This window comes from Amycolatopsis balhimycina FH 1894, from assembly GCF_000384295.1.
In the GTDB taxonomy this organism is placed as follows: Bacteria; Actinomycetota; Actinomycetes; order Mycobacteriales; family Pseudonocardiaceae; genus Amycolatopsis; species Amycolatopsis balhimycina.
The window spans coordinates 7849731-7905191 of the sequence record NZ_KB913037.1 but is presented as its reverse complement, the minus strand read 5'-3'; the positions used below and the strand labels follow the sequence as shown (position 1 = coordinate 7905191).

The following is a 55461-nucleotide window of genomic DNA, read 5'->3' as shown; positions in this document are numbered from 1 at the left end:
GACACCGATCTCAATGCCCTGTCGGACCGCCTGCGCGGGAAGCTGACGTCGCGGCCCGAGCTGGGCGAGGTCAAGATCGGCGCGGACGCGTCCGGCTTCAACTCCGACCAGGTCTCGGTGACGGTCACCGCGCCGTCGGAGGCCGCGCTGAAGCCGGCGTCCGACCAGGTGGTGCAGGCGCTGCGCGGGGTGTCCGGGCTGACCGAGGTTTCGAGCGACCTGAGCGTCGGCTCGCCGCGGGTGCAGGTCGAGGTGGACGACGCCGCGGCTGCCGCGCGCGGGCTGTCGGCGAGCACCATCGGGCAGGTCGCCAACCAGGCGATCGCCGGCCGCACGGTGACGCAGCTGCCGGTCGGCGGGCAGCGCACGGACATCGTCCTGCGCGCCGGCACCGCCCCGGCGACGGTCGAGCAGGTGAAGGGCCTCCCGATCCCGGGCCCTGGCGGCGTCGTCCGGCTCGACGAGGTGGCGAAGGTGTCCACTGTGGACGGCCCGGCTTCGGTGCACCGCACCGGCGGTGACCTGAGCACCACGGTGACCGCCAAGAACACCGGCGACAACCTGAGCAAGACCACCGCGGACATCAAGTCCAAATTGGACGGACTGACCTTCACCGGTGGCGCGGCGTACTCGCTCGGCGGCGTCAGCCAGGACCAGCAGGATGCGTTCTCGAACCTGTTCCTGGCGCTGCTGGCGGCCATCGCGATCGTGTTCCTGATCATGGTGGCGACGTTCCGGAGCCTGATCCAGCCGCTGATCCTGCTGGTGTCGATCCCGTTCGCGGCGACCGGCGCGATCGGGCTGCTGCTGGCCACCGGCACCGCGCTCGGCCTGCCGTCACTGATCGGCATGCTGATGCTGGTCGGCATCGTCGTGACCAACGCGATCGTGCTGATCGACCTGATCAACCAGTACCGCGCCGACGGGATGAGCGTCGCCGACGCCGTCACCGAAGGCGGCCGGCGCCGGCTGCGGCCGATCCTGATGACCGCGGCGGCGACGATCTTCGCGCTGGTCCCGATGGCGCTCGGCATCACCGGCCAGGGCGGGTTCATCGGCCAGCCCCTGGCGATCGTGGTGATCGGCGGCCTGGTCAGCTCGACGCTGCTGACCCTGGTCCTGGTCCCGACCCTCTACACGATGGTCGAGACCCGCAAGGAACGCCGGAAAGCCCGCCGCGAGGCCCGCCGGACCCCGGCACAGGCCCCGGAGTCCGAGTCCCTCAACCCGGAACTCGCGTGATTTGAACCGGATCTCGCGTGATGGGGGCCGTAACTGGCGAGTTACGGCCCCCATCACGTGAGTCACGGGCTTGATCACGCGAGATCCGGCTACTGGCGGAAGCGGTAGGTCATGCTGTCGAAGACGACGCAGATGCTCGGGGACATCACGATCACGCGGAGGGTGGCGTCGCGTTCGTCGAAGTCGATGCCCTCGACCTCGAAGTTGCCGCTGCAGCCGCTGCGCAGCGGGAGCTGGGCCAGCGAGGTGACGTGGCCCGTGACGTCGGAGCCGGCGAGCGGGCCGGCCAGGTCGACCTGGAGCAGCGGCTTCGTGGTGCCGAAGAGGCTGCCGTCCGGGTCGTCGGACGCGCAGAGCAGGCGGGTCGCGGTCTGGAAGTCGCAGCCCTGGACGTCGCGGACCGGGTGGTCGAGCCGGATCGCCGACACGTACGGCAGGTTCTGGGCCGGGTTCGTGAACACCGTGCCCGGCATCGGGTGCACCAGGAGCCGGTCCATGGTGCCCCACTCCCCCGCCACCAGCCAGCGCGCGTCCGGCGACACGGCGGCGAAGGAGTTGTTGTTCGCTTCCCACGACTCGAGGTTGTGCTTGTAGTTCGTCCACGAGCCGTCCGGGGCCTGGACGCGGAAGAGCTTCGCGCCGCGGTCGTCACGCTGGTAGGGCTCGACGTACCAGCCCTGGGCCGAGCCCGGGTCGCCGACGTGGTTCCAGCCCTGGGAGTTCAGGTCCGCCGGGATCGTGCCGATCCCGGTGTAGCGGATCGTGGTGCCCGACGGGCGCACGATCGTGGCGAGCCCCTGGCTCTCGTCGAGGGCCCTGGCGTGGTCGGAACCGACCTCCGTCCAGCCTGTGACGGCCTGGGCCAGCGCCGGCGAGAACGCGGTGAGCAGGGCGACGACGGCGAGCACGATCCCGGTTCTGCGCATGACGCCTCCGGTCGGAGTGGGAAACCTGGCGAGCAGGATTTACCAGCACTCCCGGGCGTCGCACACCCGCCGAATGAAGGTTTTTCACGTTTGTTCGGCGATCTGTCCGATTCCGGACAGCTCGAAACCCCGGCGGGTACACCCGCCGGGGGTTCAGGCCCGGATCACTTGCCCGGGCGGAGGCTGTCGTAGATCTCCTTGCAGGCCGGGCAGACCGGCGACCCGGGCTTCGGCGACTTCGTCACCGGGAAGACCTCGCCGCACAGCGCCACCACGTGATTGCCCATGACCGCGCTCTCGGCGATCTTGTTCTTCTTCACGTAGTGGAACATCTTCGGCGTGTCATCGTCGGTGGTGTCCGTGCCCTCGGGCGTGGTTTCCGGCTTCGTCAGCGTCTCGGTGCTCACCCGGCCATTGTGCCCGACTTCCCTCGAACCTCGTACGAAAGCCCCTCGGCCTGGCAGGATTCCCCGCATGTTCCAGAAGGTGCTCGCGACGTTCGGCTCGGGCGGGGCGAAGATCGACGCCCGGCTGCTGGACGCCGCCGCGGCCCCGGGCCGCCCGCTGCACGGCGAGGTCCTGCTGCTCGGCGGCGAGGTCGACCAGGAGATCAAGGGCCTCGCGGTGACGCTGCTGGCCCGCGTCCGGCTGCCCGGCGGCGACCGGACCGAAGACCTGCCGTTCGGCTCCCAGCAGCTCGTCGGCCGGGAGACCGTCCGGGCCGGCCGGCAGGTCAGGGTGCCGTTCGAGCTGCCCCTGCCCTGGGAAACGCCGGTGACCAGCGTCTACGGCAAGCCGCTGACCGGCATGGCGGTCGGGGTCCGGGCGGAGCTGGACGTGGCCGCGGCGGTGTCGGACCCGTTCGACGCCGATGCCGTCGCGATCGAGCCGCTGCCGGCGCAGAAGCGGATCCTCGACGCGGTGAGCCGGCTCGGCTTCACCTTCCGCGAGGCGATCCTCGAGCCGGGCCGGGTCGACGGCGCCCGCCAGCAGCTGCCGTTCTTCCAGGAGATCCGGTTCGCGCCCTCACCCCGCTTCGCGAGCGTCTTTTCCCAGTTCGCGGTGACTTTCCTGACGTCGCCGGAGCGCACCGACGTCGTCCTGGAGGTCACCAAGCGGGTGCGGGTGAGCAAGACCGGGGGCTTCGGCGGCCGCGGGCAGGACTTCCTCGGGATGTTCACCGTGAAGCCGGACGTCGACTGGGAGAAGCAGCTCGAAGCCTGGCTGGACCAGGTCGCGCGGCCGCGCGGGATCTTCGACTAGCCGTGGAGTGGACCGACGCGATCACGGTGCTGGGCGGCGCGTCCGACGCGTGGCCACGGCTCGAAGCCCGGTACGGCGAGCCCCACCGCCGCTACCACACGCTCACGCACGCCGCCGCGGTCGCGCGTGACTCCGCCTGGCTGGCCGAAGGCCTCAGCGCCACCGAACGCGCTGTCGTCGCCGTCGCGGCTTGGACGCACGACGTCGTGTACGACGCGAAGCCCGGCGAAGACGAACGCGCCAGCGCCGCCTGGGCCCGCGAAGCCCTGGAAGGGGTCGCCGAAGCCCACGTCGAGCGGGTCGAAGGCCTGATCCTCGCCACGGTCAAGCACGACGCCCCGGCGGACGACCTCCTGGCCACCGCGCTCCTCGACGCGGACCTCGCGATCCTCGGAGCACCCGAAAAGCAGTACGAGACGTACGCCCGCGGAGTGCGCGAGGAGTACGCGAAGTACCCCGACGACGTCTGGCGCGAAGGGCGTATCGCCGTCCTCGAACGGCTTCTCGACCGGCCGCTCTACCGCAGCGAAGCCGCGCGGACACGCTGGGCGAACGCCGCGACGGCGAACCTCACAGCGGAGCTGACCCGCTGGCGCCGCGCGGCGGCCGATCACCGATGATGGTCCCTCGTGACCACCCCACTTCACCTGCACGAAGAGATAGCCTCGGCGCTGCGTGACGGGCACCCCGTCGTCGCGCTGGAGAGCACCATCCTGTCCCACGGCCTGCCGCCGGGCCGCAATCTCGACGTCGCCCGCCGTCTCGAAGGCGTGGTCCGCGACGGCGGCGCTGTCCCGGCCACGATCGCGGTGCTCGACGGGCGGGTCGTCGTCGGCCTCTCCCCCGCGGAGCTCGAGCGCGTCTGCGCGCCGGACGCCGGCCTGGACAAGCTGTCGCTGCGCGACCTCGGCCCGGCTGTCGGGCTCGGCCGGTCCGGCGCGACGACCGTGGCGAGCACGTCGGCGCTGGCCGCCGCGGCCGGGATCGGCATGTTCGCCACCGGCGGGCTCGGCGGCGTGCACGTCGGTGCCGCGCAGAGCTGGGACGTCTCGGCGGACCTCGGCGTGCTGGCGAAGGTGCCGACCGTCGTGGTCTGCTCGGGCGTGAAGTCGGTGCTCGACATCCCGGCCACCCTCGAGGTGCTGGAGACGAACTCGGTCCCGGTGCTGGGGTACCGCACCGACGACTTCCCGGCGTTCTACCTGCGTTCGTCGGGGCACCAGGTCGGCTGGCGGGTCGACGACCCGAAGCAGGCCGCCGCCGTGATCGACGCGCACCGCGCGTACGCGAGTTCGGGTGTCCTGCTGGCGAACCCGATCCCCGAAGCGTCCGAAATGGACAAAGAACTGCACGACCGGCTGCTCGCCGAGGGCCTCGCGCTCGTCGCGGACCGCGGTGTGCACGGCGCCGACGTCACGCCGGTGCTGCTGGAGCACTTCCACACCGCGAGCGGCGGCGTCAGCATCGACGCGAACGAAGCGCTGGTGCTGAACAACGCCAAGCTGGCCACCGCGGTCGCGGTGGCGCTGGCATGAGCGGGATCGTGGTGGTCGGCGACGCGGCGCTCGACGTGATCGCCCGGCACGACAAGCCGTTGCCGCACGGGGGCGACGCCCGCGCGAAGATCCGGTTCACCGGCGGCGGCGCGGGTGCCAACACCGCGCTGTGGCTGCGGTCCCTCGGCGCGGAGACGACACTGCTCGCGCGGATCGGCAACGACCCGGGCGGCCGGCTGATCCGGGCCGAACTGGAGGCCGCGGGCGTGCGCTGCGCGTTCGCCGTCGACGCCGAGGCGCCGACCTGCTGCGTCGTCGTCATGGTCGACGGGTCCGGGCAGCGCAGCATGCTGGCCGACCGCGGCGCGAACCAGCGCTTCGCGCCCGAGGACGTCACCCCCGAGGCGCTCGCCGGGGCGAGCCACCTGCACCTGTCCGGCTACGTGCTGCTGGACCCGCCGTCACGCGAGGCCGGTCTCGCCGCGCTGGCCAAGGCGAAGGAAGCCGGCCTGACGACGTCGGTCGACCCGCAGGCCGCCGCGCACATCACCGACCCGGCCGCGTTCATGGCCGATGTCCGCGGGGTGGACCTGCTGATGCCGAACACCGAAGAGCTGGTAGCGCTGACCGGTTCGGCGGATCCCGCGTCGGCGAAGGAGCTGCTCGGCACGGTCGGCGCGGTGGTGGTCACCGCCGGGCTCGGCGGGGCCAGCTGGGTCGACGCGGGCGGCGTCACGAGCGTGCCGGCGGTCGAGGCGGAGTGCATCGATTCGACGGGTGCGGGTGACGCGTTCGACGCGGGCGTGCTCACCGGCTGGCTGGCCGGGGAGTCCATTGTGGACGTCCTGCGGCACGGGACGCGGCTGGGCGCGCTGGCCGTCGGGAAGGTGGGTCCCCAACCGGTCTGACGCAGCCGGTCTGATCTCAGCCGTCGATGACGCGGTGCGTGGTGCTTTCGATCGCCTTCGCCTCGCGCTGGTAGGTCGAGACCTGCTCGGACTTGCGGGGCGGGCGGTCGTTGGCGATCAGCACCGCGATCCACGGCAGCGGCACGGAGATCGCCAGGAAGCCCAGCGCCAGCCACCACACGTGGTAGGTCAGCCCGGCCGCGATCAGGCACGGGATGCGGCAGCACATCATGATGACGTACTTGCGCTTGCGCGCGGCGAACTGCTCTTCGTACGACGGGGCCGCCCCGGTGATCAGCACCGGGTCCGAGTCGTTGGCGGGCATGGTCACTGCACCACCTCCGCCGTCCATCGTCCCACTTGCGGGGTTCATCCGACACCGGGGTGACGCAACTTGCTCACCGCGGCGAGGACCAGCGTCTCGATGCCGGTGCGCAGGGTCGGGTGCAGCACCGGGGCGAACCGCGGCGAGTGGTTGGACGGGATGTCGCGCTCGAACCGGCCCTCGGTCATCGCCGTGATCACCGTCTCCGGGTCGTAGCCGCCGACCAGCCAGAACACCGACGGCGCGCCGGCCGCGCGGCCGAACTCGCTGAAGTCCTCGCTGCCGGTGACCAGCGGTGCCGGCAGCACGACGTCGGTCCCGAAGCGGCCGCGGAAGACCTCGGTGAGCGCGTCGTTGGCGGCCTCGTCGTTCTCGGTGACCGGGTAGGAGCCGGACCGCTCGATCCGCGGCGGCTTCGGCGCGCCGGCCGTGGCCGCCTCGCCGTTGACGATCCGCTCGACCGCCGCCAGCACCCGCTCGCGCACGGCCTGGTCGAACGAGCGGATGTTGACCTCCATGACGGCGTCGTCGGCGATCACGTTGCTCGCGGTGCCCACGTGCAGCGAGCCGACCGTGACCACGGCCGAGTCCGTGGCGGCGATCTCGCGCGACACGATCGTCTGCAGCTTGAGCACCACGGACGCGGCCAGCACGGCCGGGTCGACGGTCGTCTCCGGGCGCGAGCCGTGCCCGCCGCGGCCGTGCAGGGTGACGCGCAGCGTGTCGGTCGCGGCCATGATCACGCCCGGCCGGGTGAGCACCCAGCCCGCCGGGCCGGGCACCAGGTGCTGCCCGAACACGACGTCGGGCTTCCCGGCGATCTCGAACAGGCCGTCGGCCACCATCGCCGCGGCGCCGCCCGCGCTCTCCTCCCCCGGCTGGAACACCACCAGCAGCGTGCCGGCCCAGGTGTCGCGCCCCTTCGCGAGCAGCGCGGCGGCGCCGGAGAGCCAGGTGGCGTGCATGTCGTGCCCGCAGGCGTGCATGACCGGGACGTCGTTGCCGTGCTCGTCGGTGCCGCGGGCGGTGCTGGCGTAGGACAGCCCGGTCTTCTCCTCGACCGGCAGCGCGTCGATGTCGGCGCGCAGCAGCACCGTGGGCCCCTTGCCGTTGCGCAGCACGCCCAGGACGCCGGTGCGGGCGATGCCGGTGTGCACCTCGTAGCCGTCGCCCTCCAGCCGCCGGGCCAGCTCGGCCGCCGTCCGGGTCTCCGCGAAGGACAGCTCCGGGTGCCGGTGGAGGTCGATGTACAGCGCTTCGAGCTCGGGCAGCGCCGCGTCGAGCGGGGCGAGGACGCGTTCAGGGGTCACGGGAGCCATCGTGGCAGCATTACCCACCGTGAGCACGCGAAGTGGATTGCCCGACCTGTCCGACGACGTCTGCGCGCGGCTGCGCGAAGCCTTCCGGCGCACCGGCTACGACGCCGACGGCGTGGTGGCCGCCCTGGGCGGGGCCGCGCACGCGGCGCTGGGCCGCGGCGAGCCGGTGCCGGCCGAGCGCGCGAGCCGGGACGCGGGCGACCTCGGCACGCTGATCCGGCTGTTCCTGCTGGGCGGCACCGAGCCCGAGACGGCGATCAAGGCGGCGTTCGCGCCGCTCACGCCCGAGGACGCCGCCGCGGCGGGCCTGCTGGCCGCCGTCACCGGCGGGTACCGCGCCGCCCTCGACGTCCGCCCGCACGGCGACGAGGAGGGCTCGTGGTGGGTCGTCTCCGACCTCGACGCCGACCTGCTCGGCACCACCGTGCCCGAGGACCACGTCCTCGGCGTCGGGCACGCGTCGCTGTCGCTGATCCGCGCGACCAGCCGCCGTCCCGTCGGGACCCTGCTCGACCTCGGCACCGGCAACGGCGTGCAGGCACTGCACGCGTCCCGGCACGCCGGGCGCGTCACCGCCACCGACGTCTCGGCGCGGGCCCTCGCGCTGGCCGCGGCGACGTTCCGGCTCAACGAACTGGACGTCGAGCTGGTGCGCGGCGAGTGGTTCGCGCCGGTCGCGCGGCGGAAGTTCGACCAGGTCGTGTGCAACCCGCCGTTCGTGGTCGGGCCGGCGCGCGTCGACTACACCTACCGCGACTCCGGGCTGGCCGGCGACGACGCGAGCGCGCTGGTCGTGCGCCAGCTGCCGGGCTTCCTGAACGACGGCGGCGTCGGCCACCTGCTCGCTTCGTGGCTGCACACCTCGCGCGAGGACTGGGCCGATCGGGTGAGCCGGTGGCTGCCCGCCGAGACGGACGCCTGGTTCGTGCAGCGGGACGTCGCCGATCCGGCGCTCTACGTCGGCACGTGGCTGCGGGACGCCGGGCTCGACCCGCGCTCGCCCGAGGGCCGGGTGAAGGCGGCGGCGTGGCTCGACTGGTTCGCCGCCAACGACGTCCGCGGCATCGGCTTCGGGTTCGTCACGCTGCGGCGCGCGGCGGGGCGGACCCCGACCGTGGTGTGCGAGGACCTCAGGCAGGCGTACGACGACCCGCTGGGGCCCGAAGCGGCGAACTGGCTGGACCGCGTGGAATGGCTGCGCGAATCGGGTGATTCTTTACTGGATGTCCGCTTTGTGGTGCCCGACACGGTTTTGCTGGAAAGCGTCGGGGAACCCGGTGACGAGGGCTGGGCGACGACGATCCGCCGCCTGCACCGCACCGACGGACCGGGCTGGCAGCACGAGGTCGACGAGCTGGCCACCCGGCTGCTGGCGGGCTGCCGCGGCGCGCTGCCCCTGGAGGACCTGATCGAGCTCCTCGCGGCCGCGCAGGGCCTGTCGTCCGAGGAGCTGGCGGCCGCCGCGTTGCCCGTCGTCCGCGAGCTCGTCCGGCACGGCATGCTCGTCCCGGCGGAGCGGTGAGGGCGGTCGCGGCCCGCGTCACACGGGCGGACGTCACGGTCGGCGGCGAGGTCGTCGGGGCGATCGACGAGCCGGGTTTGCTTGTGCTGCTGGGAATCCACGTCGGCGACGATGTCGCGAAGGCGGCCGCGATGGCACGCAAATTGCACGAGCTGCGCGTGCTGCGTGACGAGGAATCATGCGCCACGGCGAATGCGCCCCTGCTCGTGGTGAGCCAGTTCACGCTCTACGGCGACACGAAGAAAGGGCGCCGGCCGTCGTGGACGCAGGCGGCCCGGCCGGAGGCCGCCGAGCCGTTGGTGGACGCCGTCGTGGCCGGGCTGCGCGGCCGCGGCGCCACCGTGGCCACAGGCCGCTTCGGCGCGATGATGGCGGTCTCGAGCGTCAACGACGGGCCGTTCACCGTTCTCATAGAGGTCTAGACCATCGCGGGACGGTTCACTTCCTGACCGGATTCACATGGGATTCTCAGGTTTTCACCGCATGAACGTTCTCAGCAAAAGCTCAGCAATGGTTGAGCAACCGGATCGCTCCGGCATCCGTCTTGTTCAGTAGACGGACCGGGAACGTTTTGGGAACCCGGAACGTTGTGCCAGATGTCCAGCCAAGCCGGCCGGACCGGCGTACCGGGCTCCACAGGCCCCGGTTCGCGGGTGCGAACCGGCGGGACCACCGCAGCCGCACGTTCAGCCCGTGACCGGGGAGGCAGAATGTCAGTCCAGACTCTCGAACGCGAGTCGCGCGGGATTCGCGAGCGCATCCCGGCTCAGGTGTCCGAGGAGCCGGTGAGCGTGGGGGCGCTCGCCGACGGCGACCTCGACGCCCCGAGCCCCGCCGCCGACCTCGTGCGTGTCTACCTCAACGGTATCGGCAAGACGGCGCTGCTGTCCGCGGCCGACGAGGTCGAGCTCGCCAAGCGCATCGAAGCCGGCGTGTTCGCCCAGCACATGCTGGACACCGGGGAGAACCTCACCACCAAGCGCCGCACCGAGATGGCCGCGCTGGTGCGCGACGGCCACGTGGCCAAGAACCACCTGCTGGAGGCCAACCTCCGCCTGGTGGTCTCGCTCGCCAAGCGCTACACCGGCCGGGGGATGCCGCTGCTCGACCTGATCCAGGAGGGGAACCTGGGTCTGATCCGCGCGGTGGAGAAGTTCGACTACTCCAAGGGGTTCAAGTTCTCGACCTACGCCACCTGGTGGATCCGGCAGGCCATCACCCGGGGCATGGCTGACCAGGGCCGCACGATCCGGCTGCCCGTCCACCTGGTGGAACAGGTGAACAAGCTGGCCCGCATCAAGCGCGACCTGCACCAGCAGCTCGGCCGCGACGCGACCCACGAGGAGCTGGCGGCCGAGTCGGGCATCCCGGCGCACAAGATCTCGGACCTGCTCGACCACTCGCGTGACCCGGTAAGCCTGGACATGCCGGTCGGCACGGAGGAGGACGCCCCGCTGGGCGACTTCATCGAGGACTCCGAGGCGACCGACGCCGAGAGCGCCGTCATCTCGGGCCTGCTCCAGGACGACCTGCGCCGCGTGCTGGCGACGCTGGACGACCGCGAGCAGCACGTCATCCGCCTGCGCTACGGCCTCGACGACGGCCAGCCGCGCACGCTCGACCAGATCGGCAAGCACTTCGGGCTGTCCCGCGAGCGCGTGCGTCAGATCGAGCGCGAGGTCATGTCGAAGCTCCGCCAGGGCGAGCGCGCGGACCGGCTGCGCGCCTACGCCAGCTGATCGGTTTCTCGTTCGAGGGCGGGTGCACATCGTGCACCCGTCCTCGGTCATTTCCGTCCCCCGGCGACCAGGCATTCGGCCGGGCACGAAAATTTTCCACGAAAACCGCGTTTCACCCTTCACAGGCCGGGGTAGCAACCCTCCGCCAGCACCCGTTCGGCGGCGTTGACTTATGACCTGCGTCACGACAGCCTCGAAGTGCCGGCGCAGGCCTCGCAATCGGATGTGCACGCATCCGGGCGCTTTCCCCGGGAGGTCGGGTCCGTCGGGGTGGACCCGGCCTCCCGACCAGCTTCCGCCACGCACCGGACGTCGGCTCACTTACCAGACGGTCGGCTCACGAACCGACCCTCCAGGTACGCCGGCCGGCTCTCCAGGTACGCGAGCCGTCTCTTCCGGTTCGTGGGGTGGGGCGGGTGGGGCGTCTCACAGTCACCGCATGCCTCTTCGGTGTGGACGTCGCCGCTGCGTAGGGTGGACCGATCCCGGAGCTGGCAAAGGAGCCTGGCAGTGCCGTCCACCACGTTTCAGCACACCGAAGTCCTCCCGCTGGGCAAGGACACCACCACCGAGTACCGGCTGGTCACCGACGAAGGCGTCGAGACCGTCGAAGCCGCCGGGCGGACGTTCCTGAAGATCGACCCCGCGGCGCTCACCACCCTGGCCCGCACCGCCATCACCGACATCCAGCACCTGTTGCGCACGTCACACCTGGCCCAGCTGCGCGCCATCGTCGACGATCCCGAAGCCAGCGGCAACGACCGGTTCGTCGCCATGGACCTGCTGCGCAACGCCGCCATCTCCGCCGGGGGCGTGCTCCCCATGTGCCAGGACACCGGCACCGCCATCGTCATCGGCAAGCGCGGCGAGGGCGTTCTCACCGGCGGTGACGACGAGCGCGCCCTTTCGCGGGGCATCTTCGACGCCTACCAGCAGCTGAACCTGCGCTATTCGCAGATGGCGCCCGTCAACTTCTGGGACGAGCGCAACACCGGCACCAACCTGCCCGCCCAGATCGAGCTGTACCACAAAGAAGGGGACCCGACTTACGAGTTCCTCTTCATGGCCAAGGGCGGCGGCAGCGCCAACAAGACGTTCCTCTACCAGGAGACCAAGGCCGTCCTGAACCCGAAGCGGCTCGCCCGCTTCCTCGACGAGAAGCTGCGCAGCCTCGGCACCGCCGCGTGCCCGCCGTACCACCTCGCGATCGTCGTCGGCGGCATGTCCGCGGAGTTCAACCTCAAGGTCGCGAAGCTCGCCTCCGCCCGCTATCTCGACAACCTCCCGGCCGAGGGTTCCGCGCTGGGCCACGCCTTCCGCGACCAGGACCTCGAGCAGCAGGTCCTGGAGATGACCCGGCAGTTCGGCATCGGCGCGCAGTTCGGCGGCAAGTACTTCTGCCACGACGTCCGCGTCATCCGGCTCCCTCGGCACGGTGCCAGTTGTCCCGTCGGCGTCGCCGTCTCCTGCTCGGCCGACCGGCAGGCCAAGGCCAAGATCACCGCCGACGGCGTCTTCATCGAGCAGCTCGAGCGCGACCCGGCCCGCTTCCTGCCCGACGTCACCGAGGAAGACCTCTCCGACGACGTCGTCAGCGTCGACCTCAACCGGCCGATGGCCGAGATCCGCGCCCAGCTTTCGCAGCTGCCGGTCAAGACGCGGCTTTCGCTCACCGGGCCGCTGGTCGTCGCCCGCGACATCGCCCACGCGAAGATCGCCGAACGCCTCGACGCCGGTGACGAGATGCCGGACTACCTGAAGAACCACCCGGTCTACTACGCGGGCCCGGCGAAGACGCCCGAGGGCTACGCGTCCGGCTCGTTCGGGCCGACCACGGCCGGGCGGATGGACTCCTACGTCGAGCAGTTCCAGGCCGCCGGCGGCTCACTCGTCATGCTGGCCAAGGGAAACCGCTCGAAGCAGGTGACCGCGGCGTGCCAGGCGCACGGCGGGTTCTACCTCGGCTCGATCGGTGGCCCGGCCGCCCGGCTCGCGCAGGACTGCATCAAGAAGGTCGACGTCCTCGAGTACGCCGAGCTCGGCATGGAGGCCGTCTGGAAGATCGAGGTCGAGGACTTCCCGGCGTTCATCGTCATCGACGACAAGGGCAACGACTTCTTCGCCAGCACCGGCGATCCGGTGCTGCAGATCAGCTTCCGCTGACAGGCGAAGCGGCCTTCCGTCCACAAAGGACAGAAGGCCGCTTCTGGCCCGGAGAAGGGACACCGGCCCGCCACCGGTGCCCCCTTCCTTCCCGATCCCTCAGCCGACGCGCTCGATCCGCGCGCGCCGGATGAGGAACTTTCCGGGTTCCCGAACCTGTTCGAAGGCCGCGTTGTTGAGCAGCGTGCAGCTGCCCGACACCGACGTCACCGTCACCGTCGTGGACTTCGAGTTGTCCAGGTTCGTCACCTTCAGCTTCGTCCCCGCCGGGAACTGGTTGCTCGACGCGGCCGGCGCGCCGCCCTCCCCCGAGAGCGTCACGGTCGAACCGGCGCACACGACGCCGCCCTTCTGCGCAGCCGCGCCCTGGTCCTGCTTCTTCTGCTGACCGGGCGCCTGGGCCTTGCCCGGCGCGCTGCCGGAGTTGCCGGGCGCGGCGGCGGCCTGGCCGTTGTTCGCCGCGACGTTCGCCGCGCAGCCCGCGACCTGCCGCCGCTGCTGGATCTGGTCCACCACGGCCTGCCGGTTGGCGATCCGCGCGGCCGACTGCGCGTCCGGGTTCGCCTGCTGGCCCGCGATGAAGGTCAGGTTGTTCTGCAACGCGGTGTCGAGTCCCGCGCAGTTCTCCTTGGGCGCTTCGGCGGCGTTGCCCGCGGGACTGCTCAGCGCGATGGCCGTCGCGGTGACGCCGGCGACCCCCAGCAACGCGGCCAATCCGACGGTCGCCTGCTTGCGGTGCCGACCACTGCTCAACCGGGGCATGGGCCCCTCCTCTCTGATCACCACCTCACCCGGGGACACGGCCCGGTCACCGCGGCGGTTCACCGGGAGCGCTGACAATTTTCGACAACTTCGACAACCGTGCTCTGACCTGGTCCGGACCAATGCCGAACCGTCCACTGCGGACTCGCCGCACGAAAACGGCCCCGGAGAAGGTCTCCGGGGCCGTGGCGTCGAGCGCGGTTATTTCGGCGGCGTTGTCTTCAGCACCACCGTGCGCTGGTCCAGCGGCGCGGCGAGCGCGACCGAGATCACCGGGTAGCGGATGTCCATCGTGCACATCTGGCCGGTCTGCGCCTTGGTCTCGCTCAGGTTGACCACGACGCGGTCGCCCGTCTGCTCGGCCGCCTCGCCGAGCGCGTGGCCGCAGCCGCCTTCCTGGGCCCGGATGTCGAGTACGGTGCCGCCGTTGGACGTCCACACCTCGTGCGGGAACCCGCTGGGCAGCGCGGTCGCGTCGATCTTGCCCGGCGGGACCGGGGTGCTGCCCTCGGGCACGGTGAGCCGCGGCTTGCCCGGCGGGTTGGCCGTCGGCGGCGCCGGCAGCACCGATGCGCTCGGCGACGGCGAGGGCGATGTCGACACACTCCCGGTGGGAGCGGCGGAGTCGCCTCCCGCGGCGGGCTGGGCGGTGGACATGTCCGGGCCGGCACAGGCCGTCACCATCAGCAGGAGCACACCTGTCCCGGCCACCTTCGCTGAGTACCTCATGCCGCTAAGACGGAACGGGGGCGCCGCGGGGTTGCACGGGACATGGTCTGGGAGGGCGTCCCCGGGCATCCCGGCGCCGCCCTCCCAGCGTCGAGGGGGGTTCAGCCCTGGCGGAGGACGACCGTGCGCGTACCGAGCGACTCGGAGAGCGGCAGGGGGATCCGGATCTCCTTGATGTAGTCGGGGCACATCTGGCCCTTCGGCGCGGAGGTGACGGTGACCAGCACGACCACCTGCTGCGCCGCCTGGTCGCCGACGCGCGCCGAGACGCGGCGGCAGCCGCCCTCCTCGGCCTGCAGGGTCAGCGTCCGGCCGTCGATGCTCCGGAAGAGGCTGCGCGGGTAGCCCTCGGGCAGCCCACGGGCGTCGACCTGCGTCTCGGCCACGACGTCGTCACCCGGCGCAATCCCCTGCGTCGGGCGCCCGACGGTCTGCGACGGCGGCGGGCCGGCCGGCGGGATCACCGTCCCGGGCACGGTCGGTGACGTGGGGGGTGCCGAGGAGCCGGTCAACGACGTCCCGGCCCCGGGGCCGCTCGCCGCGGGGGCGCCGGCGCCGGTATTCGCCGCGCAGGCGGTCACCGTGAGCAGCAGCAGGCCGGTCCCCAGCAGTTTCACCGTGGTACGCATACCTGCCAGACGGAACGGACGCGCGCCGGGTTGCATCCGGGCGCCGGTCAGTCGGCGCGGCCCAGGCGGGTCAGGAAGCTGAGCCGGTCGCCGCGGTAGAGCGAACGCGCGCGCTCGAACGGCGTGCCGTCCGGCCCCCACGCGACGCGGTGCGTGAGCAACATCGGCAGGGCCGGGTTGGTGCCGATCAGGAGCGCTTCGCGCGGGGTGGCCAGCACGGTCTCGACGCGCTCCTCGGCGCCGTGGACCACCACGCCGCTCAGGCACGCGGGATCGAACGCGTCCAGGAGGCCCGGGAACCGGTCGGCGAGGAGATATGTCGACTCCAGGCCGACCCGCTCCTCGTCGGCCAGCAGGACCCGCTCGATGTGGAACACCTCCGCGTCCGAGGTGACCCGCAGGTCGGCGGCCAGCGCGCTGCCCGCCGGGCGCCGTTCCAGAGTGATGACGGCGCGGCCCGGCCGGATGCCCTGGCGCCGCGGCCCCGCGGTGGAGCCGGCCAGGGCCAGCGGCTGGACGAGCTTCGGACCGGCGACGTACGTGCCGCTCCCCTGGCGGCGGCTGAGCTTGCCCTCGAGCACCAGCTCTCCCACCGCCTGCCGTACCGTCGCCCTCGACACTTCGAACCGTTCGCACAATTCCCGTTCCGTGGGCAGCACCGCGCCTTCGCCGAGTTCCGCGATCACCGCCAGCAGCTCGACCTTGACCGCGTAATACCGCGGGACACGGCCGTGCTCGGGAATCCCGTCGAGGACGGGGCCGTCGGCGGACAGGCGGGAATGGGGCGAAGGGGCGGGCACGGAATCGACCCTATTCGTTTCCCCGCGTGCCATGGTTCGCTGTGGCGATTAACACGGCTGTCACACGGAGGATCACCCGGATGCGTTCGACCCCATTGGTTCGCCGGCTCGGTCTCGCCGACGCGGTTTTCCTGGGCCTCGGCTCGATGATCGGCGCCGGCGTGTTCGCCGCGTTCGCCCCGGCGGCGCGCGCGGCAGGGGCCGGGCTGCTGATCGCGCTGGTCGTGGCGGCCGTCGTCGCGTACTGCAATGCGACGTCGTCGGCGCGCTTGGCCGCGATTTATCCGGAATCCGGGGGCACCTACATTTACGGCCGGGAAAGGCTCGGTGAATTCTGGGGTTATCTCGCCGGCTGGGGATTCGTCACCGGGAAGACGGCCAGCTGCGCCGCGATGACGCTGACCGTCGTCGCCTACTCCGCGCCCGGGCTCGGGCAGCCGTGGCGGAGCGTGCTCGCCGTCGCGGTCGTCGCCGCGCTCACGGGAGTCAACTACTTCGGCGTGCACCGGTCCGCGCTGGCGACCCGGGTGATCGTGTCGTGCACCCTGCTCGTGCTGACCGCCGCGGCGGTGACGATGGCCTCGGGACCGCACGCCGGCGGCCCGCTCGTCGCCTGGCCCGGCGGCGGGGGCGTCCTCGAAGCGGCGGGGCTGCTCTTCTTCGCCTTCGCCGGGTACGCGCGGCTCGCGACGCTCGGCGAGGAGGTCCGCGACCCGGCCCGGACCATCCCCCGCGCCATCCCGCTCGCCCTCGGCATCACGCTCGTGGTCTACGCCGCGCTGGCGGTGCTGCTGCTCGTCCGGCTCGGCCCGGCCGCGCTCGCCGCGAGCCCGGACCCGATCGCGGCGGCCGTCCCGGGGTGGCTCGCGCCGGTCGTCCGGGTCGGCGCGGCGCTGGCCGCGCTCGGCTCGCTGCTCGCGCTCATCCTCGGCGTCTCGCGCACGACGCTGGCGATGAGCCGCGACGGCCACCTGCCCCGGTTCCTCGCCGCCGTGCACCCGCGCTACAACGTGCCGCACCGGGCCGAGCTCGCCGTCGGGCTCGTCGTCGCCGTGCTCGCCGCGTCGATCGACCTGCGCGCCGCGATCGGCTTCTCGTCCTTCGCCGTGCTGACGTACTACGCGATCGCCAACGCCGCGGCGTTCACGCTGAGCGGGAAGGTCCGGGCGATCGCCGTGCTCGGCCTGGCCGGGTGCGTGGTGCTGGCCTTCAGCCTGCCGCTGCCGTCGGTGCTGGCCGGCTGCGGCGCGCTCCTGCTGGGCAGTTCGGCCTACGGCCTTCGTCGGATGCGCCGGTGAGAAATCACCCAACCGCCCGAAAGATCCGAAGAAAGTCGGTTGTCCCGTCTGTGACCACCTGATGTAGTCGTGGGGCCGCTTTCGGCAACGGCTTCCACTGTGGACATTGGAAGGACTGATCCCCTTGGCCCCCAAGCGCTGGTTCACCCTGCTCAGAAACGCCACCACCGCACTGGCCGCGGTCGCCGCGGCCGCGTCGTTCGCCACCCCGGCGATCGCCACCGCCGCCCAGCCGCCGTCCACCGACGTCGTCGGCGGCACCCGGGCCGCCCAGGGCGAATTCCCGTTCATGGTCCGGCTTTCCATGGGCTGCGGCGGGGCGCTGTACACCAGCCAGATCGTGCTGACCGCCGCGCACTGCGTCAGCCGGACCGGGGCCAACACCTCGATCACGGCGACCGTCGGTGTGGTCGACCTGAACAGCTCGAGCGCCAAGAAGATCAAGTCCACCTACGTCTACCGGTCGCCCACGTACGACACCTCCACCGGCGGTGACTGGGCGCTGATCAAGCTCGCGAGCCCGGTGAGCGGGCTTTCGACGCTGCCGATCGCGACGACGTCGGCCTACAACTCCGGCACGTTCACCGTGGCCGGCTGGGGTGCGGCGACCGAAGGCGGCTCGCAGCAGCGGTACCTGCTCAAGGCGACCGTCCCGTTCGTCGACGACGCCACCTGCGCCGCGCAGGGCGGCAGCTACCCCGACCTGATCCCGAGCGCCGAGATCTGCGCGGGCAACCTGGCCTCGGGCGGCGTCGACACCTGCCAGGGCGACTCCGGCGGCCCGATGTTCCGCCGGGACAACAACAACGCCTGGATCCAGGTCGGCATCGTCAGCTGGGGTGACGGCTGCGCCCGGCCGCACGCTCCCGGCGTCTACGCCGAGGTGAGCGCGTTCGCGTCGAAGATCGCCGCGGCAGCCGCCGGTCTGTAAACGGCAAGTCCGTGAATGGCACATTGAGGGACTTGAAGTCCCTCAATGTGCCATTCACGGCTTTCAGCGGGTCTTGTCGAGGCGGGAAAGCGCTTCTTCGTAGCCGGCGACGAGCTCGGCGACGACGTCGGCGACCGGGCGGACCTGGTTCATCCGGCCGACGATCTGCCCGACCGGCATCGACACCACGCTCGGATCGTTCGCCGCGTGGATCCGGTTGTGGGCGTGGGAAACCAGCAGGTTCTGCAGCGGCATCGGCAGCGGCTCGGGCGCGTCGGCCGCGGCCCACGCCTCGGTCCAGCGGGTCTTCAGCAGCCGCGCCGGCTTGCCGGTGTAGATCCGCGTCCGCACGGTGTCCGACGACGACGCCGCGACGAGCGCCTGCTGCATCGCCACCGACTCGCCCATCGTCTGCAGGTACTCCTCGGTGGCGAGCCACATCGAGCCCATCCAGACGCCGGAAGCGCCGAGCGCGAGCGCCGCGGCCACCTGGCGGCCGGAACCGATCCCGCCCGCGGCGAGCACCGGCACGTCGACGGCGTCGACGATCTCCGGCACCAGCACCATGGACGCGATCTCGCCGGTGTGGCCGCCGGCTTCGTAGCCTTGCGCGACCACGAAGTCGACGCCGTTTTCGACGTGCCGCACCGCGTGTTCGGCCTTCCCGGCGAGCGCCGCCACCGGCACCCCGCGATCGTGGCACTGGCCGATCACGTCCGCCGGCGGCGAGCCGAGGGCGTTGGCGATCAGCTTGATCGGGTGGTTGAGCGCGACCTCGACGTGCGACCGGGCGACCGAGTGCAGCCAGCCGAGGACGCCCGCGCGCTCGTCGGTGTCGTCGGGCAGCGGCGGCACCGAAAGGTCCCGCAGCACTTTGTCGACGAACGCGCGGTGGCCCTCCGGGATGTGCTTCGCCAGGTCGACCTGGGTGCCTTCAGCCGGAATCTTCGCCGGCATCACGATGTCGACGCCGTAGGGCTTCCCGCCGGTGTTCTCGTCCATCCAGGTCAGCACCCGGTCGAGTTCGGCGGCGTCGTTGAACCGGACGCAGCCGAGCACGCCGAGCCCGCCGGCACGGCTGAGTGCCGCGGCGACGTGCTCCGAGGGCGTGAACCCGATGATCGGCAGGTCGATGCCGAGCCGGTCGCACAGGGGTGTCCGCACTCTGTTGTCCTCCTCAGACGGGCTGGGCCGTGGCCGGTTCGTGCTCGGCCGCGTAGCGCTGGGCCCACGGGTAGTCCGGTTTGCCGCTGGGCGAGCGGCCGATCTCGTCGGCGAGCCACACCGTGCGCGGCACCTTGTACCCGGCGATCTCGCCGCGGACGTGCTCTTCGATCGCGGCGAGATCTCCTGCGGCGCCGTCCCGGAGCTGGATCACGGCGGCGACGCGCTGGCCGAGCCGCTCGTCCGGGACGCCGATGACGAGCGCGTCGAAGACGTCGGGGTGCGACTTGAGCGCCCCTTCGACCTCTTCCGGGTAGACCTTCTCGCCGCCGGTGTTGACGCACTGGGAGCCCCGGCCGAGCAGCGTGACGGTGCCGTCTTCCTCGTAGCGGGCGTAGTCGCCCGGGACGACGTACCGGACGCCGTCGACCTCGACGAAGATCTTCTTGCTCTTCTCGGGATCGCCGTAGTAGCCGAGCGGGACGTGCCCGCGGCGGCCGATCAGCCCGACGGCGCCGGGCTTCTTCTCGACGAGGTTGCCGTCGTCGTCGAGCAGGATCGCGTCCTTGCCGAAGTTCACCCGGGGGCCGGCGCTGTGGTCGGAGCCCTTGGCCACCATGCCGATCCCGGTGAAGCCGCTCTCCGACGAGCCGATGGCGTCGGTGATCACGGCGTTCGGGACCAGCTCGACGAACTCCTGCTTCACCGACTGCGAGAACAGCGCGGCGTGGCTCGACACGGCGACGATCGAAGAAGCGTCGTAATCGCCCTCGCGGTAGGCCTCGATGAGCGGCCGCGCCATCGCGTCGCCGACGATCGTGAGGACCTGGACCTTGTGCTCCTGCACGGCTTTCCAGATCTCGTGGGCGTCGAAGCGCGGCACGAACACCACCGGGCTGCCGGTGAACAGCGCGCCGAACGCGGCCCACTGCGCGGCGCCGTGGATCAGCGGCGCGGCGGGCAGCCGGGTCAGGCTCCCGGCCTTGCCCTGCTCGGCCAGCGTCCACTCGTCGGGGATGTACTCGCCGGTGACGAAGTTGATCCCACCGCCGAGCGCGCGCCAGACGTCCTCCTGCCGCCAGAGCACGCCCTTCGGGTAGCCCGTGGTGCCGCCGGTGTAGAGGATGTAGAGGTCGTCGCCCGAGCGCTCCTCGAAGTCACGCTCGGGGCTCTGCGCTTCGAGAGCGGCTTCGTAGTCGACGCCGCCGTAGCGTTCGTAGTCGCCGTCACTGCCGTCGTCGATCACGACAACGTGTTTCAGTTTCGGCGCCTCCGGCAGGACCGCCGCGACCTTGTCGGCGTACCCGCGCTCGTGCACGAGCGCCACGATCTCGGCGTCGTTGAAGAGGTAGACGAGTTCGCCGTGCACGTAGCGGTAGTTGACGTTGACGGCGATCGCGCGCAGCTTGTACGCCGCGACCATCGCCTCCAAGGCCTCGATCGAGTTGCGGGAATAGACCCCGATGTGGGACCCGCGTCCCACGCCGTGCGCGGCGAGGTGGTGGGCGAGCCGGTTGGCCCGCGCCTCCAGTTCGGCGAAGGTGACTCGCCGGTCGCCGCACACGACCGCGACGCGCTCCGGCACGGCGTCGACGGCGTGCTCCAGAAGATCCGCGATGTTGAGTGCCACGCCCTCAAAGTAGAACATGTTATCGTTCTGGGCAATGGCACTGCTTCTTCGGGAGGATTTGACGTGGCTGAACCGCACGCGCTGGTCTCGCAGGAGGGGCAGACGCTCGTCGTCACGATGAACCGGCCCGAGGCGCGCAACGCGATCACCGGCGAGATGATGGCGATCATGGTCGAGGCCTGGGACCGGGTCGACTCCGACGACTCGATCCGCAGCTGCGTCCTGACCGGCGCGGGCGGCGCGTTCTGCGCGGGCGCGGACCTGAAGTCGATGTCCCGCAACTCCCCTTCGGAATCGTTCGCCTCCGGCAAGTTCGACCCTTCGCGCATCCCGGGGCTCTTGAAGGGCCGCCGCCTGACGAAACCGCTGATCGCGGCGGTCGAGGGCCCGGCGATCGCGGGCGGGACCGAGATCCTCCAGGGTACCGACATCCGGGTGGCGGGCGCCTCGGCCCGCTTCGGGGTGTCCGAGGCGCGATGGGGCCTGTTCCCGATGGGCGGTTCGGCGGTGCGGCTGGTGCGCCAGATCCCGTACACGGTGGCCGCGGACATCCTGCTGACGGGCCGCCACATCACCGCCGCCGAAGCACGGGCGATCGGCCTGATCGGTCACGTGGTGCCCGACGGTGAAGCTCTTTCGAAGGCCCTCGAACTGGCCGCGTTGATCAACGCGAATGGGCCACTGGCCGTGCGGGCCATCCTGCGGACGATCCGGGACACCGAGGGGCTCCACGAGGAGGAAGCCTTCAAGCTGGACTCGCAGTACGGGATCGAGGTCTTCGCTTCGGAGGACGCCAAGGAGGGTCCGCGAGCCTTCTCGGAGAAGCGGAAGCCGGACTTCCGAGGACACTGAGGACACTGAGGTCGCTGAGTTAGAACACGTTCCATGTGAATCGGACCGGCCTGCGGAGGAACCTTGTCGGTAGAACAAGAACATGTTTCACTCAGGGGTGTGACCGAGACACCTCTGGCGGCACCGCTGAACGTCGGCTTCGACTACACCCGCTCGACCGGGCCCGTCCTCGGCCGGTTCGTCACCGCGCTGCGCGAGCACCGCATCGAAGGCATCCGCGGCAGCGACGGGCGCGTGCACGTCCCGCCGGTCGAGTACGACCCCGTCACCGCCGAACAGCTCAGCGAGTTCGTGCCGGTCGCCGAAGAAGGCACTGTCGTCTCGTGGTCGTGGTGCCCGGACCCGCTCGACGGCCAGCCGCTGAGCCGGCCGTTCGCCTGGGCGCTGGTGAAGCTCGACGGCGCCGACACCGCCATGCTGCACGCCGTCGACGCCGGCTCGCCGGAGAAGATCCACAGTGGACAGCGGGTGCGCGTGCGCTGGGCCGAAGAGGCCGTCGGGCACATCCGCGACATCGCCTACTTCCTGCCCGTCGACGCCGGGGACACCACGCCGACCGAGCCCGCTCCCCCGGTCGCCGAGCGTGCGGAGGGCGCGCCGGTCAGCGTGATCATCACCCCGGTGCACCTGAAGTACCTGCACTCCGCGTCGCCCGAGGAAAGCCGCTACCTGCGCGGGCTCGCCGAGGGCAAGCTGATCGGCCAGCGCTGCCCGGCCTGCGGCAAGGTCTACATCCCGCCGCGCGGCGCCTGCCCGACCGACGGCGTGCCGACCACCGACGAGGTCGAACTGCCCGACACCGGCATCGTCACGACGTTCTGCATCGTCAACGTCCCGTTCCTCGGCCAGCGGATCAAGCCGCCGTACGTCGCCGCGTACATCCTGCTCGACGGCGCGGACATCGCGTTCCTGCACCTCGTGCTGGGCTGCGCGGCCGAAGACGTCCGGATGGGCCTGCGCGTGCGCGCCGCGTGGAAGCCGCGCGACGAGTGGTGGACGTCGCTGGAGAACATCAGCCACTTCGAGCCGACCGGTGAGCCGGACGCGGCTTACGAAACCTTCGCCCACCACCTGTGAGGTCCTGATGCCAGACGTCGCGATCGCGGGCTTCGCGAAGGCCCCCAACGTCCGGGAAACCGACGGCACCACCAACGGCGTGGAGATGCTCGTCCCGATCTTCGCCGAGGTCTTCGCCCAGACCGGACTGTCCAAGAAAGACATCGGCTTCTGGTGCTCCGGTTCGTCGGACTACCTCGCCGGGCGCGCGTTCTCGTTCATCGCCGCCGTCGACGCGATCGGCGCGTTCCCGCCGATCCACGAGTCCCACGTCGAGATGGACGCCGCCTGGGCGCTCTACGAAGCGTGGCTGAAGATCAAGATGGGCGAGGTCGAGACGGCGCTCGTCTACGGCTTCGGCAAGTCCAGCGCCGGGCAGCTGCGCCGGGTGCTCGCCCTGCAGCTCGACCCGTACGTCGTCACCCCGCTGTGGCCGGACTCGATCTCGATCGCCGGGATCCAGGCGCGGCTGGGCCTGGAGGCCGGGCTCTGGTCCGAAAAGGACCTCGCCGAGGTCGCCGCGCGCGGGACCACCAAAGACGTCGCGGAGCTCCTCGACACCCCGTACTACGCCGATCCGTTGCGCAGGCACGACATCGCGCCGATCACCGACGGCGCCGCCGTGGTCGTGCTGTCCACTGTGGAGCGCGCGCGGGACATCGTCGAACGGCCCGCGGTGATCGCCGGCATCGAGCACCGCGTCGACTCCCCCGTGCTCGGCGCCCGCGACCTCACCCGCTCGCCGTCCACCGAAGCGGCGGCCAAAGCGCTGGACCTCGACGGCGCCGACCTCGCCGAGCTGCACGCGCCGTTCACGCACCAGGAGCTGATCCTGCGGACGGCGCTGAACCTCGACGACGGCGTGAAGATCAACCCGTCCGGCGGCGCGCTGGCCGCGAACCCGATGTTCTCCGCCGGCCTCGCCCGCATCGGCGAAGCCGCGATCCGGATCCACAGCGGGGAATCCCGCAAGGCGGTGGCCCACGCGACGAGCGGCCCGGCCCTGCAACAGAACCTGGTGACCGTGCTGGAGGCCCGATGACCAAGCAGCTCACCGCCGTGCTCGGCACCGGCCAGACGCACCACCGCGCCAAGCGCCAGGACGTCTCGATGCCGGGCCTGCTGCGCGAGGCGATCGACCGCGCGATGACCGACGCCCAGGTGGAGTGGGCCGACATCGACGCCGTCGTGCTCGGCAAGGCCCCGGACCTGTTCGAGGGCGTCATGATGCCCGAACTGTTCCTCGCCGACTCGCTCGGCGCGACCGGCAAACCCCTGCTGCGCGTGCACACCGCCGGGTCGGTCGGCGGCTCGACGGCGCTGGTCGCGGCCTCGCTGATCCAGTCCGGCGTGCACCGCCGGGTGCTCACGGTGGCCTACGAGAAGCAGTCCGAGTCGAACGCGATGTGGGGCCTGTCGATCCTGCCGCCGTTCCAGATGCCGGTCGGCGCCGGCGCGGGCGGCTACTTCGCGCCGCACGTGCGGTCCTACATCCGCCGCTCGGGCGCACCCGAGCACGTCGGGGCGATCGTCGCGGCGAAGGACCGGCGCAACGGCGCCCTGAACCCCTTCGCACACCTTCAGCAGCCGGACATCACGGTCGAGTCGGTGCGGGCGTCGCAGATGCTGTGGGACCCGATCCGCTACGACGAGACGTGCCCGTCGTCCGACGGCGCGTGCGCGATGGTGCTCGGCGACGAAGCCGCCGGGGACGCCGTCGAAGGGGGCGCGGCCTGGATCCACGCGACGGCGATGCGCACCGAGCCGACCACGTTCGCCGGCCGGGACCAGGTGAACCCCCGGGCGGGCCGCGAAGCGGCGGCCGCGCTGTGGGCCGAGGCGGGGATCACCGACCCGATGTCCGAAGTGGACGTCGCGGAGATCTACGTGCCGTTCTCGTGGTTCGAGCCGATGTGGCTGGAGAACCTCGGCTTCGCGCCCGAAGGCGAGGGCTGGAAGGTCACCGAGAAGGGCGAGACGGCGATCGGCGGGCGGCTGCCGTGCAACCCGTCCGGCGGGGTGCTGTCCTCCAACCCGATCGGCGCGTCCGGCATGCTCCGGTTCTCCGAAGCGGCGAAGCAGGTCATGGGCCGGGCCGGCGACTACCAGGTGGACGGCGCGCGCCGCGCGCTCGGCCACGCCTACGGCGGCGGATCCCAGTACTTCTCGATGTGGCTGGTCGGCTCCGAAAAACCCGCCTGACGCCACTTTCACGGGAAAGCTACGCCCCCAGGTGGGAGCTTTCACGTGAAAGTGGCGGGTCACCGGCGGGAGCGGCGCCAGCGGAGGGCGAGCAGGGTGCCGAGGACGCCGGTGACCACGCCGACCGTGGCGGGCACGGCCATCGGCGGGTCCACCACGACCACCGGCTTCAGCACCACCGGCGCCGGTGGCTGGACGGGCTTCGGCGGCGCGTCCGAACCCGTCGCGGTCCACGCCGTCACGAACACGAGCAGCCGCGCGACGAGCGAGATGAAGAAGATCAGGCCGATGATCGAGCCGAACGCGATGCCGGTCGGCGAGTCGCTGATCAGCCGGAGGTAGAACCCGCCGGCCAGCTTCAGCGCCTCGAACCCGACGGCGAGGGCGATCGCGCCGCGCACCGCGCTGCGCACGCCGACCTTCTGCCGGGGCAGCCGGGTGAGCACCCACAGGAACACCAGCCAGTCGGCGGCGAGCGACAGCGGCACCGAGGACGCCGACACGAGCTGGTGCCCCCAGCTCGTGTCGTCGAGCCCGGCGAGCCGGAGCAGGTAGCCGCCGAGCGCGGTGCCGGAGATCGTCAACGTGAACGACACCAGCAGCGCCGCGCTCAGGCCGAGCAGGGCGAGCAGGTCGACGGCGATCAGCCGCAGCAGCGACTGGTCCGACCGGTGCTGCCCCCACAGCGCCGTCAGCGAGTCCCGCAGCGCGTTCATCCAGTTCCAGCCGGAGTAGAGGCCGATGGCCAGGCCGACCACCCCGACGCTGGTCCGCTGCTCGACGAAGCCGGTGAGCAGTTCGGTGGCCTTGTCGCCGAGCCCGCCGGGCAGCGTGCTGACGATCGCGTGGACCAGCGTGTCGAGCAGGTGCGGCTGGGTGGCCAGCACGAACCCGCCGACCGACGAGGCGACCATCAGCAGCGGCACCAGCGACAGCAGGCTGAAGTAGGTGATCGAGGCGACGTAGTGGTAGCCGCCCGACTCGATGTAGCGGTTGGTCGCGCGGGCGATGTGGTCCAGCCACCGGTACCGGGCACGCGCCCGCGCCCAGCGGCTCGGCGCCTTGGGGGAACTCTTCACGAAGACTGTCTACCCAGCCGGGGCCCTCTTTGCGCAGGCAACACGCGGGTCAGCCGAGAACGACCAGGCCGGATCCGTCGTCGACGGGCAGCGCGGCGTCCGTCGTCGCGAAGACGGTGCTGCCCAGGAAGTCGAGCTCGCCGCCGAGCGTGGCGAGGAAGGCGGTGTCGGCGGCGTCGCGGCCGGTGGAGATGCGGAGCATGGTCTGCCGCGGCGCGAGCCGGGTGGCGTCGAAGACGTACCAGTGGCCGTCGACCGCGGCTTCGAAGACGGCGTGGAAGTCCATCGGCGCGAGCCCAGGCGCGTAGACGCCGACGTAGCGCGCGGGGATGTCGAGGAACCGGCACAGGGTGATGCAGACGTGCGCGAAGTCCCGGCAGACGCCTTCGCCGGCGAGCAGGGTGTCGATCGCGTCGTCGGTGGGACGGCTCGCACCGACCACATAGGACAGTCGCTCGTGAACGTGCCGGACGACGGCTTCGACCTGCTCCCCGGTGTTCTGGTGGTCGAGCAGTTCCGGCGGCACCAGTCCGGCGACGCGATCGGACGGGCAGTACCGGCTCGGCCGGGTGAACACGATGACGTCGGCGAGCGTCACCGGCTCGGGTTCGGGGTCGGTCAGCGCGCGCTCGGCGTGGTAGGTGACGCGGTGTTCGCCGTCGGGCAGGTCGAAGATCTCGGCCCGGGTGCCGTGCTCGAACTCGACGGGCCGGCTGTCACCGTGCCAGGACACCCGGAGCTCTTCGGTGTCGGCGTGCGCCGCGGCGATCGAGATCGCCGCCGGCCCGGGCGCGGTGACGCGGATGGCGAACTCGACGTCGACGGTTGCTCTCGGTGCCATCGCCCCATGATGTCATCCCCTGGCAGAATCGCCGGGTGACCGACATCGTGGTGTTCCACTCCGTGCTGGGATTGCGGCCGGTCGAACTGCGCTTCGCCGACCGGTTGCGGGCGGCCGGGCACCGCGTGACCACCCCGGACCTCTACGACGGCCGGACGGCGTCGACCCTTGAGGAAGGCTTCGCGCTGAAAGACGCCGTCGGCTGGGAGACGATCACCCGGCGAGCCCGCGAGGCGGTGCGCGACCTGCCCACGGAGACCGTGCTCGCGGGTGTGTCGATGGGGGCCGGCGTTGTCCAGACCGTGCTGCCGCACCGGCCCGGCACGGCGGGCGTCCTGCTGCTCCACGCGTTGGGGGCGCTGCCGGCCGGGATCCGCGCCGGCCTGCCGGTGCAGGTGCACGTCGCCGACCCCGACCCCATCGCGCCCCCGGTGCAGGTCGCGGCCTGGCGAGAGGCCGCGGCGCGGTCGGGCGCCGATGCCCGGGTGTACACCTACCCGGGCATCGGCCACTTCTACACCGACGAAGACGGCCCCGATCACGACGAGCACGCGGCCGCGCTCACCTGGGAACGCGTCGAGGAGTTCCTCAGGCGTAGTTCACCGGGTAGTGCTTGATCCCGTTCAACCAGCTGGACCGCAGCCGCACCGGGGGCGCGGCTTCGGTGATGTTCGGCATCACGTCGGCGATGGCGTTGAAGATCAGATCGATCTGCAGCCGGGCCAGGTTGGCGCCGATGCAGTAGTGCGACCCGGTGCCGCCGAAGCCGACGTGCGGGTTGTCCTCGCGGAGCACGTCGAACTTCTCCGGGTCCTCGAAGACCTCGTGGTCGAAGTTGGCGGAGCTGTAGAACATGCCGACGCGGTCGCCCTTGCGGATCTGCGCGCCGCCGAGCTCGGTGTCCCGGGTGGCGGTGCGCTGGAAGGCGATCACCGGGGTGGCCCAGCGGACGATCTCGTCGGGCGCGGTCTTCGGCCGCAGGTCCTTGAAGGTCTCCCACTGGTCCGGGTGGTCCAGGAGCGCTTTCATGCCGTGGGTGATGGAGTTGCGCGTGGTCTCGTTGCCGGCGACGGCGAGCAGGATGACGAAGAAGCCGAACTCGTCGGAGCCGAGCTCTTCGCCGTCGACGTCCGCCTGGATCAGCTTCGTGACGATGTCGTCCATCGGGCACTTGCGGCGGTCCTCGGCCATGTTCCACGCGTAGCCGATGAGCTGGGTGGATGCCTCGAGGGGCTCGACCTCGTACTCGGGGTCGTCGTAAGCGACCATCTGGTTGGACCAGTCGAAGATCTTGAGCCGGTCCTCCTGGGGGATGCCGATCAGCTCGGCGATCGCCTGCAGCGGCAGCTCGCACGCGACGTCGGTGACGAAGTCGCCGGTCCCCTTCTTGCGGGCCTCGGTGACGATCCGCTCCGCGCGGTCGCGGAGGGTGTCCTCGAGCTTGGAGATCGAGCGCGGGGTGAAGCCCTTCGACACGATCCGCCGCAGCTTGGTGTGCTGTGGGGCGTCCATGTTGAGCAGCACCAGGCGGTTCGCCTCGAGGTTGTCCTCGGTCATGTTCTCGTCGAAGCGGATGATGGCGGTCTTTTCCCGCGACGAGTACAGCGTGCTGTCGCGGGAGACCTCCTTGACGTCCGCGTGCCGCGAGACGACCCAGTACCCGTCGTCGCGAAAGCCCGCGGTGTTGTGCTTCTGGGGGTTCCACCACACCGGGGCAGTACGCCGCAATTCGGCGAACTCGGCGACGGGGAGTCGCTCTGCCAAGAGATCGGGATCGGTGAAGTCGAACCCGGCGGGGATGAGCGGAGCGGCCACGTTGCCTCCCACGGTTCGGCTTGGAACACGTTCTAAGTCCGATTAGAGCATACGGCGTTAACCAACGGAAGCCCGTCAGTGAAACCCGTTTACTTAACCGATGATGCCAGGTGAGCGAGCGCTCACCGCGCGAAGATCAAGAGGGGGCCGAGCCTGCGCAGACTTGCACGGAACGATAACTTGTTCTAGTTTTTGAGGCAGTGAACAGTGTTTCCCGACGAAAGGGACGAGCATGGGCGTGCCGGTCATCGTCGAAGCCGTGCGGACCCCGATCGGCAAGCGGAACGGGCTGCTGGCCGGCCTGCACGCGGCCGAGCTGCTGGGCGCCGCGCAGCTCGCCCTGCTGGACCGCGCCGGGATCGACCCGGCCCTCGTCGAGCAGCTGATCGGCGGCTGCGTCACGCAGGCCGGCGAGCAGTCCAACAACGTCACGCGCACGGCGTGGCTGCACGCGGGCCTGCCCGAGACGGCGGGCGCGACGACGATCGACGCCCAGTGCGGCTCGGCGCAGCAGGCCACCCACCTCGTCGCCGGCCTGATCGCGGCGGGCGCCATCGAGGCGGGCGTCGCGTGCGGCGTCGAGGCGATGAGCCGCGTGCCGCTGGGCACCAACCGCGCCGGCGCGTCCCCGCGGCCGTCGTCGTGGTCGATCGACCTGCCCAACCAGTACGGCGCGGCCGAGCGGATCGCGGTCCGGCGCGGGCTGACGCGGGAAGACGTCGACGCGTTCGGCGCGGCGTCCCAGCACAAGGCCGCGGCCGCCTGGGCGGCGGGCCACTTCGACCGCGAGGTCGTGCCGGTGAAGGCGCCGGTCCTCTCCGCTTCCGGCGATCCGACCGGCGAAACCCGCTTGGTCGGCCGCGACCAGGGCCTGCGCGACACGACGGTCGAAGGCCTCGCCCGGCTCAAGCCGGTGGTGGAGGACGGGATCCACACGGCGGGCACGTCGTCCCAGATCTCCGACGGCGCGGCGGCCATCCTCGTGCTGGACGCCGACCGCGCGGCGGCGCTGGGACTGCGTCCGCGCGCCCGGATCGTCGCGCAGGCACTGGTCGGCGCCGAGCCGTACTACCACTTGGACGGCCCGATCCGCGCGACGGAACGCGTCCTCGAGCGGGCCGGGATGGCCGTGGGCGACCTGGATCTGTTCGAGGTCAACGAAGCCTTCGCCTCGGTGGCACTGTCGTGGCAGCAGGTCGTCGAGCCGGATCCCGCGCGGGTCAACGTCAACGGCGGCGCGATCGCCCTCGGCCACCCGGTGGGCAGCACGGGAGCCCGGCTGCTTACGACGGCGTTGCACGAGCTGGAACGCCGCGACGCGTCGACGGCGCTGGTGACGATGTGCGCGGGCGGCGCGCTCGCCACCGCGACGATCATCGAACGGCTTTGAGCGCGTCCACCTCGATCTCGATCTTCGCGCGCGGGTCCAGCAGGCCGCGCACCAGCATGGTCGCCGCCGGGCGGACGTCCGCGAAAGCCTTGCGCAGCAACGGCCGGCACGGCTCGAAATCCTCGCGCTCGGGCAGCAGGTACTGCACCCGGACGACGTCGGCGAACGTGCAACCCGCCTCCGCCAGCGCCGCCTCGATGTTGCGCAGGCACTGCGCCGCCTGCTCCACGACGTCGTCGGAGATCGTCATCGTGAGGTAGTCGAACCCGGTGTGCCCGAGACGTACACGCGATCGCCGTGCACCACGGCGCGGGCGTAGCCGATCTGCTCTTCGAAGGTCGGCCCGCTGAGGATCGCTCGCCGTTCCGTCATACCGCACACGTTAGCGGGCGGCCGTTGTGCTTCACTTCGGTGCATGATCTCGGAAAGCCGTTGCCCGGTGGAGGACGGTGAGCTCCTCGTCCGCCGCGGCGGCGAGGGTCCGGCGCTGCTGCTGATCGCGGGCGGCACCGGGGCGGGTGACTCCTACCGCGCGCTGGCGAAGCTGCTGTACGCGGACTACACCGTGATCACCTACGACCGGCGCGGCCACTTCGGCAGCACCGACACCACCACGGGCCCGGTCCCGGTCTCGCGGCAGGCCGACGACGCGCTGGCGGTGCTCCGCCACGCGACCGACGGCCCGGCGCTCGTCTTCGGGTCGAGCGCGGGCGCGCTGATCGGCCTCGACCTCGTGGCCCGGTTTCCGGACCGGGTGACGACGCTGGTCGCGCACGAACCCCCGGCGGTGCACCTGATGCCGGACGCGGGCGGCTGGCTCGAAGCCGCCGCGGAACAGGTGCGGCTGGCCCGTTCGGGTGAGCTGATGGCCGCGGTGACACGCTTCGCGGACGCGATCGCCGGCGCGGCCCTGCCCGACCTGCCGAACATCCGCCTGCCGCACGAAGCCGACTGGATCCGGCTGTTCGACCGCGAGCTGACGGAGTTCTTCGACTACCTGCCGGACCTGCGCGCGCTGCGCAGGGCGAGCACGGAGATCTTCCCGGTCGCGGGCGAAGGCAGCCGCGGGCGTTACCACTACCAGCCGGCGAAGATCCTGGCTCTGGAGCTGGGTTTGCCGTTCACCGAGCTGCCGGGCGCACACCTGGCCCCGCAACGGAACCCGGCGAAGTTCGCCGCGGCGCTCAAGGACCTGCTGACCCCGGACGCCTGACTCGCGCCGCGGCCCCCCGCCCTTCCCTTGGGGGGACGTCCCCGAGTCCAGTCTACCGGCACGGGATGACAAAACACCGGTATCGACGTTCCGGGACCGGAGCTGTCCACATTCGAGGTGGCCTGTGGACAACTGCGTCAGACGACCCGGATGCCGTCCTTCCAGACCTCCCGGATGTTCGACGCCAGCGCCGGGAAGTCGTACGGGTCCCCCGAAACCACCACGAGGTCCGCCCGCAGGCCCGGCTCGATCCGGCCCAGCTCGCCGTCGAGGCCCAGCAACCGCGCCGCCGACGACGTCGTCGCCTCCAGGACGTCCGGCGGGGTCATGCCGCACGCCGCCATCAGGGCCAGTTCCTCGAGGTTCGTCCCGTGCGGGCCCACGCCGCTGTCGGTGCCCATCGCGATCCGGACGCCCGCCGCGTACGCCCGGCGGACCGAGTCCCGGTGGGCCTCCACCACTTCGCGGGCCTTCGCCACGACCGCCGCCGGGAGGTCGACGCCCGCGTCGGCCGCCCGGACGACGTTGACCGGGGCGATCAGCGTCGGCACCAGCCACGTGCCGTGGCCGAGCATCAGCTCGATCGCCTCGTCGTCGAGGTAGATGCCGTGCTCGATCGAGCGGACCCCGGCACGGACGGCGTTCTTGATGCCCGCCGCGCCCTGCGCGTGCGCCATCACCGGACGGCCCTGCATCGCCGCCTCGGTGACCAGGACGTCCAGCTCCTCCGGCGTGAACTGCGAGTGACGCGGGTCGTCGCGCGGGGACAGCACCCCGCCGGTCGTGCACACCTTCAGCACGTCCGCGCCGGCGCGCAACATCGTCCGCGCCACGCGGCGCACCTCGTCGGGACCGTCGGCGGTGGCGTCCGGCCGGCCCGGGTGCGGCACCAGCAGGGGGACGCACATCCCCGACGGGTGCCACGCGTCGCCGTGGCCGCCGGTCGGCGTGATCAGCCCGATCGAGATCTGCAGCCGCGGTCCCGGGATCAGCCCGTCGTCGACGGCCTGCTTGATGCCGAGGTCCGCGCCCGCGGCGTCGCGGACCGTCGTGATGCCCAGCCCGAGCGTGGCCCACAGGTTCCGCGCGGCTTCGTAGAACTGGTACGAGAACGGCTTCTGCACGCGGGACAGCAGCCCGATGTCGGACACGGTGACGTGCACGTGGCAGTCGAAGAACCCGGGCAGCAGCACCGCCCCGGCGCAGTCGACGCCCTCGTCGCCGTCCAGGTCCGTGCCGACGCCGACGATCCGGCCGTGCTCGACGGCGACGTCGGCCGCCGACGGCTCCGACCCGGTGCCGTCGAAGACCGAACCGCCGGTGAAGACCGTGCGCGTCACGCCGTTTCCTCCTTCGGAGCGACCCGTTCCACCACGGCGGCCAGGGCGAGCACGACGACGTTCGCGCCCCGCCTGAGCAGGCCCACGTTGACCGTGCCGGCCAGGTGAGTGTCCACAAAGGTCAGCAAGCCGGCCACGAGCTCGCCGGCGACCATCCCGGCCGGCACCGGGCCTTTGCCGACCGGCACGCGCCGCGGGAACCCCAGCAGGGTGGCCGGGGCCGGCTGGACCGACCCCGAACAGGTGAGCACCAGCAGGTTGGCCGGCAGATCCGGCCGGAAGATGCCGAGCACGAGGGCCAGCGTACTCGCGAGCACAACCGTGCCGTGGTTGATCCAGAACTGCCGCCGGCCGCTGCGGACGCGGGCGATGTCGCGCGCCACCAGCGACGAGACGCCGATCAGGATGCCGGCCGCCGGGACCGTCGCGGCGACCACGGCAATTCCTGTCACCCAGCCGGGGCAAGGCGTCCTTCGACAGCGTCAGCAATACGCCGTTCGGATCACAGCGCGGCACTGTCCGGGGCGGCGAACCTGATGCTGGTGGTGTGGCTGCCTTCGCAGCAGGACGCTCTTTCGCTCGAGGCGGTGCTGGCGGCGAAGCTGCCGTGGCTGGAGATCACCGGCCGGGCGGTGACGCTGCGGACCGTCAAGCTGATGGGCCGTCTGCTCGACTCCGCGGGCCGGGACGCCGGGCGGGTGCCGCTGGACTTCTGGGCCGCGGTCCCCGTGCCTGGGCACGGGGACCGCAGCGTTCACCGGACCGGGGGATGAGGGGGGTGAGGTGGAGGGAAGCATCCCCCAGGCCGGGGTTCCGGGGAGTGGAGCGGAATCCGGCCCGGTGACCGAGGGGCGGGCGCCGGGCGGGGATTCGGGGCGGATCTCACGTGATCCGGGACGTGACTCGCGTGATTGAAGACCGATCTCACGTGATCGGACACGGAACTCGCGTGTCTGGAGGGGCATCTCGCGTGATTGAAGAGCCATCTCGCGTGATTGGAGGGTCGACTCGGGGGTGGAAGTTTGGGGGGGGGAGGAGTTCCGGCGCGGTGGACGTGGGGGGGGTGAGGTGGAGGGAAGACGTCCACCGGGCCGGAACTCGCGAGCGGGAGGGCTCCCGCCGGTTTCCTCCTTCGCTGACCCGGCCGGGGCCGGCCGGATCGGGGTGGGGAAATCCCGGCCCGGTGGACTGGGGGGGGTGAGGTGGAGGGAAGCGTCCACCGGACCGGGGATCGGGAGCGGGACGGGACGTCCCGCGTTTTTCTCGGGGTGGTGCAACCGGCCCGGCGGACTGGGGGGGGTGAGGTGGAGGGAAGTGTCCGCCGGGCCGGGGTTCGTGGAGCGGGTCAGTACCCGCTGGTGGCCGAAGACGCCGTGATCGCTTGCCGGGCGTCGGGCCGGCGCGCCGGGTCGACCTTGCAGCCGTTGGGTTCCACGGCGTACCAGGTGTTCCCCGCGCCGTGACCGTTCGCCTCGCCGGGCGCGCCGTCCTGGGCGTAGGTGTAGGCGGGCCAGCCGCCGACGGTCAGCTGGCTGCTGCCGTCCGCCCGGCGGATGCGCCCGAGCAGGCCGGCGTCGATGCCGCCGGCGGCGATGATCCGGCCGTCGGCGGGCACCGGTGGCCACTTCTGCGCGCAGGCTCCGTCGCAGGTGGACTTTCCGGAACCCCGGCCGTCCTTGGTGAACAGGTAGAGCGTGCGGCCGGCCGAGTCCGTGAGCACGGAGCCGAGCCCGCCGATGTCCGTGGTGCCGACGGTGGGGCTGACACCGGGGGTGGCGGCGGCCGGGTCCGTGGCCGGGTCCCCGGCCGCCTTCTTCCCCGTCGGCGTGATCGCCGCCCAGTCCGCGCTGACGTTCCGGCCGAGCGCGACACCCGGGCCGGTGTCCTTGGCGTAGGTGTAGACCGGCCAGCCGGCGACGGTCACCTGCTTGCGGCCGTCGGGCCGGACGACCGAGCCGACGAGCCGGCTGTCGACCCCTGCCGCCGTCACCGGGACGTCGGACAGCAGCGGTGGCCAGGTTTCCGCGCAGGCACCGGCGCAGGCGGACGTGGGCGGGTTGGCCGTGTCTTTCGCGTAGCGGTAAAGCGTGTGTCCCCCGGCGTCGGCCAGTACCGCGCCCAGACCTTCCACAGTGGACACGGTCAGCTGGGCCTGGCCTGCCACCGAACCGACCGAACCCGCCGGAACCGCGCTCGCCGGTTGCTGCTGCGCGCCGAGCGCCAGCACCGTACTGGACGTGGCGTACGGGTTGGTCCCGCAGGCCGCGACCAGCGCGAGAGCGGCGAGGGCGAGCGACAGGGCAGCGACCGGGCGAGCGCGGTTCATCGGAGTTCTCCTTCCTGGGTTTCAGGTGGCCGGGTGGTGTGGTGCCGTGGTGACGGTTATTCCGCGCAGGCCTTGCCGGAGTTGACGCAGTTGACCAGGCGACCCATGATCTGGTTGCTCATCACGTTCGCGAAGTCGTCGTGGTCGGAACGCGGGTTGTGCTTCTCCTGGGCGAACGCGTCCACTTTGTACTCGCCGTTCTGCTGGACGTCCTGCGGGACGTTGTACACCAGAGTGACCTCCAGCTGCGGCACGTTCTTGAACCCCTGGGGGCACTTGCCCTGCTTGTCGGCGAACACGATGTGGCTGCGGTGGTCCGTGCTGTCGGTGTTCTTGCCGTCCCAGCAGTTCGGGAAGGCGTGGATCCGCTCCACCTTGCTGCCCGCCGGGCAGATCGGGTAGAGGTCGGTCAGGCGGTCCTCGAACCCGGTGCAGGTCCAGCTGGGCCGGGCGTTCTTCGGGCCGTTGGTGCTCTGCTTGGCGTCACCGTAGAGGATCTTCAGGCCGAGCGGCATCGCGACGACGTTCTGCGCGCCACCGCCGATGAACTTCAGCGTCGCCGACTCCGGCTCGATGATCGTGCCGTCGTTGTCGCCGACCTCCTTGTTCGCACCCTCGATGCCGCCGAGCTCTTCCTGCTGCTGAGCCTGGTTCTGGTTGGCCTGGTTCTGGTTGGCCTGGTTCTGGTTGGCCTGGTTCTGGTTCTGGTTCTGCTGGTTGTTCTTGTCCTGCTGGTTGTTCTGCTGCTGGTTCTTGTTCTGACCTTGCTGGTTCTGCTGGTTCTGCTGCTGGTTCTTGTTCTGGCCCTGCTGGTTCTGCTGCTGGTTCTGGTTCTGCTGCTGGTTCTTGTTCTGACCCTGCTGGTTCTGCTGGTTCTGCTGGTTCTGGTTCTGATCGCCCTGCTGCTGCTTCGCGCTCTTGCCCGAGCGGCCGCCGCCACCCTGGCCCTGGTTGTTGCGCTGGTCCTGCAAGTCCTTGGCGTCCTGGGCGCTCTTGTCCTGCTGGACGTCGCCCGTCTTGCCCTTCTGCTGCTGCTGGGCCTTCTGGTTCTTCTGCTGCGCCGCTTCCTTGTCCCCGCGATCGATGCGGATGACGGGCCAGAAGTAGGCGGACTTGTCACCGTTCTTGCAGGTGGTGCCGCCGGCGAGCAGGCTCTTCAGGCTCGAGTCGGCGTCGGTCGTCAAGTTGCCGACGTAGTCGTGCAGGTGCTGGGCACCGTTCTTGATTCCCGGCTGGGCGATGAAGTTGTCGGGGTTCTGGTGCCCACCGTCGGCGTTCGTTCCACAGTTGACGGTGAAGGACCCTTGCGCACCCTTCTTCTTCAAGGCCGCGTTGACGTTGTTGCCGGCCGGAACCTTGTTGATGTCGATAAAGAACGACGGGTCCGCGGGGTCCGCACTGGCCTCGCCCGTGCGGCCCGCGGTCACCGCGACAGCGAGTCCGCCGACGGCGATCGCCAAGCCGATCGCACCCATCGCGATCTTGGTTCGGCGGGCAACGCGGTGCTTGCCCGTCACGGGGGGCCGAGAATTCCGGGCCATAGACTAGTTCACCTCGTTCGTTATTCCGGGCGCGCGCCGTACGGCGCGGCAGCCCGGGCAAGAACAACCGACAATGGAGTTCGAAATTGCGCGGAACCTACGGGGATGTCCACACCGGGGCCTCCCGCCGGGCGTTCCGGCGGTGCTGCCCGGTGCGCCGGTTCCGGCGCGTCGGGGTGCATCGGGGGATGCATTGGGGGATACGGACGCTGGTGCCCTGAGGTTCAAAAGCGACCGGCCCGTTATCTGTTCGTTATCTTCCGGGAAGCAACCGGGCAGCATTCACCCAGGTCACGGCGTTTTCGCGAAAGAAAGAGATTCAGCGCTGCACGACGACGAGCACGGAGCCGTCGTCACCGCGGACCTCGAACCGGCCGATCTGGTCCATCGCCAGGGAGATGGAACCCTGCAGCCGCAACGGTTCCGGCGAGCCGGGGATGCCGAACCCCTTGGGCGGCACCGCCCAGCTGGAGACCACGCGTTCGTCGCCCGCCGTCGAAACGGCGACCAGCTGACACTTCACCGGTCCGACGATCCCACGCAGCTCGAGGTCGACCCGGCTGCCCCACTCCACCGGGGAGACGGTGACCACGGCGCTGACGGCCGACCCGCCGCTGCCGCGGCCGTAGGTCTGGCCGCCACCGGGCTGCGCCGGGGCGCCGGCGGACGGCGGCGCGGTGGACGTCGCCGGGACGCTCGACACCGGTGGCGGCTGCTTGCCACTCGGCGAGGCGAGGGCGGCGGGCGGGACGGCGTCGGCCGGCCGGACCGCGAGGGTCACCAGCGGGCCGGCGATCACGGCCGCCGCGGCCGCGGCCCCGGCGAGGAGGCCGACCCGCTTGCGGCGGCGGCGCTTGACGGCGGCCTCTTCCATGAGGCCGCGCAGCACCCGGGGGCCCGGCGAAAGGGTGCGCGGGCTGGGCGCGGGCATCGGGGGCTCCGGCCAGCTGCGTTTGACCAGGTCGAGGACGTCCGGCAGCTGGTAGAGCTCGATCAGGTCGAGCTGGCAGTGCGGGCAGTTCATCAGGTGGGCTTCGAACTGGGCGTTCTCGGCCTCGCTGAGCACGCCCAGCACGTAGGCGGCGACATCGGTGTGTGCAGAACCGGCCACGCTCAGTTCACCCCCGCTCGCGCAGGGCCCGGCGCAGCGCGCGGACGGCGTGGTGGATGCGGGATTTGACGGTGCCAGGAGGCACGCCGAGGGTCGCCGCGACCTCGTTCACGGTCCGATCGCGCAGGTAGGTCTGCTGGATGGCCTCCCGTTGCTCGGGCGAAAGGCCCTGCAACGCCTCGTAAACGATCATCGCGGCGAGCGTCCGGTCCGATTCGTCGGACACCGCGATCGCGTCGGATTCGATCTCCTCGATCTCCTGGGGCCGGGCGCTGCGGCTGCGCCAGCCGTCGATCACGGTACGCCGGGCGACCGTGAACAACCAGGCACGCAGCATCTCCGGCTGGCGGTCGAGCTTGTCGGCGTTCCGCCACGCCTTGATCAGGGTCTCCTGCACGACGTCCTCGGCCCACTGCCGGTCGTGGCCGGTCAGCCGCAGTGCGAACGCCATGAGGGACCCGCCGAACTCCTGGTAGAGCGCCTTCGCCAGATCGTCGTGGCCGTCGCTGGTCTCGACGACGGCTTCCTGATCTTCGACGGATCTCAGCGCTCGAGTGTGCCGTCCCACGCGGGACATCCTGGTGTGCCGGAGGCCAGGAGTCCAGTCCTTCTGGCCGGCAAACCGGGGGCAAAACTTTTTTGAACCGTTTCCGGACCGTGTCCGTATCCCCTACCGAAGACCCCCGACAACGCGTTGTCCCCCGCAACGCTCCGCATCCACCCCCGGACCAGCTGTCCACAGTGGATCCTTCGCGCGCTTTTCCGTTGCACCCCCGGCAACAGCGCGTAGTCATGCCCACGGAGGAGCAGTGATTCGCATTCCCCGACCGGTGGTCCCCGCCGCCGTGTGCCTCACCGCACTCGCCTTGCTCACCGCCTGTACCGCCGGCGCGGCCACCACCCCGGGTGGCGGATACGCCGCCGGTGGCGCCGGTATGCAGATGCCCGGCATGCAGCAACAGCAGGGCCAGGTCGTCCTGCCGATGCCCCAATCCATCACCGCCGACCCGAACAACCCGGCGAAGAGCCAACTCAGGGCCGCGAAGACGTTCGATCTCGGCCTCCTGCTCGTCGACGGGACCGGCTACACGATCTACCGCTACGACCGGGACACGACCAACCCGTCCCGGTCGAACTGCGTCGGTGCGTGCGCCGCCAAGTGGATCCCCGTCAAGGCCGGCGGCAACCTGGCGCCGATCGACGTCGACCAGTCGCTGATCGGCCAGATCACCCGCGACGACGGCATCCAGCAGCTCACCCTCGCCGGCTGGCCGCTGTACCACTTCGCCGGCGACAGCGAACCGGCCGACACGTCCGGCCAGGGCGCCGACGAGGCGTGGTACCCGATCGCGCCGGACGGCAAGAAGATCACGTTGACTCAGGACGAGTGGAGGCAAAATGCTTTCGGCCTCTGAGATCGCCGGGCTGGACTTCGATCCGCCGTCGGCGCTCGAGCGCTCCCGGCCACTGGTCCGGATCCTGTTCGTGCTGGCCGCGGTGCTGGCCCTGCTCGCGCCGGGTTCGACCTCGACGGCCCAGACCACCTCGGTGTCGGACACCGACGCGGTGCTGCTGACCAAGGTCCGCCAAGCCGGCCTGTGGGAAATGCCCTCCGGCATGATGGCCATGGAGAAGGGCAGCCCGCTCGTCCAGAAGGTCGGCTTCGCGATCATGATGGACCACGGCCGCCTCGACGTGGCGACCCGCGCGCTCTCGCAGAAGCTGAACTCGCCGGTCCCCGACCAGCCCTCCGAGGAACAGCGCGGCTGGCTCGCCGAGGAGATGGCCGCGGCCCCCGGGCCGGCGTTCGACCGCGTCTTCGCCAACCGGCTGCGCGCGGCGCACGGCCAGGTGTTCGCCGTTCTCGCGCAGCTGCGGGCCGGTACCCGCAACGACGACGTGCGGGCCTTCGCGACCGTCGGCAACCAGGCCGTGATGCGGCACATGACGATGCTCGAGAGCACCGGGATGGTCGACTACACCGCACTGCCCGCTCCGGCCGTCTCCACCACCGCGGCGCCCGTCGGTCAACCGCTCGGTCTCGACACGTCCCAGATCGCTGTGGTGGCGGCGCTGTTCCTCCTGCTCGGCGGCGGTCTGTTCTACGTGCTGCGCCAGGTCAAGAGCAACCGCGGCCGCGCCAGGGCAGCCGCTCGGCCGGCCACCGCGAGAGCGGGGGGTGGCCGTGGTTGAGACCTGGCACGACGCGACGATCTTCCTGACCCAGCAGTTCCAGCCGAAGACGGACCCGGCAGCCCGCGGCCTCGCCGCCTTCGCCGCCCGGACGTCCTACGCGGCGACGATGCTGACGCTCACCTGGGGCGTGCTCACCGCGACCGGCTGGATCCGCTCCGTCACCGGCCGGAAGGCCCTGCGCAGCACCCACATGGTGCTGGCCACCGCGACGATCATCTTCGGCGCCGTCCACGCACTGGGCTTCACCTATCTGACCGTTCAGCCCTACAGCTTCGCCTACATGTTCATCCCGTTCAGCTCCGGGCAGGAGTCGCGCCACATCGCGGGCATCGTCGGCTTCGAGGTCATGTTCGCCATCTTCCTCACCGCCGGCCTGCAGCGCTTCACGTCCTATCGGCGCTGGCTGTGGCTGCACCGCTGCGCGTACCCGGCGGTGGCGCTCATCGCGCTCCACTCCTGGTTCGGCGCCATCGCCAACGGCCACCTCTCGGTCACCTGGCTGGGCGGCATCACGCTGCTCGTCCCGGCCGTGACGGTGTCGATGCTGCGGTTCATGCCGGCCCGGACCCTCGAACGCATCGGACTCGTGGAAGAGCAGGTGGCTTGACATGCCGCTCCGTTTGCCCGGTGGCGGGCCCCGGATCAGCGTCGACAACGACCGGTGCGAGCTCTACGGCATCTGCGCCATGGAGGCGCCGGACGTGTTCGACCTCGGCCAGGACGGCCGCTTGCGCTTCATCAAGCGGCTGCTGGACGAAGACACCTTGGAACAGGCGAAGATGGCCGCTCGCTGCTGCCCGATGCAGGCGGTCGTGATGAGAGGGGACCTCGATGGCTGACGGCGACCGGATCGTCATCGTCGGTGCGGGCGTCGCCGGGCTGCGTGCCGCGGAACGCCTGCGGGAACAGAAGTTCGACGGCGAGATCGTGCTCATCGGCGACGAGGCGCGGCGGCCGTATCACCGCCCGATGGTCTCCAAGGCGCTGGTGATGGGCACCGAACGGCCCAGTGACGTGGGCCTTTCGCACTACCTTCCGGACCTCGACGTGCACTGGCGGCTCGGCGCGCGGGTCACCCACCTGGACACCACCGAGCGGGTCGTGCACCTGCCCGGCGGCGAGTCCCTCTGGTACGACGGCCTGATCGCCGCAACCGGCGTCTACCCGCGGCATCTGCCCGGGGCGCCGCGGCACGACCCGCGCGTGCGGATCCTGCGCACGGTCGAGGACTCGATGGCGGTGCGGCGCTGCCTCAACGCCAGCAAGAAGCCGGCCGTCGTGATCGGCGCCGGCCTGATCGGCAACGAGTTCGCCGCGAGCATGCGGCACATCGGCCGGGACGTCACCCTGATCGGGCACGCGAAGGCGCCGCTGCACCGCTTCGGCGACCGCGTCTCCAGCGGCATCGTCGAGGCACACCACGAGCACCGCGCGAACTTGGCGATGCGGAGCGAAGTCCGGCACTGGATCAGCACGAAGGACACCGTCGGGCTGCACCTGACGAACAACCAGCTGCTGGTCGCCGCCGTCGTCGTGCTCGCCATCGGCAGCGTCCCGTCGGTCGACTGGATGCGCGGCTCCGGCCTCGACATCAGCGACGGCGTCCTCTGCGACTCGAAGCTGTTCGCCGAGGGCGCCTCCGACGTCGTCATCGCCGGCGACATCGCGCGCTGGCCGAACCTGCGCTTCGACGAGACCCCGCGGCGGGTCGAGCACTGGATCAACGCCGTCGAGTCGGCCCGGCACGCGGCGGACAACCTGCTGATGGGCCAATCGAGCGCCGTGCCGTTCACCCCGCTCCCCCGCGCCTGGTCGACGCTGTACGACACCCGGCTGCAGATGTGCGGGATGCCGTCGCTGGCCGAGGACACGGTGACACTGGCCGACGGCATCACCGGGTTCGTCCGCGACGGGCAGCTCGTCGGCATCTCCTGCTGGGACAAGCCACGGGCGATGCTCGACTGGATGGCCGAGCTCAACCGGCGGCTGCCCGCGCCCGACTACGTGCCCGAGCCGGAGCCCGCGCCCGCCGCGGAGGTCCCGCAGGTCCCGGTGGTCGAACCGGCGCTCGCCGCGCTGGCGGCCGAGGTCCCGCCGGAGTTCGAGAGCGGCTTCGACGCGCAGGCCTTCGAGCGCGAGTTCGAGAGCGAGTTCGCCAACGACATCCCCACCACGGCCTTCCCGGCCCAGTCCCCGCCCACGACGGCGCTGCAGGCGCAGTCGCTGCCCGCGGGCGCGCTGCCGACGATGGCCATCCCCATGGGGAGGTAGAGAAGCCGGGACGGGGCTGCGCGCGGCGGCCTCCGTCCCTTGCCGGCCACCACACCCCCTCCGCGGCTGGGTGGTGTGGTGGCCGGCCCCCAACGTCCCCCTGCCCGCCTCGCGTCCGTAACCGGATCGAGCGCCCGGCGGGCCAGGAGAAGGTCATCCCGAGGGAACCCGACGCCCCCGGGATGACCTTCTTCCGGCACACCGGGCGGGGCCCGGGGTCGAACGGGCCGTGGCGGCCCTGCGGCGGAAGGGTATGCCGCCGGAAAGGCTTCACGGTCCATTGCACCGGTGCACGGCCGTCCCGGGGGAACGGGAACTCCCGGGACGGCCTCAGCCTCGCATGTCGCTTGTGGACGATCCCGCCGCCGGATGTCATGAAAGAGTCGTTCATGTCGTCGGGAGTCATGAAAGAGTCGTTCATGACATCCCGGGCCCGTCCCCCTATGGCAGGATTCAGGGGTGACCAGCACCGCCGCCACGGCGCAGTACCTGCGCGACCTCGCGCTGCTGCGCCGGGTCCGGGACCGGATCGACCGGGAGTACGCCCAGCCCCTCGACGTCGAGGCGCTGGCCCGCGGCGTAAACATGTCGGCCGGGCACCTCAGCCGGCAGTTCCGGCGAGCGTACGGAGAGTCACCGTATTCGTACCTGATGACGCGGCGGATCGAACGGGCGATGGCGCTGCTGCGCAAGGGCGAACTGAGCGTCACCGAAGTCTGCTTCACCGTCGGCTTTTCGTCGCTGGGCACCTTCAGCACGCGGTTCGCCGAGCTGGTCGGCACGCCCCCGAGCGTCTACCGCGAGCAGCAGGCCGAGGCCACCGTCGGGATGCCGCCGTGCGTCGCCAAGCAGGTCACCAGACCGATCAGGAATCGAGAAGCGCGGCCCTCGGCGGCCACCTAGGGTGACCAGCATGGACGTCACCATTCACTCCAGCTTCCTCCCGCACACGGACCCGGAAGCCTCGCTCGCCTTCTACCGCGACCTCCTCGGCTTCGAGGTCCGCCAGAACGTCAAGTACGGCGACATGCAGTGGATCACGGTGGGGCCGCCGAACCAGCCGGACACCTCGATCGTGCTGTCGCCGGTGGCCGCGACGCCGGGCCTGACCGACGACGAGCGCCGCATGATCGCCGAGATGATGGCCAAGGGCACCTACGCCTCGGTCAACCTGGCCACCAGGGACCTCGACGCCCTCTTCGCCAAGCTCGAGGCAGGCAGCGCCGAAGTCGTCCAGGAGCCGGTCGAGCAGCCCTACGGGATCCGCGACTGCTCGTTCCGCGACCCGGCGGGCAACCTCCTGCGCATCCAGGAACTGCGCTGACCACGACCGCCGCCGCGGCGCACGGCTACCGGGAGGTGCTGCGCGACCGGCGGATCGCCGGACTCCTGCTGGGGGATCTCCTGGCCAACGTCGGCACCGGCATGCTCCTGGTCGCCATGCCCGTGCAGACGCTCTCCCTCCACGGCGGCGTGCCGAAGGCGATCGCCATCGGGCTCGTCGAGGCCGCGCCGTTCGTCCTGTCCACCCTGCTGGCCCTGGCCATCGGCCTCGGCCGGGTGCGGGTGCCGCCGCGCACGCTGCTGGTCGCCGACTGCGTGCTGCGGTCGCTGACCTTCGCCACCCTCGGCGTCCTGGCCGTCGCCGGCCTGCTCACGCTGCCGGTGCTGGTCGCCGGTCTCCTCTTCGGCGCGACGTTCCGGCTGGCCGGGTCGAGCAGCCGCCGCCTGCTGGCGACGTCGGCCGCGGGCGAGGCCGGGCGGTTCTCGGTCAACGGCCTGCTGGGGCTGAACACGACGTTCGCGCTCTACATCGCCGGTCCGGTGCTGGGCGGGGTCGTCGTGGCCACCGCCGGCGCGGGCTTCGCGCTCTTCGTCGACGCGGGCGGAGCGCTGATCCTGCTGGCCGCCACCCTCGCGTGCGTCCCCCAGCCCGCCGAGCCTCCGGAGCGGCCCGAAGGCTCGGGCTGGCGGATCCTGCGCCGCCGTCCGGTGGCCGCGCGGCTGCTGGTGGTGGAGTTCTTCTTCAACTTCCTCTACATGCCCATCGAGGTGGCGCTCCCGCTGTACGTGACCGGAACGCTGCACGCCGGCGCGTCCGGGCTGGGGTGGCTCTGGGGCGCGCTCGGGGCCGGCGCGTTCCTCGGCGCCGCGCTCGTCGGCCGGCTGCGGAACCTGCCGCAGCGCCCGCTGCTGGTCGCGATCATCGGCCTGTGGGCGCTGTGCCCGATCGGCCTCGCCCTCACCGGCGACCTGACCGTGGCGCTGCTCGTCTTCGGCTTGGGCGGACTGGTGTACGCGCCGTTCACCCCGGTCGCCTACAGCTTCCTCCAAGCCGGGCTGGCACCCGGCGAACAGCAGCCGGTCGTCACGCTCTGGACGACCGGCGCGACCGTGGCCGCACCGCTGGGCCTGGCACTGGGTGGTCCGCTGATCGAACTGGCCGGCAGCACGGGCGGCCTCGTGCTGTCCGGCGTGCTGACCCTCCTGCTGCTCCCGATCGCGGCCTGTGTCATCCGGGGCTCCGCCCCGGGCCGGGGGCTCCGCCACCCGGAACCCCCGAAAAGCGATCGGGCGGTGCTCGGCCGCACACCGGAAAGGGAACCGACATGTGCCTGAGCCTGAAGGTCGCCGCGCAGAACCACCTGCGCGAATTGGTGCTGCTCCGCCGCATCCGCGACCGGATCGAACGCGAATACACGCTGCCGCCGGACATCGAAACACTCGCGAACACAGTGGATCTGCCTGTCGCATTGTTCGTCCGCCGTTTCCGGGACGCTTACGGCCTTTCGCCGCACGAATACCGGCAAGCCGCCGAGGCCCGAACGAAAAACTGGAGTGCCCGATGACCAAACAGCACGCCGCCGACAGCCACGACCTGATCCGCGTCCACGGCGCCCGCGTGAACAACCTCAAGGACATCAGCGTCGAACTGCCGAAGCGGCGGCTGACGGTGTTCACCGGGGTCTCCGGCTCGGGCAAGAGCTCCCTGGTGTTCAGCACGATCGCCGCCGAGTCGCAGCGGCTGATCAACGAGACCTACAGCACCTTCGTGCAGGGGTTCATGCCGACGCTGGCGAGACCCGACGTCGACGTCCTCGACGGGATCACCACCGCGATCATCGTCGACCAGGAGCGGATGGGCGCCAACCCGCACTCCACGGTCGGCACCGCCACCGACGCCAACGCGATGCTGCGGATCCTGTTCAGCCGGCTCGGGACGCCGCACATCGGCTCGCCGCAGGCGTTTTCGTTCAACGTCGCGTCCATCAGCGGCGCGGGCGCGGTCACCCTCGAAAAGGGCGGCCGGCAGATCAAGGAACGCCGCAGCTTCAGCATCACCGGCGGCATGTGCCCGCGCTGCGAGGGCCGCGGCAAGGTCAACGACATCGACCTCACCGCGCTCTTCGACGAGAACAAGTCGCTCAACGAAGGCGCGATCACCATCCCCGGCTACAGCATGGAGGGCTGGTACGGCCGCATCTTCCGCGGCTCCGGCTTCTTCGACCCGGACAAGCCGATCAAGAAGTTCACCAAGAAGCAGTTCGCCGACCTGGTGTACAAGGAACCGACCAAGATCAAGGTCGAGGGCATCAACCTGACCTACTCGGGGCTCGTCCCGGCGATCCAGAAGTCCTTCCTGGCCAAGGACGTCGACTCGATGCAGCCGCACATCCGCGCGTTCGTCGAGCGGGCGGTGACGTTCCAGACCTGCCCGGACTGCGACGGCACGCGGCTGACGGCCGAGGCCCGCTCGTCGAAGATCGACGGGATCAGCATCGCCGACGCCTGCGCGATGCAGATCAGCGACCTCGCCGCGTGGGTGGGGAAGCTGTCCGAGCCGTCGGTCGCGCCGCTGCTCGACGCGCTGAAGCGCACTCTCGACTCGTTCGTCGAGATCGGGCTCGGCTACCTCTCGCTCGACCGTCCTTCCGGGACACTTTCGGGCGGGGAAGCCCAGCGCACCAAGATGATCCGTCACCTCGGGTCGTCGCTGACCGACGTCACCTACGTCTTCGACGAGCCGACGATCGGCCTGCACCCGCACGACATCCAGCGCATGAACGACCTGCTGCTGCAGCTGCGCGACAAGGGCAACACGGTGCTGGTCGTGGAGCACAAGCCGGAGGCGATCGCCATCGCCGACCACGTCGTCGACCTCGGCCCGCGGGCGGGGTCCGAAGGCGGCGAGGTGGTCTTCGAGGGCACTGTGGACGGTCTGCGTTCCAGTGGCACGCTCACCGGACGGCACCTGGACGACCGCGCGTCGCTGAAGGAGTCGGTGCGCTCGGCGTCGGGGGTCCTGGAGGTCCGCGGGGCGTCGACGCACAACCTGCAGGACGTCGACGTCGACATCCCGCTCGGCGTGCTCGTGGTCGTGACCGGGGTGGCGGGTTCGGGCAAGAGCTCACTGATCCACGGCTCGGTGGCCGGGCAGGACGGTGTGGTGGCGATCGACCAGACCGGGATCCGCGGTTCGCGCCGCAGCAACCCGGCGACCTACACCGGGCTGCTGGAGCCGATCCGCAAGGCGTTCGCCAAGGCCAACGGCGTCAAGCCGGCGTTGTTCAGCGCCAACTCCGAGGGCGCCTGCCCCAACTGCAACGGCGCCGGCGTCGTCTACACGGACCTGGGGATCATGGCGAGCACCGCCACACCGTGCGAGGTGTGCGACGGCAAGCGGTTCTCGGCCGAGGTGCTGGACTACACCTTCGGCGGCCGGAACATCAGCGAGGTGTTCGGGATGCCGGTGACCGAGGCCGAGGCGTTCTTCGCCGACGGGGACGCGAGCATCCCGGCGGCGCACAAGATCCTCACGCACCTGTCCGACGTCGGCCTCGGCTACCTCACGCTCGGCCAGCCGCTGACGACGCTGTCGGGCGGCGAGCGGCAGCGGATCAAGCTGGCGACCCGGATGGCGGAGAAGGGCGGGGTGTACGTCCTCGACGAGCCGACGGCGGGCCTGCACCTGGCCGACGTCGAGCAGCTGCTGGGGTTGCTGGACCGGCTGGTCGACTCGGGCAAGTCGGTGATCGTCATCGAGCACCACCAGGCCGTGATGGCGCACGCGGACTGGATCGTCGACCTCGGCCCGGGCCCGGGTCACGACGGCGGCCGGATCGTGTTCGAGGGCACGCCGGCGCAGCTGGTGAAGGCGCGGAAGAAGACGCTGACCGGCAAGCACCTCGCGGAGTACATCGGGTCCTGACCCAGGCGTATACCACCCCGGCCGGTAGGGCTGGCCCCCGCAAGGTGCCGGGAGCCCACCGGCTTCCCGGGAGACCCGCCGACGGGAAGACTCGGTGCGTGACCACCACAGAGAACCTCGTCGGCAGCGACTTCGCCCGGCTGAGCCACCGCATCTCCGCCGCCGGGCTGATGGCACGCCGTCCCGGCTACTACACCGCCCGGATCGCCGTCGTGACCGGGTTGTTCGCCGCCGGGTGGGTTGCCTTCGCGCTGCTGGGGAACTCGTGGTGGCAGCTCGCCGTCGCGGCCTTCATGGCCGTGATGTTCGGGCAGATCGCGTTGCTCTCCCACGATCTCGCGCACAAGCAGGTGTTCCGGCGACGGCGGCCCACCGAAATCGCCGGGCTGCTCGCCGGGAACCTCGGCGTCGGGATGAGCTACGGCTGGTGGATGGACAAGCACACCCGCCACCACGCCAACCCGAACCACGAGGAGCTCGACCCGGACGTCGACCCGGACATCCTCGTCTGGTCGAAGGACCAGGCCCGCGCCAGCCGGGGCGTCCCGCGGTTCATCGGGCGGTACCAGGCGTTCCTGTTCTTCCCGCTGCTCACCCTCGAGGGCCTGAACCTGCACTGGTCCGGCATCCGCGCGGTCCGCAAGCCGGGGCTGCGCCGCCGCGGTCTCGAAGCCGCGTTGCTCGCCGCGCACTTCGTCCTCTACTTCAGCGCGCTGCTCACGGTGCTCAGCCCCGGCATGGCATTGCTGTTCTTCGCCGTCCACCAAGGACTCTGGGGTGTCTACATGGGATCGATCTTCGCCCCCAACCACAAGGGCATGCCGACGCTGACCGGGCGGACCGAGCTCGGCTTCCTCCGCAAGCAGGTGCTCACGTCCCGCAACGTCCGCGGCGGTGTGGTCACCGACGTCGCCCTCGGCGGCCTCAACTACCAGATCGAGCACCACCTGTTCCCGAGCATGCCGTCGCCGCACCTGCGGCGGGCGCAGCCGATCGTCCGGGCCTACTGCGCCGAGCTGGGCATCCCGTACCTCGAGACGAGCCTGGTCGAGTCCTACCGGCAGGCGCTCACCCACCTGCATGAAGCTGGGGCCCCTCTCAGGAACCGTTCGTAGACTCGGGGCATGAGGAAGACTGGATTATGAAAAAGACGGTCGCGGCCCTGCGGGACCTGCCGGCGGCGTTCGGCGCGAAGGCCGCCGGGGCGCGGGCCGAGCGGGTCCGCTCGTCGCCGCAGTTCGACGGCAAGGTGTTCCGCAACGTCGCGCCGCGGTACCCGATGACCGCGGCGGCGATGCGGACCATCTTCCGCGAGATGTTCTTCGGCGAGCACCGCGAGCTGCGCAAACCCGCCCGCGCGGTGCCGCTGGTCGCGGCGGAGCCGGTTCTCGCGGCGGAGGGCCTCTACCTGACCTGGTACGGCCACGCGTCCACGCTCGTCGAGCTGGACGGCGCCCGCGTGCTGCTCGACCCGGTGTGGAGCGACCGGGTCTCGCCTGCCGCGTTCGCCGGACCGCGGCGGCTGCACGAGCCCCCGGTGCCGCTGTCCGGGCTCGGCCGGATCGACGCCGTCGTGATCTCGCACGACCACTACGACCACCTGGACCTGGCGACCGTCCGGGCGCTGACGGCTTCGTCTTCCGCTCCCTTCCTCGTGCCGCTCGGGGTCGGCGCGCACCTGGAACGCTGGCACGTCCCCGCGGAACGGATCATCGAGCTGGACTGGCACGAAGAGGCGACGGTGGCGGGCGTCCGGTTCGTCGCGACGCCGGCCCAGCACTTCTCCGGCCGCGGCATCACGAACGACGACACGCTGTGGACGTCGTGGGCGCTGCTGGGCCCGTCCCACCGGGTGTTCTACAGCGGCGACACGGGGTACTTCGACGGGTTCGCGGCGATCGGCGCGGAGCACGGTCCGTTCGACGTGGCCCTGATCCAGATCGGCGCGTACGCCCCGCAGTGGCCGGACATCCACATGACCCCGGAGGAGGGCGTCGCGGCCGGCCTCGACGTGCGGGCCAAGCTGCTGGTCCCGGTGCACTGGGCGACGTTCCAGCTGGCCATGCACCCGTGGGGCGAGCCGGCGGACCGCGTGTGGAGCGAGGCGAAGGAGGCCGACCTCCCGCTGGCGGTCCCCCGCCCCGGCGAGCGCGTCGACGTGGCCGAGCCGCCCCCGGTGGACGGCTGGTGGCAAGCGCTGTGAAGCTGAGGTCGACACGCGTGATCAGGGCGACGACACGACGCGGCGTGCTCGTGTCGTCTCTTCGATCACGGGTGCCGGCGTTTCCATCACGCGTGCCGACCGTTCAAGCACGTCGTCGAGCCCGGGAGAGCGTGTGAAGCTGAAGCTGGACCTCCACGACGTCTACAACCGCGGCGGCGAGATCGACCGGGCCCTGCGCGCGATCATCGACGAAGCCGTCGCGAAGAAGGCGCCGCTCGTCGAGATCATCCCGGGCAAGGGCTCCGGCCAGCTGAAGAAGCACGTCCTGCGGTTCCTCGAGCGCAAGGACGTCAAGGCGCTGTACCACCGGGTCGAAAAGGACAAGGACAACTTCGGCCGGGTGTTCGTGCACTTCCGCTGGAAGTGAGGGCTCAGCTCGGCTCCGGCACCGGGTCTTCCAGGCACTTCCGGATCGGTGTCGCTTTGGCCCACAGGTGGTCGTAGTAGTGCTCGAAGCAGTCGCGGACGACGTCGCGGCTGCGAATACTGATGCCGATCATCCGGTCGCGGCCGCTGGCGTAAGAGATGAAGACCTGGTCGTCGTCGTATATTCCCATACTGATGGCCCCCACATCCTGAGGCATGTCGTTCAGCACGCTGATGTTGTAGTGCCTTTTGGCTGCCTGCGCCCGGGCCACCACGGCGAGCTCCTGCCGCAGGTGATCGATCATCGAAGGATTGCCCGAATTGAGGATAACCCGCCGGAAAACATGGTTCGGCGAGTGGCCGGCCCATTTACGGCACGCCTTGAAGTGCTGCTCGACAGCGGCGTCGAGCTCGGTCGGGCTGACGCCGTCAGGATCAACAGCAGGATTCCTTGCCTGGCCCGGTGCTCGATTTCGGTGGCCGGCCTCGACACAACCGCGCCCTCCAAGACGAACGGACAGAGCAACGGTAAACAGAGTCGTCCGGCGTCGTCGCGGCGTTACGGAAGCCTCAGAAGCGGCTGTCGTGACGGGCCCGCGCCCAGGCCCGGTCCCAGGCCGCCGCGTAGAAGCGGCTCAGGACGAACCGGCCGGCACCGTACAACGCCGCCAGGGCGCCGGTGATCGCGACCCACAGCAGGATCGCCGCGAACACGCCGTCCGCCGCCGAGGTCGATGCCGACAGCGGCTCGCCGGCCAGCTCGCCGCGGGAGTCCAGCCACACCGGTACGCGGGTGCCCGCCGGGCTGCCCGGGTCGGTGAGGACGTCGCCGGTGTGGCGGGCGCCGCGGGCGTCGAACCAGGCCGCCGGGACCGTCGTCTGGGCGGCCGGGGCGCCGGCGCCGTCGGTGCTGTACGGCTGGCCGGACGCCGCCGCGAGCGAGACCGCCGTCGCGGGTTGGCGGGTGGCGCGCTCTTGCGCCGCGCGGGCGGTCTGCGCCGCGTACGTCTCGGAGCCGAACGCCGCCGCGAACGGGATCGCGAGGAGCGCGCCGGCGACGACCAGGAGCAGCAGCAGGGCTTCGACGCGGTCGCCCGCCCGGGCCAGGGGGTTGCGGCCGGGGTGCACCCGCCGCCCGAACCGGGCGATCCGTCCGCTGGGCCCACGCATGCGCGACTCACTCCTCCCGGGAAGGTGTCTTCTCGGCAACAGTGTGCGCGCCGGAGATCGGCTTTCTCTCGCGAATGGGATGCGGCCCACCTGTGAACCCGTGCACAACCACCCGGTCGCGCGAACCCAGCGCGAGGGGCGGTTACAGCCAGTCGTCGGGGCGGGGCCAGGGCATCAGGGCCGAGAGCGCGTCCCGGACCGGTTCGGTGACCGCGTACTGACCGCGGTGGAACAGCAGCGGGCGAGCTTCCGACGGCGCGCCCAGCGCGGTCACCCGGCCGATCACGACGTAGTGGTCACCGGCTTCGTGGACGGCTTCCAAGGAGCAGTCGATCCAGGTCAGCGCGCCCTCGAGCAGGGGTGCGCCCGACGGCGCGGGCGTCCAGGCGAACCGGGCGAACTTGTCCTCGCCGCGGGCGCCGAAGACCGCGCTGACCTCCTGCTGGTCTTCGGCCAGCACGTTGACGGCGAAGCGGCCCGCCGCGGCCAGCACCGGCCACGTCCGGGACGTCCTGGCCGGGCAGAACAGCACCAGCGGCGGGTCGAGCGACAGCGCCGCGAACGACTGGCAGGCGAACCCGGCGAGGGTGTCGCCGTCGCGGCCGGTGACGACGGTGACGCCCGTGCAGAAGTGCCCGAGGACGCTGCGGAACTCGGTCTGGTCGACCGCCACGGACGTCATGAGCCGGGCGGCCGCGCGCCGACCGAGAAGTCGTGGCCCCACAGCGAAACCGCGGTGCTCTCGCGCGCGATCCAGTTGTCGTCGTCGACCTGGCGGCCTTCGCAGCCGAACTCGACGTCGAAGCCGCCCGGGGTCTTCATGTAGAAGGACAGCATCAGGTCGTTGACGTGCCGGCCGAGCGTGGCCGACATCGGTACCTTCCGCCGGATCGCGCGGTCGAGGCACAGGCCGACGTCGTCGGTGTTCTCCACCTCGACCATCAGGTGCACGATCCCGCTCGGCGTCGGCATCGGCAGGAACGCCAGGCTGTGGTGGCGTGGATTGCAGCCGAAGAACCGCAGCCACGCGGGCGGTCCGTCGGCGGGCCGCCCGACCATCTGCGGCGGCAGGCGCATCGAGTCGCGCAGCCGGAAGCCGAGGACGTCCCGGTAGAACCGCAGCGACGCCTCGTCGTCCTTTGTGGACAAGACGACGTGGCCGAGGCCCTGCTCGCCGGTGACGAACTTGTGGCCGTACGGGCTCACCACGCGCCGGTGCTGCAACGCGACGCCGTGGAACACCTCCTGGGTGTTGCCGGACGGGTCGTCGAAGCTGATCAGCTCGTCGACGCGGCGGTCGGCCAGCTCGTCGGGGGTGCCTTCCTTGTACGGCACCGAGGCACTGTCCAACCGCGACCGGATTTCGGCCAGCTCGCCGGCGTTCGCGGCTTCCCAGCCGGTGACGGCCAGCCGGTCCGCGGACCCGGGCGAGACGACCAGCCGCGCGGGGAAGTCGTCCATCCGCAGGTAGAGCGCGTCCGGGTTGGTGCCGCTGCCTTCCACCATGCCGAGCACCTTGAGCCCGTACTCGCGCCAGGCCACCATGTCGGTGGCTTCGACGCGGAGGTAGCCCAGTGACCGGATGCCCATCAGGAACTCCCGAGGAAGTCGAGGGCCAGCCGGTTGAACTCGTCGAACTTCTCCAGCTGGGCCCAGTGCCCGCAACCGCCGAACACGTGCAGCTGCGCGCGCGGAATCGTCTTGAGTGCCACCAGGGCACCGTCCAGGGGGTTGACGCGGTCCTCGCGTCCCCAGATCAGGAGCACGCGCTGGCGGAGGCGGTGGGCTTCGCGCCAGAGCATGCCTTCTTCGTAGGTGCCGGGCTGCGCGAAGGACTTCCCCATCGCGCGCATCGCGGCCAGGGACTTCGGGGTGTTCGCGGCGGCGAAGCGTTCGTCGATCAGCTCGTCGGTGACCAGCGCCTGGTCGTGGACCATGATGCGGAGGAAGGCTTCCATCCGCTCGCGGCTGGGGTGCGCGCCGAACTTGCCGAGGTTCTTGACGCCTTCGGTCGGATCGGGCGCGAAGAGGTTGACGCTCAGCCCGCCCGGCCCCATCAGCACCAGCCGCCCGGCACGCTTGCCGTGGTTCAGCGCCAGCCGCACCGCCGCGCCCCCGCCCAGGGAGTTCCCGACGAAGTGGGCGCGTTCGATCCCCAAGGCGTCCATCAGGCCGACGACGGCGTCGGCGCTGTGCCGGAAGTACTGCGGGTGCTCGGCCGGCTTGTCGGACCGCCCGAAGCCGGGCTGGTCGACGGCGATTGTCCGGTAGTGCTTGGCGAACTCCGGCAGGTTGCGCCCGAAGTTGCTCCACGCCGACGCGCCGGGCCCGCCGCCGTGCAGCAGGATCACCGTCTCGGCGTGCTCGGCGCCGGCCTCGTGGTAGTGCAGCTTCAGCGAACCGGCCTGGACGTACTTGCCTTCGGGAGCGGCCATCAGTACATCGCGTTCTCGACGGGGAGCCCGAAGGCACCGGTGCCGTACATGACGTACGCTCGCTCGGCGTCGTTGGCCGCGTGGACGCGGCCGGCGTGCGCGTCGCGCCAGAAGCGCTGGATCGGCGTGCCGCGCTGGATCGCGCGGCCGCCGGAGTTCTCGAAGAGCCGGTCGATCGCGGCGATCGCGCGTTCGGTGCCGCGCACCTGGTCGCGCCGGACGCGCAGCCGCAGGTCCACGGGCAGCCGCTCTTCGCGCTTGGCGAGCTCGTACAGCTCCTCGATGTTGCGCGTCAGCTGCAGCCAGGCGGCGTCGATCTCGCTGGCCGCCTCGGCGATCCGCACCTTGGTGAACGGGTCCTCTTTGGACTGCTCGCCGGCGTACGCGGCCCGGACGCGCTTGCCCTGGTGCTCGACGTGCGCGTCGTAGGCGCCCTGCGCCATGCCGATGATCGGCGCGGTGATCGTGGTCGGGTGCACCGAACCGTACGGAAGGCGGTACAGCGGACCGGGGTTGACGGCCTGGCCCGGCACCTTGCACTTCGACGTCGCGATGAAGCTCAGCGCCCGGTGCTGCGGCACGAAGACGTCCTCGACGACGATGTCGTTCGAGCCGGTGCCACGGAGGCCGATCGTGTCCCAGACGTCCACAATGGAGTAGTCGGCGATGGGCAGCAGGTAGGTGCAGAAGTCGACCGGCTTGCCGTCCTTGAACGCGGGTCCCCCGAGCAGCACCCACGTGCAGTGGTCGCTGCCGGAGGAGAAGCTCCACCGGCCCGAAAGGCGGTAGCCGCCCTCGACGACCTCGGCCTTGCCCATCGGCGCGTACGACGAGGAAATCCGCACGTCCTGGTCTTCGCCCCAGACCTCCTGCTGCGCCTGCGCGTCGAACAGGGCCACGTGCCACGGGTGGACGCCGAGGATGGAGGCGACCCAGCCGGTGGACCCGCACGCGCTCGCGATCAGCTTGACCGCGGTGTAGAAGCTCACCGGGTCGGTTTCGAAGCCCCCGTGGAGCTTCGGCTGCAGCAGCTTGAAGAACCCGGTCTCCTGCAGGGCCTTGACGGACTCCTCGGGGACGCGTCGCGCGTCCTCGGTGTCCTGGGCCCGTTCCCGCAGGACCGGCAGGAGGTCCCGGACCCCGGCGATCACCTGCTCGCTCATGCGCAGTTCCTCTCTCGTTTCCACTTCCTGAGAGACTAGAACACGTTCTCGTTTTTGTCGAGAACGCCCTGCGCCAGGGCACTGTTGATCCCCGCCCTGCGGCCGGAAAAAACGCAGTCGGCCAGCGAGAGACCGCTCACGTACGACCTGGAACAGATTCCCACGGCGGTGCGGCCGGCCGCGTACAGCCCGAGGATCGGCTCCCCCGCCGTGCTCCGCACCGCGCCCGTCTCCTCGTCGACCACCAGCCCGCCGAGGGTGAGCATCGGCGTGGGATACCCGAGGTTCGGCCGCACCGAAATATCGATGAGCGAGAACGGCGGGTTCTCCAGCCGCCGCGCGAACTCGGCGGGCTTGCCCATCGGGTCCACGGCGCCGTGGTAGGCCTCGACGCTCGCCTTGAGCCCCTCGATGGCGATCCCGGCCTTGCGCGCGACCTCGCCCAGTGTCGCGCCGACGACCCGGCCGCGGCGCAGCAGGTACCGCAGCTGAAGCCATTGGAACCACTGGCTTTGCTTGCGGCCGTCCCGGCGCGCCTCGGCCACGATCGGCGCGTCGACGAGCAGCCAGCCCTTGCTCCCGTGGTCCTCGATGAGCTTTTCCCCGACCGCGGCGCCGTAGCGGGATTCGTCGATGACCCGCCGCCCGTCGGCGTCGACGATGATCCCGCCGAGGAACGCGCTGGGCGGCGTGACGAACCGCCACGCCGAGATCCGGCCCAGTTCCCCGGTCGCCGCCCCGGCTTCGACGCCCATCCGGATGCCCGAGCCGTTGTCGGCGGACGTGCCGAGCGGGAGGCCGCCGCGGTAGGCGGG

The 55461-nt window shown here is 70.9% G+C and carries 60 protein-coding genes (2 of these 60 running past the window's edge); 32 read left to right on the top strand and 28 right to left on the bottom strand.

Annotation, left to right across the window (positions count from 1 at the left end):
* Window positions 1–1242, top strand: the final stretch of a protein-coding gene (locus A3CE_RS0136525; protein ID WP_020645056.1) for an efflux RND transporter permease subunit. Its footprint begins 1896 nt before the window's first position; 1242 of the gene's 3138 nt are visible here — the last part of the coding sequence; the start codon falls outside the window, past its left edge; its stop codon occupies window positions 1240–1242.
* Between the two features lie 89 nt (window positions 1243–1331).
* On the opposite strand, the gene A3CE_RS0136520 is transcribed toward A3CE_RS0136525, so the two are convergent.
* Both A3CE_RS0136520 and A3CE_RS0136515 read right to left on the bottom strand, forming a co-directional pair.
* On the bottom strand, window positions 1332–2168 hold the full coding sequence (locus A3CE_RS0136520) for a hypothetical protein (protein WP_020645055.1): 837 nt from the start codon (window positions 2166–2168) through the stop codon (window positions 1332–1334).
* 164 nt (window positions 2169–2332) lie between these two features.
* Window positions 2333–2575: a DUF3039 domain-containing protein gene (locus tag A3CE_RS0136515; protein WP_020645054.1), complete on the bottom strand. Its 243-nt coding sequence runs from the start codon at window positions 2573–2575 to the stop codon at window positions 2333–2335.
* 67 nt (window positions 2576–2642) lie between these two features.
* On the opposite strand from A3CE_RS0136515, the gene A3CE_RS0136510 reads away from it, so the two are divergent.
* From A3CE_RS0136510 to A3CE_RS0136495, 4 genes are read left to right on the top strand one after another with little or no spacing between them, the layout of a single operon-like run.
* Complete coding sequence (locus A3CE_RS0136510; RefSeq protein ID WP_020645053.1) at window positions 2643–3431, top strand: sporulation protein; 789 nt, start codon at window positions 2643–2645, stop codon at window positions 3429–3431.
* Between the two features lie 2 nt (window positions 3432–3433).
* Window positions 3434–4051, top strand: a complete 618-nt coding sequence (locus A3CE_RS0136505) for an HD domain-containing protein (RefSeq protein ID WP_020645052.1) — start codon at window positions 3434–3436, stop codon at window positions 4049–4051.
* A 9-nt stretch (window positions 4052–4060) separates the two neighbouring features.
* Window positions 4061–4966: a pseudouridine-5'-phosphate glycosidase gene (locus A3CE_RS0136500; protein ID WP_020645051.1), complete on the top strand. Its 906-nt coding sequence runs from the start codon at window positions 4061–4063 to the stop codon at window positions 4964–4966.
* On the top strand, window positions 4963–5835 hold the full coding sequence (locus A3CE_RS0136495) for a carbohydrate kinase family protein (RefSeq protein WP_020645050.1): 873 nt from the start codon (window positions 4963–4965) through the stop codon (window positions 5833–5835). The genes A3CE_RS0136500 and A3CE_RS0136495 overlap by 4 nt, the downstream gene beginning before the upstream one ends.
* Before the next feature lie 16 nt (window positions 5836–5851).
* Here A3CE_RS0136495 and A3CE_RS0136490 read toward each other — a convergent pair whose 3' ends face one another.
* Entirely contained in the window at window positions 5852–6166 is a 315-nt protein-coding gene (locus tag A3CE_RS0136490; RefSeq protein ID WP_020645049.1) for a DUF3099 domain-containing protein, read from the bottom strand.
* Between the two features lie 38 nt (window positions 6167–6204).
* On the bottom strand, window positions 6205–7470 hold the full coding sequence (locus A3CE_RS0136485; protein ID WP_020645048.1) for an amidohydrolase: 1266 nt from the start codon (window positions 7468–7470) through the stop codon (window positions 6205–6207).
* Window positions 7471–7498: 28 nt separating this feature from the next.
* Between A3CE_RS0136485 and A3CE_RS0136480 the strand changes: the two genes are divergently transcribed.
* The 4 genes from A3CE_RS0136480 (at window position 7499) to A3CE_RS0136465 (ending at window position 12903) form a co-directional block, all read left to right on the top strand.
* The gene (locus A3CE_RS0136480; protein ID WP_026469206.1) at window positions 7499–9001 is read left to right on the top strand and encodes a DUF7782 domain-containing protein; all 1503 of its coding nucleotides are present in this window, start codon (window positions 7499–7501) and stop codon (window positions 8999–9001) included.
* Window positions 8998–9423 carry a D-aminoacyl-tRNA deacylase gene (gene dtd, locus A3CE_RS0136475; RefSeq protein WP_020645046.1) on the top strand — a complete coding sequence of 142 codons (426 nt, stop codon included), beginning with the start codon at window positions 8998–9000 and terminating at the stop codon, window positions 9421–9423. Before A3CE_RS0136480 ends, dtd begins: the two co-directional genes overlap by 4 nt.
* A gap of 288 nt (window positions 9424–9711) precedes the next feature.
* Complete coding sequence (locus tag A3CE_RS0136470; RefSeq protein ID WP_020645045.1) at window positions 9712–10740, top strand: sigma-70 family RNA polymerase sigma factor; 1029 nt, start codon at window positions 9712–9714, stop codon at window positions 10738–10740.
* Between the two features lie 510 nt (window positions 10741–11250).
* Complete coding sequence (locus A3CE_RS0136465; protein WP_020645044.1) at window positions 11251–12903, top strand: fumarate hydratase; 1653 nt, start codon at window positions 11251–11253, stop codon at window positions 12901–12903.
* A gap of 99 nt (window positions 12904–13002) precedes the next feature.
* On the opposite strand, the gene A3CE_RS0136460 is transcribed toward A3CE_RS0136465, so the two are convergent.
* From A3CE_RS0136460 to A3CE_RS0136445, 4 genes are all read right to left on the bottom strand, one after another.
* Window positions 13003–13665: a hypothetical protein gene (locus A3CE_RS0136460; protein WP_020645043.1), complete on the bottom strand. Its 663-nt coding sequence runs from the start codon at window positions 13663–13665 to the stop codon at window positions 13003–13005.
* A gap of 201 nt (window positions 13666–13866) precedes the next feature.
* Complete coding sequence (locus A3CE_RS0136455) at window positions 13867–14394, bottom strand: hypothetical protein (RefSeq protein ID WP_245589640.1); 528 nt, start codon at window positions 14392–14394, stop codon at window positions 13867–13869.
* A 101-nt stretch (window positions 14395–14495) separates the two neighbouring features.
* On the bottom strand, window positions 14496–15023 hold the full coding sequence (locus A3CE_RS0136450) for a hypothetical protein (RefSeq protein ID WP_020645041.1): 528 nt from the start codon (window positions 15021–15023) through the stop codon (window positions 14496–14498).
* A 47-nt stretch (window positions 15024–15070) separates the two neighbouring features.
* Complete coding sequence (locus tag A3CE_RS0136445; protein WP_020645040.1) at window positions 15071–15823, bottom strand: GntR family transcriptional regulator; 753 nt, start codon at window positions 15821–15823, stop codon at window positions 15071–15073.
* A gap of 80 nt (window positions 15824–15903) precedes the next feature.
* Here A3CE_RS0136445 and A3CE_RS0136440 point away from each other — a divergent pair, with 80 nt between their 5' ends.
* A complete protein-coding gene (locus tag A3CE_RS0136440; protein ID WP_185839857.1) occupies window positions 15904–17121 on the top strand; it encodes an APC family permease in 1218 nt (405 codons plus the stop codon).
* A 124-nt stretch (window positions 17122–17245) separates the two neighbouring features.
* Window positions 17246–18052, top strand: a complete 807-nt coding sequence (locus A3CE_RS0136435; protein ID WP_020645038.1) for a S1 family peptidase — start codon at window positions 17246–17248, stop codon at window positions 18050–18052.
* Window positions 18053–18115: 63 nt separating this feature from the next.
* Here the strand turns inward: A3CE_RS0136435 and A3CE_RS0136430 are convergent, their stop codons facing one another.
* Both A3CE_RS0136430 and A3CE_RS0136425 read right to left on the bottom strand, forming a co-directional pair.
* Complete coding sequence (locus A3CE_RS0136430; RefSeq protein ID WP_020645037.1) at window positions 18116–19216, bottom strand: NAD(P)H-dependent flavin oxidoreductase; 1101 nt, start codon at window positions 19214–19216, stop codon at window positions 18116–18118.
* Window positions 19217–19229: 13 nt separating this feature from the next.
* Window positions 19230–20846: an acyl-CoA synthetase gene (locus A3CE_RS0136425; protein ID WP_185839858.1), complete on the bottom strand. Its 1617-nt coding sequence runs from the start codon at window positions 20844–20846 to the stop codon at window positions 19230–19232.
* 63 nt (window positions 20847–20909) lie between these two features.
* On the opposite strand from A3CE_RS0136425, the gene A3CE_RS0136420 reads away from it, so the two are divergent.
* From A3CE_RS0136420 to A3CE_RS0136405, 4 genes are all read left to right on the top strand, one after another.
* On the top strand, window positions 20910–21698 hold the full coding sequence (locus A3CE_RS0136420; RefSeq protein ID WP_020645035.1) for a crotonase/enoyl-CoA hydratase family protein: 789 nt from the start codon (window positions 20910–20912) through the stop codon (window positions 21696–21698).
* A gap of 99 nt (window positions 21699–21797) precedes the next feature.
* Window positions 21798–22775 (top strand): Zn-ribbon domain-containing OB-fold protein, encoded by a 978-nt coding sequence (locus A3CE_RS0136415; protein WP_020645034.1) that lies wholly within the window; start codon window positions 21798–21800, stop codon window positions 22773–22775.
* Window positions 22776–22782: 7 nt separating this feature from the next.
* Window positions 22783–23796: a thiolase domain-containing protein gene (locus A3CE_RS0136410; protein WP_020645033.1), complete on the top strand. Its 1014-nt coding sequence runs from the start codon at window positions 22783–22785 to the stop codon at window positions 23794–23796.
* A complete protein-coding gene (locus A3CE_RS0136405; RefSeq protein ID WP_020645032.1) occupies window positions 23793–24956 on the top strand; it encodes a thiolase domain-containing protein in 1164 nt (387 codons plus the stop codon). Before A3CE_RS0136410 ends, A3CE_RS0136405 begins: the two co-directional genes overlap by 4 nt.
* Before the next feature lie 59 nt (window positions 24957–25015).
* On the opposite strand, the gene A3CE_RS0136400 is transcribed toward A3CE_RS0136405, so the two are convergent.
* Window positions 25016–26035: a YhjD/YihY/BrkB family envelope integrity protein gene (locus tag A3CE_RS0136400; RefSeq protein ID WP_020645031.1), complete on the bottom strand. Its 1020-nt coding sequence runs from the start codon at window positions 26033–26035 to the stop codon at window positions 25016–25018.
* Between the two features lie 49 nt (window positions 26036–26084).
* Entirely contained in the window at window positions 26085–26876 is a 792-nt protein-coding gene (locus tag A3CE_RS0136395) for a transglutaminase-like domain-containing protein (protein ID WP_020645030.1), read from the bottom strand.
* A gap of 35 nt (window positions 26877–26911) precedes the next feature.
* Between A3CE_RS0136395 and A3CE_RS0136390 the strand changes: the two genes are divergently transcribed.
* Window positions 26912–27493, top strand: a complete 582-nt coding sequence (locus tag A3CE_RS0136390; protein WP_020645029.1) for a dienelactone hydrolase family protein — start codon at window positions 26912–26914, stop codon at window positions 27491–27493.
* Here the strand turns inward: A3CE_RS0136390 and A3CE_RS0136385 are convergent.
* Entirely contained in the window at window positions 27465–28691 is a 1227-nt protein-coding gene (locus A3CE_RS0136385) for a cytochrome P450 (protein ID WP_026469202.1), read from the bottom strand. The two genes, A3CE_RS0136390 and A3CE_RS0136385, sit on opposite strands and share 29 nt — an antisense overlap.
* A gap of 232 nt (window positions 28692–28923) precedes the next feature.
* Here A3CE_RS0136385 and A3CE_RS0136380 point away from each other — a divergent pair, with 232 nt between their 5' ends.
* Entirely contained in the window at window positions 28924–30081 is a 1158-nt protein-coding gene (locus A3CE_RS0136380; RefSeq protein ID WP_020645027.1) for a steroid 3-ketoacyl-CoA thiolase, read from the top strand.
* On the opposite strand, the gene A3CE_RS52175 is transcribed toward A3CE_RS0136380, so the two are convergent.
* Window positions 30065–30331: a Rid family hydrolase gene (locus A3CE_RS52175; RefSeq protein WP_245589639.1), complete on the bottom strand. Its 267-nt coding sequence runs from the start codon at window positions 30329–30331 to the stop codon at window positions 30065–30067. The genes A3CE_RS0136380 and A3CE_RS52175 overlap by 17 nt on opposite strands.
* Window positions 30328–30453 carry a RidA family protein gene (locus A3CE_RS59405; RefSeq protein ID WP_260473794.1) on the bottom strand — a complete coding sequence of 42 codons (126 nt, stop codon included), beginning with the start codon at window positions 30451–30453 and terminating at the stop codon, window positions 30328–30330. The genes A3CE_RS52175 and A3CE_RS59405 overlap by 4 nt, the downstream gene beginning before the upstream one ends.
* Before the next feature lie 43 nt (window positions 30454–30496).
* On the opposite strand from A3CE_RS59405, the gene A3CE_RS0136370 reads away from it, so the two are divergent.
* Window positions 30497–31294, top strand: a complete 798-nt coding sequence (locus tag A3CE_RS0136370) for an alpha/beta fold hydrolase (RefSeq protein WP_026469201.1) — start codon at window positions 30497–30499, stop codon at window positions 31292–31294.
* Between the two features lie 137 nt (window positions 31295–31431).
* Here the strand turns inward: A3CE_RS0136370 and A3CE_RS0136365 are convergent, their stop codons facing one another.
* Together A3CE_RS0136365 and A3CE_RS58120 are read right to left on the bottom strand one after the other, a co-directional pair.
* Entirely contained in the window at window positions 31432–32634 is a 1203-nt protein-coding gene (locus A3CE_RS0136365) for a metal-dependent hydrolase family protein (protein WP_020645025.1), read from the bottom strand.
* Window positions 32631–33071, bottom strand: a complete 441-nt coding sequence (locus A3CE_RS58120) for an SLC5/6 family protein (protein WP_020645024.1) — start codon at window positions 33069–33071, stop codon at window positions 32631–32633. Before A3CE_RS58120 ends, A3CE_RS0136365 begins: the two co-directional genes overlap by 4 nt.
* A 99-nt stretch (window positions 33072–33170) precedes the next feature.
* Between A3CE_RS58120 and A3CE_RS0136355 the strand changes: the two genes are divergently transcribed.
* The gene (locus A3CE_RS0136355) at window positions 33171–33407 is read left to right on the top strand and encodes a hypothetical protein (protein ID WP_020645023.1); all 237 of its coding nucleotides are present in this window, start codon (window positions 33171–33173) and stop codon (window positions 33405–33407) included.
* Between the two features lie 572 nt (window positions 33408–33979).
* Here the strand turns inward: A3CE_RS0136355 and A3CE_RS0136350 are convergent.
* From A3CE_RS0136350 to A3CE_RS0136335, 4 genes are all read right to left on the bottom strand, one after another.
* The gene (locus A3CE_RS0136350; RefSeq protein WP_020645022.1) at window positions 33980–34960 is read right to left on the bottom strand and encodes an SCO0930 family lipoprotein; all 981 of its coding nucleotides are present in this window, start codon (window positions 34958–34960) and stop codon (window positions 33980–33982) included.
* A gap of 56 nt (window positions 34961–35016) precedes the next feature.
* Window positions 35017–36501 carry a DUF1996 domain-containing protein gene (locus tag A3CE_RS0136345; RefSeq protein ID WP_026469200.1) on the bottom strand — a complete coding sequence of 495 codons (1485 nt, stop codon included), beginning with the start codon at window positions 36499–36501 and terminating at the stop codon, window positions 35017–35019.
* Between the two features lie 319 nt (window positions 36502–36820).
* Window positions 36821–37612 carry a zf-HC2 domain-containing protein gene (locus tag A3CE_RS0136340; RefSeq protein ID WP_020645021.1) on the bottom strand — a complete coding sequence of 264 codons (792 nt, stop codon included), beginning with the start codon at window positions 37610–37612 and terminating at the stop codon, window positions 36821–36823.
* 7 nt (window positions 37613–37619) lie between these two features.
* Complete coding sequence (locus tag A3CE_RS0136335) at window positions 37620–38180, bottom strand: sigma-70 family RNA polymerase sigma factor (protein WP_020645020.1); 561 nt, start codon at window positions 38178–38180, stop codon at window positions 37620–37622.
* A gap of 241 nt (window positions 38181–38421) precedes the next feature.
* Between A3CE_RS0136335 and A3CE_RS0136330 the strand changes: the two genes are divergently transcribed.
* From A3CE_RS0136330 to A3CE_RS0136270, 13 genes are all read left to right on the top strand, one after another.
* Entirely contained in the window at window positions 38422–39027 is a 606-nt protein-coding gene (locus A3CE_RS0136330; RefSeq protein ID WP_026469199.1) for a hypothetical protein, read from the top strand.
* Window positions 39011–39805 (top strand): DUF4142 domain-containing protein, encoded by a 795-nt coding sequence (locus tag A3CE_RS0136325; RefSeq protein WP_020645018.1) that lies wholly within the window; start codon window positions 39011–39013, stop codon window positions 39803–39805. The genes A3CE_RS0136330 and A3CE_RS0136325 overlap by 17 nt, the downstream gene beginning before the upstream one ends.
* A complete protein-coding gene (locus A3CE_RS0136320) occupies window positions 39798–40415 on the top strand; it encodes a ferric reductase-like transmembrane domain-containing protein (RefSeq protein ID WP_026469198.1) in 618 nt (205 codons plus the stop codon). The genes A3CE_RS0136325 and A3CE_RS0136320 overlap by 8 nt, the downstream gene beginning before the upstream one ends.
* A 1-nt stretch (window position 40416) precedes the next feature.
* Window positions 40417–40647, top strand: coding sequence for a ferredoxin (locus A3CE_RS0136315; protein WP_020645016.1), 231 nt, complete (start codon window positions 40417–40419; stop codon window positions 40645–40647).
* Window positions 40640–42079 (top strand): NAD(P)/FAD-dependent oxidoreductase, encoded by a 1440-nt coding sequence (locus A3CE_RS0136310; RefSeq protein WP_020645015.1) that lies wholly within the window; start codon window positions 40640–40642, stop codon window positions 42077–42079. The genes A3CE_RS0136315 and A3CE_RS0136310 overlap by 8 nt, the downstream gene beginning before the upstream one ends.
* Window positions 42080–42538: 459 nt before the next feature.
* Window positions 42539–42982, top strand: a complete 444-nt coding sequence (locus A3CE_RS0136305) for a helix-turn-helix transcriptional regulator (protein WP_020645014.1) — start codon at window positions 42539–42541, stop codon at window positions 42980–42982.
* A 10-nt stretch (window positions 42983–42992) separates the two neighbouring features.
* Complete coding sequence (locus A3CE_RS0136300; RefSeq protein ID WP_043792877.1) at window positions 42993–43403, top strand: VOC family protein; 411 nt, start codon at window positions 42993–42995, stop codon at window positions 43401–43403.
* A 35-nt stretch (window positions 43404–43438) separates the two neighbouring features.
* Complete coding sequence (locus tag A3CE_RS0136295; RefSeq protein ID WP_020645012.1) at window positions 43439–44698, top strand: MFS transporter; 1260 nt, start codon at window positions 43439–43441, stop codon at window positions 44696–44698.
* A complete protein-coding gene (locus tag A3CE_RS0136290) occupies window positions 44689–44928 on the top strand; it encodes a helix-turn-helix transcriptional regulator (protein ID WP_020645011.1) in 240 nt (79 codons plus the stop codon). Before A3CE_RS0136295 ends, A3CE_RS0136290 begins: the two co-directional genes overlap by 10 nt.
* Complete coding sequence (locus A3CE_RS0136285; protein WP_020645010.1) at window positions 44925–47288, top strand: ATP-binding cassette domain-containing protein; 2364 nt, start codon at window positions 44925–44927, stop codon at window positions 47286–47288. The genes A3CE_RS0136290 and A3CE_RS0136285 overlap by 4 nt, the downstream gene beginning before the upstream one ends.
* Before the next feature lie 98 nt (window positions 47289–47386).
* Entirely contained in the window at window positions 47387–48403 is a 1017-nt protein-coding gene (locus tag A3CE_RS0136280; RefSeq protein ID WP_020645009.1) for a fatty acid desaturase family protein, read from the top strand.
* A gap of 26 nt (window positions 48404–48429) precedes the next feature.
* The gene (locus tag A3CE_RS0136275) at window positions 48430–49491 is read left to right on the top strand and encodes an MBL fold metallo-hydrolase (protein WP_020645008.1); all 1062 of its coding nucleotides are present in this window, start codon (window positions 48430–48432) and stop codon (window positions 49489–49491) included.
* Window positions 49492–49624: 133 nt separating this feature from the next.
* A complete protein-coding gene (locus A3CE_RS0136270; protein ID WP_013224398.1) occupies window positions 49625–49879 on the top strand; it encodes a Smr/MutS family protein in 255 nt (84 codons plus the stop codon).
* Window positions 49880–49883: 4 nt separating this feature from the next.
* Here A3CE_RS0136270 and A3CE_RS0136265 read toward each other — a convergent pair whose 3' ends face one another.
* The 7 genes from A3CE_RS0136265 to A3CE_RS0136235 form a co-directional block, all read right to left on the bottom strand.
* Entirely contained in the window at window positions 49884–50183 is a 300-nt protein-coding gene (locus tag A3CE_RS0136265) for a hypothetical protein (protein ID WP_020645007.1), read from the bottom strand.
* 265 nt (window positions 50184–50448) lie between these two features.
* On the bottom strand, window positions 50449–51048 hold the full coding sequence (locus A3CE_RS0136260; protein WP_020645006.1) for an Rv1733c family protein: 600 nt from the start codon (window positions 51046–51048) through the stop codon (window positions 50449–50451).
* 142 nt (window positions 51049–51190) lie between these two features.
* Window positions 51191–51730: a 3-hydroxy-9,10-secoandrosta-1,3,5(10)-triene-9,17-dione monooxygenase reductase subunit gene (gene hsaB, locus A3CE_RS0136255; protein ID WP_020645005.1), complete on the bottom strand. Its 540-nt coding sequence runs from the start codon at window positions 51728–51730 to the stop codon at window positions 51191–51193.
* A complete protein-coding gene (gene hsaC, locus A3CE_RS0136250; RefSeq protein WP_020645004.1) occupies window positions 51727–52638 on the bottom strand; it encodes an iron-dependent extradiol dioxygenase HsaC in 912 nt (303 codons plus the stop codon). The genes hsaB and hsaC overlap by 4 nt, the downstream gene beginning before the upstream one ends.
* Entirely contained in the window at window positions 52638–53483 is an 846-nt protein-coding gene (gene hsaD / locus A3CE_RS0136245; RefSeq protein WP_020645003.1) for a 4,5:9,10-diseco-3-hydroxy-5,9,17-trioxoandrosta-1(10),2-diene-4-oate hydrolase, read from the bottom strand. Before hsaD ends, hsaC begins: the two co-directional genes overlap by 1 nt.
* On the bottom strand, window positions 53483–54646 hold the full coding sequence (gene hsaA / locus A3CE_RS0136240) for a 3-hydroxy-9,10-secoandrosta-1,3,5(10)-triene-9,17-dione monooxygenase oxygenase subunit (protein ID WP_020645002.1): 1164 nt from the start codon (window positions 54644–54646) through the stop codon (window positions 53483–53485). The genes hsaD and hsaA overlap by 1 nt, the downstream gene beginning before the upstream one ends.
* Before the next feature lie 35 nt (window positions 54647–54681).
* Window positions 54682–55461: the 3' portion of an FAD-binding protein gene (locus A3CE_RS0136235; protein ID WP_020645001.1), read on the bottom strand. Its footprint extends 822 nt past the window's final position; 780 of the gene's 1602 nt are visible here — the last part of the coding sequence; its start codon lies beyond the right edge, outside the window; its stop codon occupies window positions 54682–54684.

Coding starts and splice junctions, on each gene's coding strand:
- A3CE_RS0136370 (WP_026469201.1), top strand. CDS start 30,497: ATGATCTCGGAAAGCCGTTGCCCGGTGGAGGACGGTGAGCTCCTCGTC.
- A3CE_RS0136520 (WP_020645055.1), bottom strand. CDS start 2,168: ATGCGCAGAACCGGGATCGTGCTCGCCGTCGTCGCCCTGCTCACCGCG.
- A3CE_RS0136460 (WP_020645043.1), bottom strand. CDS start 13,665: ATGCCCCGGTTGAGCAGTGGTCGGCACCGCAAGCAGGCGACCGTCGGA.
- A3CE_RS0136350 (WP_020645022.1), bottom strand. CDS start 34,960: ATGAACCGCGCTCGCCCGGTCGCTGCCCTGTCGCTCGCCCTCGCCGCT.
- A3CE_RS0136275 (WP_020645008.1), top strand. CDS start 48,430: ATGAAAAAGACGGTCGCGGCCCTGCGGGACCTGCCGGCGGCGTTCGGC.
- A3CE_RS0136265 (WP_020645007.1), bottom strand. CDS start 50,183: ATGATCGATCACCTGCGGCAGGAGCTCGCCGTGGTGGCCCGGGCGCAG.
- A3CE_RS0136300 (WP_043792877.1), top strand. CDS start 42,993: ATGGACGTCACCATTCACTCCAGCTTCCTCCCGCACACGGACCCGGAA.
- A3CE_RS0136310 (WP_020645015.1), top strand. CDS start 40,640: ATGGCTGACGGCGACCGGATCGTCATCGTCGGTGCGGGCGTCGCCGGG.
- A3CE_RS0136260 (WP_020645006.1), bottom strand. CDS start 51,048: ATGCGTGGGCCCAGCGGACGGATCGCCCGGTTCGGGCGGCGGGTGCAC.
- A3CE_RS0136410 (WP_020645033.1), top strand. CDS start 22,783: ATGCCAGACGTCGCGATCGCGGGCTTCGCGAAGGCCCCCAACGTCCGG.
- A3CE_RS0136470 (WP_020645045.1), top strand. CDS start 9,712: ATGTCAGTCCAGACTCTCGAACGCGAGTCGCGCGGGATTCGCGAGCGC.
- A3CE_RS0136380 (WP_020645027.1), top strand. CDS start 28,924: ATGGGCGTGCCGGTCATCGTCGAAGCCGTGCGGACCCCGATCGGCAAG.
- hsaB (WP_020645005.1), bottom strand. CDS start 51,730: ATGACGTCCGTGGCGGTCGACCAGACCGAGTTCCGCAGCGTCCTCGGG.
- A3CE_RS52175 (WP_245589639.1), bottom strand. CDS start 30,331: ATGACGATCTCCGACGACGTCGTGGAGCAGGCGGCGCAGTGCCTGCGC.
- A3CE_RS0136345 (WP_026469200.1), bottom strand. CDS start 36,501: ATGGCCCGGAATTCTCGGCCCCCCGTGACGGGCAAGCACCGCGTTGCC.
- A3CE_RS0136355 (WP_020645023.1), top strand. CDS start 33,171: ATGCTGGTGGTGTGGCTGCCTTCGCAGCAGGACGCTCTTTCGCTCGAG.
- A3CE_RS0136450 (WP_020645041.1), bottom strand. CDS start 15,023: ATGCGTACCACGGTGAAACTGCTGGGGACCGGCCTGCTGCTGCTCACG.
- A3CE_RS0136290 (WP_020645011.1), top strand. CDS start 44,689: ATGTGCCTGAGCCTGAAGGTCGCCGCGCAGAACCACCTGCGCGAATTG.
- A3CE_RS0136325 (WP_020645018.1), top strand. CDS start 39,011: ATGCTTTCGGCCTCTGAGATCGCCGGGCTGGACTTCGATCCGCCGTCG.
- A3CE_RS0136510 (WP_020645053.1), top strand. CDS start 2,643: ATGTTCCAGAAGGTGCTCGCGACGTTCGGCTCGGGCGGGGCGAAGATC.
- hsaA (WP_020645002.1), bottom strand. CDS start 54,646: ATGAGCGAGCAGGTGATCGCCGGGGTCCGGGACCTCCTGCCGGTCCTG.
- A3CE_RS0136285 (WP_020645010.1), top strand. CDS start 44,925: ATGACCAAACAGCACGCCGCCGACAGCCACGACCTGATCCGCGTCCAC.
- A3CE_RS0136395 (WP_020645030.1), bottom strand. CDS start 26,876: ATGGCACCGAGAGCAACCGTCGACGTCGAGTTCGCCATCCGCGTCACC.
- A3CE_RS0136495 (WP_020645050.1), top strand. CDS start 4,963: ATGAGCGGGATCGTGGTGGTCGGCGACGCGGCGCTCGACGTGATCGCC.
- hsaC (WP_020645004.1), bottom strand. CDS start 52,638: ATGGGCATCCGGTCACTGGGCTACCTCCGCGTCGAAGCCACCGACATG.
- A3CE_RS0136440 (WP_185839857.1), top strand. CDS start 15,904: ATGCGTTCGACCCCATTGGTTCGCCGGCTCGGTCTCGCCGACGCGGTT.
- hsaD (WP_020645003.1), bottom strand. CDS start 53,483: ATGGCCGCTCCCGAAGGCAAGTACGTCCAGGCCGGTTCGCTGAAGCTG.
- A3CE_RS0136455 (WP_245589640.1), bottom strand. CDS start 14,394: ATGAGGTACTCAGCGAAGGTGGCCGGGACAGGTGTGCTCCTGCTGATG.
- A3CE_RS0136405 (WP_020645032.1), top strand. CDS start 23,793: ATGACCAAGCAGCTCACCGCCGTGCTCGGCACCGGCCAGACGCACCAC.
- A3CE_RS59405 (WP_260473794.1), bottom strand. CDS start 30,453: ATGACGGAACGGCGAGCGATCCTCAGCGGGCCGACCTTCGAAGAGCAG.
- A3CE_RS0136315 (WP_020645016.1), top strand. CDS start 40,417: ATGCCGCTCCGTTTGCCCGGTGGCGGGCCCCGGATCAGCGTCGACAAC.